Origin of the sequence: Liquorilactobacillus mali KCTC 3596 = DSM 20444, from assembly GCF_000260415.1 — a bacterium.
Lineage (GTDB): Bacteria > Bacillota > Bacilli > Lactobacillales > Lactobacillaceae > Liquorilactobacillus > Liquorilactobacillus mali.
The window spans coordinates 1-41,103 of sequence record NZ_BACP01000008.1 but is presented as its reverse complement, the minus strand read 5'-3'; the positions used below and the strand labels follow the sequence as shown (position 1 = coordinate 41,103).

Annotated in this window: 34 protein-coding genes; 6 read left to right on the top strand and 28 right to left on the bottom strand. The window is 36.1% G+C overall.

Going from position 1 to position 41,103, the window contains the following annotated elements; all coding sequences use genetic code 11:
• From GSM_RS14515 to GSM_RS01675, 12 genes are all read right to left on the bottom strand, one after another.
• On the bottom strand, positions 1-2,292 hold a 2,292-nt coding region (locus GSM_RS14515), incomplete at its 3' end, for a lectin-like domain-containing protein (RefSeq protein ID WP_010077698.1).
• Positions 2,293-2,662: 370 nt separating this feature from the next.
• Positions 2,663-3,829 carry a pyridoxal phosphate-dependent aminotransferase gene (locus tag GSM_RS01725; protein WP_003687451.1) on the bottom strand — a complete coding sequence of 389 codons (1,167 nt, stop codon included), beginning with the start codon at positions 3,827-3,829 and terminating at the stop codon, positions 2,663-2,665.
• Positions 3,830-3,922: 93 nt separating this feature from the next.
• Positions 3,923-4,462, bottom strand: a complete 540-nt coding sequence (locus GSM_RS01720; RefSeq protein WP_003687450.1) for a biotin transporter BioY — start codon at positions 4,460-4,462, stop codon at positions 3,923-3,925.
• A gap of 322 nt (positions 4,463-4,784) precedes the next feature.
• Positions 4,785-5,189, bottom strand: coding sequence for an arsenate reductase (thioredoxin) (arsC, locus tag GSM_RS01715; RefSeq protein WP_003687448.1), 405 nt, complete (start codon positions 5,187-5,189; stop codon positions 4,785-4,787).
• 24 nt (positions 5,190-5,213) lie between these two features.
• Positions 5,214-7,025: a heavy metal translocating P-type ATPase gene (locus GSM_RS01710; protein WP_003687446.1), complete on the bottom strand. Its 1,812-nt coding sequence runs from the start codon at positions 7,023-7,025 to the stop codon at positions 5,214-5,216.
• A 106-nt stretch (positions 7,026-7,131) separates the two neighbouring features.
• The gene (locus GSM_RS01705) at positions 7,132-9,111 is read right to left on the bottom strand and encodes a glycosyltransferase-like membrane protein (protein WP_003687444.1); all 1,980 of its coding nucleotides are present in this window, start codon (positions 9,109-9,111) and stop codon (positions 7,132-7,134) included.
• An 81-nt stretch (positions 9,112-9,192) separates the two neighbouring features.
• Complete coding sequence (locus GSM_RS01700) at positions 9,193-9,834, bottom strand: phosphatase PAP2 family protein (RefSeq protein WP_010077697.1); 642 nt, start codon at positions 9,832-9,834, stop codon at positions 9,193-9,195.
• Entirely contained in the window at positions 9,821-10,483 is a 663-nt protein-coding gene (locus GSM_RS01695) for a VTT domain-containing protein (protein WP_003687430.1), read from the bottom strand. The genes GSM_RS01700 and GSM_RS01695 overlap by 14 nt, the downstream gene beginning before the upstream one ends.
• Positions 10,484-10,541: 58 nt before the next feature.
• Positions 10,542-11,483, bottom strand: a complete 942-nt coding sequence (locus GSM_RS01690; RefSeq protein ID WP_003687427.1) for a glycosyltransferase family 2 protein — start codon at positions 11,481-11,483, stop codon at positions 10,542-10,544.
• A gap of 28 nt (positions 11,484-11,511) precedes the next feature.
• Positions 11,512-11,997 (bottom strand): hypothetical protein, encoded by a 486-nt coding sequence (locus tag GSM_RS01685; RefSeq protein WP_003687426.1) that lies wholly within the window; start codon positions 11,995-11,997, stop codon positions 11,512-11,514.
• Between the two features lie 301 nt (positions 11,998-12,298).
• On the bottom strand, positions 12,299-13,666 hold the full coding sequence (locus GSM_RS01680; RefSeq protein WP_003687425.1) for a sensor histidine kinase: 1,368 nt from the start codon (positions 13,664-13,666) through the stop codon (positions 12,299-12,301).
• A gap of 16 nt (positions 13,667-13,682) precedes the next feature.
• Positions 13,683-14,372, bottom strand: coding sequence for a response regulator transcription factor (locus tag GSM_RS01675; RefSeq protein ID WP_003687422.1), 690 nt, complete (start codon positions 14,370-14,372; stop codon positions 13,683-13,685).
• Positions 14,373-14,599: 227 nt separating this feature from the next.
• Here GSM_RS01675 and GSM_RS01670 point away from each other — a divergent pair, with 227 nt between their 5' ends.
• The 3 genes from GSM_RS01670 to GSM_RS01660 all read left to right on the top strand — a co-directional run bounded on the left by GSM_RS01670 (position 14,600) and on the right by GSM_RS01660 (position 17,168).
• Complete coding sequence (locus GSM_RS01670) at positions 14,600-15,067, top strand: FMN-binding protein (protein WP_003687420.1); 468 nt, start codon at positions 14,600-14,602, stop codon at positions 15,065-15,067.
• A gap of 72 nt (positions 15,068-15,139) precedes the next feature.
• Complete coding sequence (locus tag GSM_RS01665) at positions 15,140-15,895, top strand: FAD:protein FMN transferase (RefSeq protein ID WP_152134738.1); 756 nt, start codon at positions 15,140-15,142, stop codon at positions 15,893-15,895.
• The gene (locus GSM_RS01660; RefSeq protein WP_003687417.1) at positions 15,873-17,168 is read left to right on the top strand and encodes an FAD-binding oxidoreductase; all 1,296 of its coding nucleotides are present in this window, start codon (positions 15,873-15,875) and stop codon (positions 17,166-17,168) included. Before GSM_RS01665 ends, GSM_RS01660 begins: the two co-directional genes overlap by 23 nt.
• Positions 17,169-17,491: 323 nt before the next feature.
• On the opposite strand, the gene GSM_RS01655 is transcribed toward GSM_RS01660, so the two are convergent.
• Entirely contained in the window at positions 17,492-19,687 is a 2,196-nt protein-coding gene (locus GSM_RS01655; protein ID WP_003687415.1) for a dynamin family protein, read from the bottom strand.
• 295 nt (positions 19,688-19,982) lie between these two features.
• Here GSM_RS01655 and GSM_RS01650 point away from each other — a divergent pair, with 295 nt between their 5' ends.
• A complete protein-coding gene (locus GSM_RS01650; RefSeq protein ID WP_003687413.1) occupies positions 19,983-21,350 on the top strand; it encodes an FAD-binding oxidoreductase in 1,368 nt (455 codons plus the stop codon).
• A 249-nt stretch (positions 21,351-21,599) separates the two neighbouring features.
• On the opposite strand, the gene GSM_RS01645 is transcribed toward GSM_RS01650, so the two are convergent.
• Entirely contained in the window at positions 21,600-22,649 is a 1,050-nt protein-coding gene (locus tag GSM_RS01645) for a tagatose 1,6-diphosphate aldolase (protein ID WP_003687412.1), read from the bottom strand.
• A gap of 127 nt (positions 22,650-22,776) precedes the next feature.
• Positions 22,777-24,594 (bottom strand): zinc-binding metallopeptidase family protein, encoded by a 1,818-nt coding sequence (locus tag GSM_RS01640; RefSeq protein WP_003687409.1) that lies wholly within the window; start codon positions 24,592-24,594, stop codon positions 22,777-22,779.
• Between the two features lie 135 nt (positions 24,595-24,729).
• Between GSM_RS01640 and GSM_RS01635 the strand changes: the two genes are divergently transcribed.
• The gene (locus tag GSM_RS01635) at positions 24,730-25,305 is read left to right on the top strand and encodes a TetR/AcrR family transcriptional regulator (protein ID WP_003687406.1); all 576 of its coding nucleotides are present in this window, start codon (positions 24,730-24,732) and stop codon (positions 25,303-25,305) included.
• Positions 25,306-25,503: 198 nt separating this feature from the next.
• Here the strand turns inward: GSM_RS01635 and GSM_RS01630 are convergent, their stop codons facing one another.
• From GSM_RS01630 to GSM_RS01610, 5 genes are all read right to left on the bottom strand, one after another.
• The gene (locus tag GSM_RS01630) at positions 25,504-25,749 is read right to left on the bottom strand and encodes an endoglucanase (RefSeq protein ID WP_003687404.1); all 246 of its coding nucleotides are present in this window, start codon (positions 25,747-25,749) and stop codon (positions 25,504-25,506) included.
• Between the two features lie 209 nt (positions 25,750-25,958).
• Positions 25,959-26,288: an ASCH domain-containing protein gene (locus GSM_RS01625; RefSeq protein WP_003687401.1), complete on the bottom strand. Its 330-nt coding sequence runs from the start codon at positions 26,286-26,288 to the stop codon at positions 25,959-25,961.
• 189 nt (positions 26,289-26,477) lie between these two features.
• Positions 26,478-27,239: a DeoR/GlpR family DNA-binding transcription regulator gene (locus tag GSM_RS01620; protein WP_003687398.1), complete on the bottom strand. Its 762-nt coding sequence runs from the start codon at positions 27,237-27,239 to the stop codon at positions 26,478-26,480.
• A gap of 179 nt (positions 27,240-27,418) precedes the next feature.
• The gene (gene bglX, locus GSM_RS01615; protein ID WP_003687395.1) at positions 27,419-29,641 is read right to left on the bottom strand and encodes a beta-glucosidase BglX; all 2,223 of its coding nucleotides are present in this window, start codon (positions 29,639-29,641) and stop codon (positions 27,419-27,421) included.
• Positions 29,642-29,684: 43 nt separating this feature from the next.
• Complete coding sequence (locus tag GSM_RS01610; RefSeq protein WP_003687393.1) at positions 29,685-30,950, bottom strand: PTS sugar transporter subunit IIC; 1,266 nt, start codon at positions 30,948-30,950, stop codon at positions 29,685-29,687.
• Between the two features lie 148 nt (positions 30,951-31,098).
• Between GSM_RS01610 and GSM_RS01605 the strand changes: the two genes are divergently transcribed.
• Positions 31,099-31,944, top strand: a complete 846-nt coding sequence (locus GSM_RS01605) for an AraC family transcriptional regulator (RefSeq protein ID WP_003687391.1) — start codon at positions 31,099-31,101, stop codon at positions 31,942-31,944.
• 155 nt (positions 31,945-32,099) lie between these two features.
• Here GSM_RS01605 and GSM_RS01600 read toward each other — a convergent pair whose 3' ends face one another.
• From GSM_RS01600 to GSM_RS01565, 8 genes are all read right to left on the bottom strand, one after another.
• A complete protein-coding gene (locus GSM_RS01600; RefSeq protein WP_003687389.1) occupies positions 32,100-33,551 on the bottom strand; it encodes a glycoside hydrolase family 1 protein in 1,452 nt (483 codons plus the stop codon).
• A gap of 140 nt (positions 33,552-33,691) precedes the next feature.
• Positions 33,692-34,600: an ROK family protein gene (locus tag GSM_RS01595; RefSeq protein ID WP_003687388.1), complete on the bottom strand. Its 909-nt coding sequence runs from the start codon at positions 34,598-34,600 to the stop codon at positions 33,692-33,694.
• Between the two features lie 267 nt (positions 34,601-34,867).
• Complete coding sequence (locus tag GSM_RS01590) at positions 34,868-36,061, bottom strand: MFS transporter (protein WP_003687387.1); 1,194 nt, start codon at positions 36,059-36,061, stop codon at positions 34,868-34,870.
• Positions 36,062-36,083: 22 nt separating this feature from the next.
• Entirely contained in the window at positions 36,084-36,974 is an 891-nt protein-coding gene (locus tag GSM_RS01585; protein WP_003687385.1) for an alpha/beta hydrolase, read from the bottom strand.
• 81 nt (positions 36,975-37,055) lie between these two features.
• Complete coding sequence (locus tag GSM_RS01580; protein WP_003687384.1) at positions 37,056-37,922, bottom strand: AraC family transcriptional regulator; 867 nt, start codon at positions 37,920-37,922, stop codon at positions 37,056-37,058.
• Between the two features lie 109 nt (positions 37,923-38,031).
• The gene (locus GSM_RS01575) at positions 38,032-38,952 is read right to left on the bottom strand and encodes a manganese-dependent inorganic pyrophosphatase (protein ID WP_003687382.1); all 921 of its coding nucleotides are present in this window, start codon (positions 38,950-38,952) and stop codon (positions 38,032-38,034) included.
• Between the two features lie 43 nt (positions 38,953-38,995).
• On the bottom strand, positions 38,996-39,964 hold the full coding sequence (locus GSM_RS01570; protein ID WP_003687380.1) for a LysR family transcriptional regulator: 969 nt from the start codon (positions 39,962-39,964) through the stop codon (positions 38,996-38,998).
• A gap of 187 nt (positions 39,965-40,151) precedes the next feature.
• Positions 40,152-40,727 carry a beta/alpha barrel domain-containing protein gene (locus GSM_RS01565; protein ID WP_003687378.1) on the bottom strand — a complete coding sequence of 192 codons (576 nt, stop codon included), beginning with the start codon at positions 40,725-40,727 and terminating at the stop codon, positions 40,152-40,154.
• Positions 40,728-41,103: the final 376 nt, after the last annotated feature.

The following is a 41,103-nucleotide window of genomic DNA, read 5'->3' as shown; positions in this document are numbered from 1 at the left end:
AGTCCAGCCTTCTCCTTCAGGTACTCCATCATTACCGATTGTTGGTGTATCAACGGCTCCACTCTTATAATAGTAGGTTTTACTATTATCTACTGGATTTGTCACCGTCACAAAGGTTATTGGCGTTGCTTTATAGGCATCCGCAACTGTCTTGCCATTTTGGTCAACATAGTTGATTGTTTCGTTAACTGTTTTTGTTGTTGCTGCATAGGCTGGCGCATAAACTACTGTGTAGTTCAAGTCTGAGCTATCATTCGTGACCTGTTGTGCTGCGACTTTGCTTAAATCACTAGCTGGTGCATCATTACTGATCACCTTGTAACCAGCAACGGTTGGATTTGCTACTTCAGCAAAGCTGCCACTATCTGTCTGTGTCCAACCTTCGCCCTCTGGTATTCCATCATTACCAATTGTTGGTGTATCAACGGCTCCACTCTTGTAGTAGTAAGTTACACTGCCGTCTACTGGATTTGTTACTGTAACAAAAGTTACGGCTGACTTGGATGATTCCGCTACTGTTTTTCCATTTTGATCAACGTAGTTAATAGTTTCATTAACTGTTTTCGAAGTTGCTTGATAGTCAGGCGCATAGACGTAAACGACAGTCCCATTATTACCGTTTTCATTTAAGGTTCCATTTGCATTAATACTACTTAAGCCTGTGGTTGTATTTGTACCATCGGCCATCCCAATGAATTTATAATTTGCAATGTCTTTTTGTTCTGTTGTATATGTTCCAGTTACATATGGTCCATCCGGATAATCTACTTCCCCAGTGGCTAACACATTACCATTTTGATCAACATATGTCACATTAACTGTCGCTGCTTGCTGGAAATCAAAACTATCTATTTTGAACTGCTGTAAGTTCTTTGCTCCACCTGTTGATGCACTGACAACCATTGCCATTGCTTCATATGAAGAATCTACAGTAGTACTCCAAGTTAATATAGTTCCATCTGTCTGCGTATACTCAATAGTTAAAAGGCGTGTACTGCCATCATAGCTTACAACAAAGTTATGGAATTGCCCATCGATATCGGCCTTACTTAATGATTGAGCAGTCCCAGTTTGATCTTCTGCCCACCATCTTTGAACTTCAGTGCCATCTGCTGTTTTGATTTGTTGATCACTTGTAGTAACAAATGTCCCATAAGGAGCACTCATCGAATCACCATTCCAACCAAAACCATTAGAATCAGTGGAAGAAACCTGTGCACCATCTACGTCCTTATTAGGTGCTTGATAACCATTATTCCATGTATCTAATTTGAACCCAATTGCATTTTGCAGGCCACCAATTCCAAGGTTACCACCCGCATTACCAATATCATCAGTGTTTCCCGTGTGGAATGCAAAACCGATTCCATCTGCCCCATTAGGATCAGAACCGAGGTTCACACTTCCAGTCAAGGTAAAACTGGTATTCATATTTATTTCACTATTAAGAGAAAAATTCCCTACTTGATTATTTTCATCTGGTGTTAATGTCACAATACCCGTTGTTGCATCATATGTTGCTGAACCATTGAGTGTAAAATAATCAAGAAAATTATCCTTAGTAACTTCTACAAAGCTATCATTTTCGCTTGCAAGAACTGTGTTAGCCTTTAACTGATCAAGCAATGTTGTGTAAGAAACTTGGACACTATTGGAATCACTGCTTGTAGTTGCCGCAGCGTTACCAACCGTCGTTGTATCTGCTGTACTTTCAGTTGATGAACTCACAGCCGCACTACTATTTGAACTTGAATTTGTACTGCTTGAACTTGTACTGCTTGCAGTTGTTGCGTTATTACTATCCACCGTACTTTCGGTAGTTGAACTTTGTGAACTGCTTGTCGTGGAGCTACTATCACTTGTGTTTGTTGCGGAGTTACTTGCATCTTCAGAGGTAGTGGCAGCACTGCTTGTGCTTTCTGAAGTTTTTGCCGTGCTCGTTGATGAACTGTTTGTACTTTCCGATGTTTCTGTAGCACTTGTTTCCGCACTACTTGTATTTTCAGATGTTTCTGTAGCGCTTGTTGTGTCACTGCTTGAACTTTCGGAGGTCTCGGTTGACTTCGCTGTTTCACTACTACTTGATGCTCCACTCGTACTTGTTGATGCTTGGCTTGTACCTGCGACTGATGTATTATCGCTAGCTGTTGCATCCGTTGTAGAAGTACTATCGGCATTTACCTTCGTAACCGCAACACTACTCCCTAAACCAAAACTAACTACAATGATCCCTGCAAATAGCCAGCGTTTACCAGCCTTATACATCTTGTAGTGTATCTTTTTCGAATCCATTTTTAACCCCTCCTGATTTTTTTAAAAAAACTACTAAATTAGTTCGATTATAAATTGCAAATAAACATTATTTGTTTTTTATTTTTTATTTTTTTAAAAAAACGGAGAATAAAAAAGACTTTATAAAGCAATAATTTTAACATAATTCCATAAAATACCATTATGAAATTATTATTAATTTTTGACACAAAAAAAGAGCTGGCCAAAAGTGAAATTTTAACCTAGCTCTTCTATTTATTCCGGATAAACGTGTTCCATAAGTCAAAATTTTCCGTCTAACCTCGAATTACTCATAGTAAATTACTCGCTATGTTCGTAATTTCTTGTTAGTACTCAAATTTTACCGACTTATGTCACACTCCCTTTTTATTTACTTTCTATTCTTCACATATTCTTTAATACGTTTTGCGGCTTCCTGTAATTTTTCAAGACTTGACGCATAACTGATACGTACATAACCGTCCCCACCTGGTCCAAATGCCACACCGGGAATAATTGCAACATGAGCCTCGTTAGCTAAGCTGCGCACAAAGGTCCAAGAATCTTGCGAACAGTTAGCTGGGATCTTAGCGAAAATATAAAATGCACCATCTGGACTTGCTGCCTTGAAACCGACTTCTGCTAGTTCCTTAATCATGAAGTCACGCCGTTTTCCATACTCTTTTAACATCGTCTTACTATCATTCTTACCATTAGTCATCGCTTCAAGTGCTGCAAATTGTGAAATGGTCGTAGATGCTGTGACAAAGTTCTGGTGTGACTTCACAACCTGATCAACGAAATCTTGCGGTCCTAAGATATATCCTATTCGCCAACCAGTCATGGCGTGTGACTTTGACAGACCTGTGATCAAGATCGTTCTCTCTGGAATGGCACGCGCAATAGAAAAATGTTTCTTAGTATATGTCAATTCAGCATAGATTTCATCACTGATCACCCAAAGATCACGCTCGCGAATAACCTCTGCCAGTTCCTCTATCTGCTTGCGTGAATAAGTTACTCCAGTAGGATTGCTTGGATAATTCAAGACAACAGCTTTAACATGGGCCAGTGGATGTTCATCGATGACCTGTTCCAACTTCTTAGCCGTTAAGACAAAACCGTCATCACTTGTATCAACCAAAATGACGCTACCACCATTAACCTTTGTAATCGGTATGTAAATTGGAAAGATTGGGGTCGGAACAATTACAGTGTCTCCTGGATTTATAACCGTCTGCAGGCTAGCCGCAATTGCTTCCGTTGCACCTACCGTTGTGACAACCTGTTCTGCAGTGTAGTTCAAGTCAAATTTCTCGTTGTAATAAGATGCTACTGCTTCACGCAACGCCGGAATCCCCGCATTAGGAGAATAATGCGACTGATTATCTTCAATTGCCTTAATAGCGGCTTTCTTAATGTGTTCTGGTGTATTGAAATCAGGTTCACCAAGAGTCAGCTTAATGATTCCTGGAATATCACTTGTATCAGTATCAAATTGCCGAATATCTGAAATACCAATTTGTTCAATTTTCTCATTAAATTTACTATTTCCCATTAGAATGCTCCTTACAATCAATAAATCTTGAATTTAAAGAACATTATATCACATTCTAAAAATATTTTGCTTTATATATTTTAGTCGTCTACACTACTTTGCCAACTGCTTTTGAACTACACCTTGCAAACGTTGTGCAATCACTACGACTAATAGTACCTTGATAATTCCTGGAATAATAAATGGGATCGTTCCTGTCATCAGTGCCGCCTTCAGGCCAAGATGCAGATTTGGTATCATCCACAAGGAACCCATTATTAGACCTACAAACATTCCAATTATATTTGCAGTAAGCAGTGACAGATAGTTCTTGCCCCAATACTTCAAAATTGCACCAATCACTATGCACATTATTGGGAATGAATAGAGATACCCTGCAGTTGGTCCCGTAAAGACTGCTAGTCCGCCAGAAAACCCTGCAAAAACAGGTAACCCGACAGCACCCATTATTAGATAGATGCATAAAACAGTAAAACTGTCTATAACTGGCAGCAGACTTGCAACCAAACCAATTGCAAAAGTCTGCATTGTAAGTGGTACGATTGGCAATGGAATCGTAATCTGTGAACAAACAATCATTGTTGCTAATAAAATTCCTGATAATACTAAAAGATGGAGTCTTTGATTATTCATAAGTTAACCTCTTCTCACTTTGATAACAATCATTGTAAGTATTCAAAAGTTAACTGTCAACTATTAATTTTAATTAGTTAACAATAAAAGAAGATGGCGAGCATGCCAAACACACGTAATTCAAAATTTCTCAGCATATCGTTGGAACAAGACTGGGGCAAAAATTAAGGTTTGACCTGTCTTCTTTATTTATTCCGGATAAACGTGTTCCGTAAGTCAAAATTCTCCGTCTAACTTCGAATTATTCATAGCAAGGAACACGTTATGCTCGTAATTTCTCGTTACTACTCAAATTTTACCAACCTATGTCGCACCCTCATATTTATTCTAAACTAAGTACTATTTTTTTAATTTTATCACGAATATTTCGAAAAACATCGAGCCGCTCTTCATAGCTTCCAACTGCATTCCCTGGGTCTGCCAACGGATAATGAAGATGCTGCGTTTCAGCAGAAATGACAGGGCACTTGTCTTTTGCATCCCCACAAAGCGTAATAATTAAGTCAGAAGATTTAAAGTAGCCAAGATCAATTTTCTTTGAATATTGCTGCGAAATATCAATTCCATCTTCAAGCATCACCTTAACTGCATCAGGATTTAAACCATGGACTTCGACTCCAGCACTTCTAATTTCAAATTTATTTTGTGGCAAAAATGCCTTAGCGTATCCTTCTGCCATTTGACTGCGGCATGAATTTCCAGTGCATAAAAAGTATATTTTTTTCATCAAAAACACCTCAAGTAATTTTTATTATAAAGTTCTATGACGCTGACCTTCTCTTGCCCGCAAGGCCCATAAAATTGAAACCGTATCAATGATTTCTTGCATCATCGCTCCAACTAATGCTGGTAAAATACCAGTTGTTGCGATTAACATTAATAATACACAAATAAATATTCCAATCAAAACTGCTTGTTTAGCCACTTTCATTGTATTTTGGGAAATTTCGACTGCTTTCGCGACTCGTCTTAAATCATCCTTCAAAATAACAACATCTGCTGATTCGCTTGCGGCACTGGATCCATGTGCTCCCATAGCAATTCCCACATCCGCCATCGCCAGAGAAGGTGCATCATTGACTCCATCACCAACCATAATTGCTGGTCGCATTGCCTCAGTCAGGCTTTTAATAGCTGTAATTTTGTCTTGGGGCAACAAGTTGGCCTGCACATCAATAATACCCACTTTTTGAGCTACACTTTGAGCTGTTGTAATCTGATCGCCAGTTAGCATCATCAAATGCTTTACACCATATTGCTTCAATTGTCGCATTGTCAGCTCAGCTTCTGGCCGAATTTCATCTGTAAAAGTCACATAGCCGCAAAGCTTGTGATCAACCGAAAGATAAACAGCGGTTTGTTGGATATCCAATTTTGGATTAGCTGAGGTCACAAAGCTTAACTTTCCCACCTTAATCAATTTTTCGTTTTGCTTAGCCACAAGACCTTGACCAACGATCTCGGAAACATCAGTAAAACTTTGCAACTCAACATGGTTCTCTTGTCCATACTTAACTAATGAACGTGCCAAAATATGATTAGAGTTTTGTTCTAAGCTAACTGCTAGACTCAACAATTCGGTTGGTGTAAGTTCACTTAGAGATTTGATTTGAGCAACCGTTAAGTATCCCTTAGTAATTGTACCTGTTTTATCAAAAATTGCTGTTTGGGCTGTTGCCAATTTTTCAATTACATCTCCCGTTTTTACAACAATCCCATTTCTTGACGAACGACTCATTCCCGAAACCATCGCAACTGGAGCAGCCAAGATCAAAGGACAAGGGGAAGCAACCACTAAAACTTCAGCAAATCTAACTGGGTCCTTAGCCAAAAACCAAGCAACTCCAGCAATTAGGTAAGTTACCAAAGTAAAAGGAACTGCATAGCGGTCGGCTAAGCGCACAAAATGCGACGGAGAATTGCCAGCAATCTTGACTAACTTTACCAGTTGCTGATATTGGCTATCCTTAGCTAATTTATCAACCTGCATAACTAAAACCGTATCACCATTGATTGCTCCTGACAGCAATTTATCGTCTACCCGCTTACTTACAGGTCGTGATTCACCTGTTAAAGAGGACTCATCAACATTCCCTTGTCCTTGAATCACATGACCATCAACTGGGATTACCTCACCCGGCTTGACAACTAAATGGTCATCAATTAAAACAGCAGCAACTTTGACATCATCTTGTTGTTGCTTCACAATCCGGTGCGCAATCTGAGGTGAATTATCTACCAATGATTTTAATTCTGAACCTGCCTTTTTGGCAGCATACTCTTCTAATGAATCGCCACCAATCAGCATTATCAAAATAATCATCGCTGCCCAATATTCACCGACTGCTAATGTAGCAATAATAGCTGTAATTGCTAATAAGTCAACGCCATAATCGCCGGAGTGAAGCGCTTTAATCATTTCTTTTAACATCATCAGTGCAAAAACAATCCCTGTTAGAGTTATGATACTTTGTGCAAGAAGTTGCTGTCTTAAAACAAATTGAATAATTACCGTAACTATCCCGATTCCTAAAATTATTCCCAGTTTATTATACTGCTTCATAAAATCTGCCCCTATTTGTTAACATTTAAAATCATTATTTTCGTTTGTTTATTAGTCAACTAATTCATTCTAATTCTAGTTCATCAAGTCCAAGAAATAAAGCAATTCAAACTTTCCTATTGCTGTAAGTCGCCTTATAGACTAACGATGCAAATCTGACCGTCTGTGCATTCATCTTGACTGGATATGGTGCGAGTTGATAATTGACAGTCTGAACAATTTCGATGGGCTGCATCTGACTATCCTTGTTTACTAAAAATATTTGATAAGAACCCGCTGCGATTTTACCATGGTAACTTAACGATGAACTGCCTGCTTTTAATCCATGTTTTAGCAGATAATGGCGCTTCGTCCGGTAATTTATCAATTCTCCGGATAATTTTGAACCTTGCGGAACTGCCACTGAAAATAGCGTAGCTTCGTGTTTGATGACCATTTGTTGAGAAACAACCTTCCCAGGCTCTATCCAAGTCTCCTTCGCGTGATACTGCAAGGAAAGCTGGCTTCTTTGTGCAGCGATAATCTGCCCTGCAGATCCATGCCAATTAACAAGATTGCTCAAAACCACAATCAGGCAAACAACAAGCGGGCCTAGCTTAGTGCGCAGAGAACTACCCAATCTACCCTGTATTTCTTGGACCTTTTGGATCTTTGCTTCTTGTATGGGCAAAGTATTGATAACTAATAATAATGGTAAAAGAGCCTGCCCATAGCGACTTTCTGACTCCCACAACAGCATGTGAAAAAACACGTAGCCGACTGCTGTAATGATAGCCAGCTCACGAATAGAATCAAGTGCTGTCTGCCGTTTAAGCAATTCTAAACATTTGCTTAAAGTAATCAAATAGATCCAGATGAAGCCACTACGCATAATTGCCTGACTTAAAACGTGTACTTTTGACTGCCAATTGACATAAACTCGCGGTACTTGAATAAAGCCCCCAGTATAAGCACTCTGAATGTCATTAACACTTAACAAAATTCCAACGCGTGCAACCCACTGTCGTAATATTCCATTAATTCCTAAGCGGCTTAAACGCTCTGGCAAAGCCTTGGCAATATATGATTGTCGGGAAGCCTTAGATGGCAAGCTAATCATTTTCCCCACATCACTACCATCATATGTACCATGGCTGACAGGATTGTAGCTCATCCAGATCCAATGGGTCAACGGAAATTGATAACGGCTGTTGGATTTGAAACTTGCAGCGGCACTAACTGCCTGACTAGCTGGAAATGTTGCCGCAAAAGCAAATAAGATCACGGCGAGCGGGACAATCATTTTTCTCAAAATCTGTTTTTTATACATAAATAAATCAATAATTAAAATCAGAATTGCAACTGAAAGAATAATCAGATTAGCTTTAATTAACTGACCACAAACAATTATCAGAAATAAAAAAATTGCACTAACTAATTGAGCTTTTTTACTCTTAGGCCAGCGTGCTAACAAGTTAAAGGTCAATAACAGTATCAACAAAATTGGCAAATCAGAATAGAAAACTTGCAGGTAATACGTATAGGCGAACGGACCTAATAGGAAAAAAAGAGCTAATGCTAATACCTGTGTATGACTTTTAACAAAATTCAGACAGGTTCTTAAGCTTAAAATAATGAACCCATCCAAAAAAAGCAAGGATAGTATGTGTAATGCAGCATTAGTCGATATCTGAAATACATTAGTCAGCTTTAGCCACAATGACAAGAAATAAGCCAAGGGAACATTATTGGAGTAGCGCCAAAAATATGTTGAGTTATCCCAATCAGGATGATTGTGACTCAGTAATTCCGCCTCATGAAGCACACGAAACGGATCATGGTAAACGGTTGCTGGAAAAAAGATTAGAATCAGCAATTGTATGACTAAAATCAGACCCATTACCAGATAAATTATTAGCGAAACCCTGCTTTTTGAGAGTGAGTTCGCCCAGCAAGCAAATTTTGGTAAACAAAAGCCAATCCCTAGCGATAATGCGATGACAATTAATGTTTCGCTGAGATTCTGTGGATAAAATAAATTTGAAATAATTCCAATCATCAAGGATATTCCCAAAGAAATTATAAAAAATTGTTTAAAATACTTCATATGCGTTTCCTGCCTTAATTAATTGAGTAAAGTATGTCATTTCCTATGTTCGAAAAAATTTTTGCCTTTTATCAATTTTCTCTATTCATTTGAAAGCATCTTTTCCCAAAATCTAAAATAAAATAGCTTCATGACTTCCCACCAAGTAATGGCTAGCAGCAGACTACCGCAAACATCGCTAAAAAAATGTGCTCTTAAATATAATCGTGTAAATCCAACTAGAATCACCCAACCAATTGATAATAAAGAAATAACGAATTGCAGTTCTTGATCTTGCAGCCAAGGAACAATGAAATAAAGAACTGTTAAAACAACAATCGCTGTTGCAAAAGTATGGCCACTTGGAAAGCTAAAACCGCCATTCTTGATAACTTGGTTTGCTGGCCTAGAGCGGTGAACCAGTTCCTTTATCATTAAAGCAACTGCACAGCCACTGAACTGGGTAATCAGCAACCACCCCGCATTAATCAAGTTGCGTTCCTTCCGCCACAATAAAAAAGCAATTAGTATTGTCCAGCAGATATCAATAAATGGGCTACCTAGAATGGCAATTAAGCTGATATACTTCGTAGCGACGGGATTTACAGCAGGTGCTATCAGATTTTGAACTGCTGTATCAAGTGTCTGCAGCCAAATCGCCGAAGTTTTAATACTAATCGTCAGGGAAATAAACAATAATGCCGTTACTCCACCAACTATTGTTAAAAATTTATTTTTTCTCATCCAAATCACTTCTTTTCAAGTCCATACTGTGAGTAGTAGAATGCTGACTTTTCTTGAATTTAAATAAAACAATTGGAAATAGCGAAATTAAGATAATTACTATCATTAATAGCTCAAAATGATTTTTTACTAGTGGAATATTCCCGAAGAAGTAGCCACTTAGAAGAACAAAACTAACCCATACAATGCCACCGCACATATTAAAAAAAGCAAATTTATGATATGGCATTTTACCAATTCCAGCAGTAAACGGAATCAAGGTTCTGATTATGGGAGCGAAGCGACCTAGAAAAACTGCACTGGCACCATAATTTTTAAAGAAACTGTTTGCTTTTTTCAGATAAGCAGCATTAATCCATTTTGCCCATTTGGGTTGCGTAAAAGACCTTCCAAAATACTTTCCAACCTCAAAGTTCAAACTGTCACCTAAAATGGCCGCCACCGATAATAAAATTATCAACGCTTGGATGTTAAAAAATGAATTGGATAAAGCTGCCATTGACCCGCACAAAAATAATAAAGAATCACCGGGCAAGAATGGCATAATTACCAATCCTGTCTCGCAAAAAATTATTAAAAATAATACGACATATATTATCCAATTTCCTTGACCAGCAATGCCGACTATAAAGCTATTTAAATTTATCATTAACAACGAAACCCCTTTATTTGCTATTTAAAAACATTGCCTACTTGATCGAACTGCCTTATTTTAGATAACTTTGAATGGTATATCGTGGACGCTGCTTTACTTCGGTCATTATCTTCCCAATATATTCACCAATTATTCCCAGACTAATCATTTGCAGGCCACCCAAAATCCAGATGGAAACCATTAAAGAAGACCACCCATGAACCGTTAACCCCAGCCATTTAGTTATAATCGAATAAAAGAACATTACGGCTCCCAGGGAACTAGTGAAAATGCCTAGTGCCAAGATGAATCTCACAGGGATGATTGAAAATGACGTAATTCCGTTCCAAGCAAAAGCCAACATTTTCTTGAGTGGGTATTTTGATTTTCCTGCTAACCGCGGAGTCCTCTTGTAGTAGACTTTAGCTGTGCTAAAACCTAGCAATGGAATTATTCCACGGATAAACAAATTACGTTCTTTATATTGCAAAAAGGTTTTAACCGCCCGCTGCGACATCAATCTAAAATCTGCATGATTAGGAATCAACTTAATTCCAAGTAAATTTAATAATTTATAAAACAGACCTGCAGAATTACGCTTGAACCAAGTATCCGTGGTTCGATCATTTCTGACGCCATAGACAATTTCAGCTCCACCAGCAAAACAATTAATCATTTCATTAATTGTTTCTGGATCATCCTGTAAATCCGCATCAATGGTTACTACCAAATCAGCTGAAATGACGGTTGCTTGAAGCCCGGCAATTAATGCATTCTGGTGACCAAAGTTTCTGCTTAATTTAATTCCTTTAATACCTTTATTTTTTTCATGATAATGCTTGATAATTTTCCATGTTTGATCAACCGAGCCATCATCGACAACTAAAATATCAGACGAATGGTCAAGAATTTGAGCTTGAATTAGTTTGCTTTCAATCTTTAATAGCCTTTGCAATGTATTATTCAGTACTTCTTCTTCATTAAGTGCCGGTACAACAATTGTTAATTTCTTCATATTTAATTTCCTTCTTCAATGTACAAATTTAGAAGTTACGGATAAAATAAATTATCCGCATGATTTCCCACCAAACGAGCGCTACTAGCAAGCTTGCCAGCATTCCGGTAAAAGAACTTTTCCCCTCGTACAGCTGTGCGGTAATCACCACTCCCAGCCACAAAAAAGCTAGCAAGATTGTTAATAACTGAACTTCTTGATCGACAAGTGTTGGGAGAATAATTGTTAGGACAATCAGAATAATGATGACCGTTGCCAGAACATGTTCGTTAATTAATACCAGCGCAGGATATCCATTAAGATGCAGTTCTTGTGAAATCCAATTAATTAATAGTGCCAGCAGCATGCTGCTAAAATGGACAAATATTACCCAGACGGCATTTACTATTCGTTGAAAATACTGCCAGATAGCAAATGCAATGATAATTATTAACACAGAAGTGCTTGCAAAGTTGCTGAAAAATGAAACGATGGGATAAAACTGATTTTGCCCACTTGATCTCATAGTCAGCATAAATTGTTGCAAACTAGTGTCTAAAGACTTGAAATATGTTGCTTTTGAATAAACAAGCAGAAGTAAAATAATGTATAAAATTAAAGAGATAATCCCAGTTATTAACCAACCAAAATTTTTTTTTATTAAAAACAGCGCTTATCTCTCCTTTCTTAACTCCCCTCATTTGGACATTTTCAAGTTTAGCAACTTTTATTTATCGCTAAAAGTAACGCTTACTGAGAAGATTATGAGACTTTTTTAGAAACTAAAAAGCCCTTAGCTGAACGACTAGCAGGCTAAGGGCCAAAATTAAATTATTTCAGAAACTAATTTTAAATTCTAAAGAAAAAACAGTGCCTTGTGTTTGATTATTCGCAACTCTTAAAGTGGCGTGATTTAAAAGAGTTAGTTGTTGGGCAATTGCCAACCCCAACCCGGTTCCAGTGATTGATCCCCGAATATCATCTGCACGATAGAATCTTTCAAAAATATGCTTTTTATCTTGTTCTGTAATTCCTCTTCCATGATCAGCAACCTTGATAATTAATTTATTGTCATTTTTTTCAAGTGTTACTTCAATCACTGAGTTTTTAGGTGAATACTTGCTAGCATTATTCAAAAGAATGATTAGAATCTGCTCGATACTTTTTTGATGCCCTTTTACAATCATCTTAGTTGGAATATGAGTAATTATTTGCTGCGGAAAAAGCAAGTTTAACTCCTTGATAAGCTTTTGCAGGGATTGGCTAATATCATATTTCTGAAGAATCAAAGTCATTTTATCCGTCCGTGAGAGCGTCAGCAATTCCTCAATTAGTTTTGTCATTTGTGCAGCTTCCTGGTATACGTAATCTAAAGAATCGTAGACGATCTCTGGGTGGTCGTGGCCGTGTCTTTGAATTAATTGAACATGGCTTTGGATAGTAGCAATCGGTGTTCGTAGCTCATGGGCAGCATTCGAAACAAAAATTTTTTCTTTTTCCGTTTTATCATATAAGCTTGTCAGCAACCGGTTAAAACTAGTAGCTAACTGCTTAACTTCCGTTGGTGCTTCCGGGATTGGCAACTTATCAGCTGTTTGAATCTTCTTGACAGAAATCGCTTCAGCACTTTTAGTTAACTGGCTCAATGGACCTGTTAATCGCTGGGCAATCAGTCTAATGTACAGCGGTAGTGTTAATAGCGTTAAAACTAATACAATTGCAGTAATGATAATAACTCTTTCCAAAATTTCTACCTGTGAATCTAATTTTATCCACAAACTATATTTAATTCCCTTGGCATGCCCTGTATTATAAAGCAGAAAACCAATTTTTGGACGATAATAGAGTCCATGAATTAAAAAAAGATTTTGGGGCTTAATCTTCAACAAGCTCTTGGCATCAGGAGAATAATAATTTCTTGTTTTGGCATGACGTCGTATATTTCTAACATGCACATAACTTGTACTGGTATTCAAAGTACTGTTGAACCGCCATTGTTTCCAGTCATGATCACTATCAATCACAGTTCTTTCTAGACTCTTAATAATATTATCTGAAGTTGCTCGGCTAGTTTCAAGCAATTGATGTCCGACTGCAAACACTGTAATAATACTAAAACTGACAATTATTGCCGTTATCAGCAATAGAAAACTGCGCAGCATAATTGAATCGCTTTTTTGCTCTTTTTTAATCTTTGCTTTCATCTAGGGTCACTTCCCATTAATTATCTGTTAGTGAATAGCCAACACCTCTAACGGTATGAATTAGTTTTTTTGAATTTGGAAATTCATCAATTTTATTCCGTAAATAACGAATATAAACATCCACAATATTAGGCTCTCCCTCAAAATCACTACCCCAAACCAAGTCCAACAATTCATTACGTGTAAAGACTTTACCAACATCCTTGAACATTTCCATTAATAATTGATACTCTCGTTGTGTTAGCTGAATACTGTGATTGTCTCTTGTAATGCGGCGTTTCCCAGTATCAAGTATTAGATCATCAAGCTGATAAACTTGATGTTTGTCAATTATTTGCCTTGGCCGCCGCAAAACAGCTGTTATCCTAGCAAGCAATTCTTCAATATCGAATGGCTTAGTAATATAATCATCTGCTCCGCCTGTTAGCCCGGCTACTTTATCTCCAGTATAATCACGAGCTGTTAGCATGATAATTGGGATATCATAAGCGCGTCTAATTCGTCTAAGCACACCTAGCCCATCTAACTTGGGCAACATCCAATCTAAGATTATTAAATCGATTGATTTTTGTTTCTTATCAAAAACAGTTAAAGCCGTTAGGCCATCAGAAGCAGTCAAAACTTGATAATTTTCAAATTCTAATTCTTTTTTTAAAGAAGCAACCAGTCCGAGTTCATCTTCTACTAATAAAATTGTTTTACTCACTATATTTCCCCCAAAGCAAATTCTGATATTAACAGAATCTGCATCAATCATATTTTTGATAAAAATATTTTCTATCTTTCTACCTAATTCTATTATATCAGCTGTTGCTCATTCTTTTCTGAGAATTTCTCAGATTATCTTCATGAATTATAGATAGTTTTATATCATAATTTGGCATATTACCTAAAGAAAGAATTGATCAACTTCTTAGAAGTAGAGGTGTAAATATGTATCATAAAATAATAGCTATTTCCCTATCATTGGCAATTGCAATATCTATTATATTAGACAGCTATTTTGTCTTATATAAACCCCTAAGCAACAGTGTAACAAGTCGGAGTGCAACAGCCGACGGTAACTCAAGCTCGACTAGCTCGACTGCATCAAGCAGTACCAGCAACCAACAGAACTATAAAGATGGTGAATATGTTGGGAAAAGCATCACAACCGCCTGGGGAAATGTTCAATTGAAAATTAAAATTACAGACAATCGACTTACTCAAATTACCGTTCTTAAATATCCGAATACACATTCACATTCAGTTGAAATTAATCAGCGAGTCTTGCCAATTTACCGACAAGAAGCAGTTAAAAGTCAATCAGCAAATATTCAACAAGTTTCAGGAGCAACCGAAACCTGGAAGGGCTTTACTGGCTCTTTGCAAAGTGCCTTAGTTGAAGCTCGACAAGCTTAATCACTACAATTAATAGGAGGTAATTAACTTGAGATCAAAAAAGATTATCAATTTTACGATCGTGTAATTAATATGATGAATATTCCATTCACTTTAACATTGGTTTGTGAAGAACGGATATCAGCTGCAAACCACTGGATTGATTACCTAATGGCGCAGGTGCAGCAAGAATTGCAAGTCATTGATCACATTTTTTCTCCTTTTAAGCAGGATTCATTATTAAAAAAATATCAAGCGGGTGATTTACAGATTATGCAAAATGCAAGCTTTCATACCGTCTTTGATCTAGCCAAAAGGGCGGCTAAAACTACTACCGGTTTCTTTGATCCTTACTATGCATCTGAATTTAATCCGACAGGTTTGGTTAAAGGCTGGGCAATTGAGAAAATTTTTAATAATCTGTTGTCCCCTTTTCTTACAAGTCATCCTCAAGTGACTGGAATTTCACTGAATGGTGGCGGAGATTTGCAATTTGCTACTCAACCAGAATCTTCTTTTGACTGGGAAATTGGAATCGAAAATCCTAAACAACTCCATAGTTTGAGTGCCGTTTACAAATTAAAAAATGGGGCTGCTGCTACTTCTGGTTTTAGCAAGCGTGGCCAACATATTTCTAATTTGACAGATCATTCTCTCCTTCAAGCTACTATAATTTCTGAGGGTCTGACCTGGGCAGATATCTGGGCAACAACTGCCTTAGCTGCTGGCCAGCAAAAATTCATTAATCTATTAACTGAACATCAGTTAACCGGATTAATGATTACATCAAAGACTATTATTCCATTTTCAGAAGGGCGGCTTGCAGATGCTGAGAAAAATACAATATAAATTAGTTCTTTTTTGGTTAAGTTTCTTTTTTGTTGTACCTTTACCCTTTATACAAACCATTTCTGCAGGACTGCAAGGAATGGCGGCTAATGAAATGCTCGCTATTTACAGTGGAGTCATTGCATATGCATGGATGCTTGCGGCCGTTTATTTGAGCACGAAACCGCGCTGGCTGGATCGCCTAGTAGGTCTACCCAGTATATATCAACTTCACGGAATAATTGCAATTGCGGCCTTAGGATTGGCCTGGCTTCATAAGCTTGGAACCCATTCAGCTGGATTAATCAAACAAACAGGCGATCTGGCCCTAATTATCTTAACCGGATTAATTGGTTATTCACTGCTGTTTTTGGCTGGCTGGCTAATCAGTCGCTTTTCTTTGCTATCGAAATTCAAAAAAATTCTTGAAAAGGTTTTTAAACACGAAGTTACCATGCTGCTTCATAAATTACTTTTGGCAGCCGTCATATTAGTTTTTATTCACGTCCAATTAATTGACTATATCAGATCCATTACATCCTTCATGATCTGGTTTGACGGCTTAAGTTTATTAACAGCTCTTAGTTATTTGAAAACAAAAATTAACTGGCACGGCCGCAAGGGACAAGCGGAACTTAAATTAATTCAAAATCACAGTTTATCTGCGCGTGTACGTGAACTGACTTTTGGGGGGCGTCAAAGTCAGCAGCTTAACTTACAGGCAGGAGATTTTGTTTTCCTATCTTTTCCACATATATCAAAATTACGCGAACCACATCCTTTTTCTCTGGTCAGTCTCCCTGACAAAAATGGAAAATTCAAACTGACAATTAGAGCCGACGGAGATTTTACCGATAGACTGAAGACTCTCAAAGCTGGGGTAACCGCCAAAGTCACTGGTGGCTTTGGCCGATACCAAGCATTTATTGCAGAACATGATTGTACTTCAAACTTGGTCATAATAACGGGTGGAATTGGAGTAACACCTTTATTCTCGCTAATTCCCAATAATTTATCTCATAAAATTTATTTGTTTTACTCAGCTCATCACCAAACTGATTTGTTGTACCAACACCAGTTAAACCAGTGGAATCAACATACTAACTTCACTGGTTTCTGGCAACAGGGACGTTTTTCCGATGACTTTGTTTTAAACCATTTGCCGAATGATTGGCAGAATCACACATTGTTTTTACTCAGTGGTCCTATTCCACTAATTCATCACTGGGAGAAATTGCTAGGAAAAACTAAAGTTAGTAGTAAAAATATTTTTAAAGAAGAATTCAATTGGTAATATTCAAATAGCCTATGTTGTAAGAAGCTGCCTTATGTCCAACTTAAAGCAAATAACTTATTTTTAATTATAATTGAAGGTAGGATATAAATCGGTAAAATTTGAGTATTAACAAGAAATTACAAACATAGCATGTTATACGGAACACATCTATCTGGAATCAATGAAAGAACTGGGTCAAAATTCAACTTTTGATCTAGTCTTTTTTTATGCTTCTGGAAATAAACATCCGTATTTTTTCATAAAAATAGACAAAATAAACGAGACTGAGTCAAAATATCACTTGCGCTCCAGTCCCATTTAGAATATCTATGCAATTCAAATCACAAAATCTTTTCATCTTCAGCTACTTTAACAGACTCCACTAGTTGAACCAAGTCTCTTAAAAAAGGTATTTCTGCTTGAATTATTTGTGCAGTCTCCTTTTGGTGCTGCGCATATTCCTCCTCAACTTTTTTTATTGCCTCAGCCGTAATTTTCGCAGTATCATCCCAGTATCTTATAATCTCCATGCTGTATTTTTGTTCGACACCTAACTTTTCAAATTGTTTGACCAACTGCTTGGCATACTTTCTCATCCAACCATCGCCAAAAATATTGAAAACCACAAGACCAGAGAATATAATTAACGCCAGTCCCAATGTTAGTGGCCCCCCAATGGCAGAGATTGCCGTCGCTGTTCCAGACACAGTTCCGCCATATAACCCAACTGAGCTCAAAAAACCAGCTGTCTGCATAAAGAGAAGATACCCTCCAAGATTACCCAAGCTGCCAAATAATATGGAGAATGCCCCATAAATTCCTAGACTGGTTGCCACATCCGTAGAAGATTTGATGAAGAAGTTAGTAAAGTCAAAGTTCTCAGAATTAAAAAAATCATTGAACTTTTTTATTGAGCCATCCATTTTACTGGAAAAATCATCCGAGTTTTCCTTTAATATTGCTTGAAGTTTTTCATCTACCATATTTTGTAGTAATAACAAAATCTTTTTCTTATCTTCTTGATTATTCTTGAATTCTTTCTTCTTGATTAGTCCTTCAATAGAATTTATAGTGAATATCTTCGCGTAGGCATTGTGAAAATCTCTAATAGAAACTTCCTTTTTCGTATTAGATAATCGTAGTAACTCTTCTTCTATTTGTTGAAATTTGTACTTTTTAAGGCTTTCCTTCGTTGCTGGAAAATTAATGCGTGCTGTCAGGTGTTCTTCAATTTTCTTCCCTGTCTTAATCATTTCTTCTATCGCCTTTTTTTGTACCAATCTGCTTTGCCTTATTTTGACACTCAAAATATTCTCCATCATTGCAATGAATGCTTGCTTGAACGGTTGTGAGAGCCGTGGATCCTTAATATCAGATGCGTAAAAGCGTTTACGAAATGTTTCTTGATTATATGTCGGTCCAAATTTAGCAAAATATGTACTCGTTTGAACATTTAAAAACCTTGCAACCGCGCGATTAAAGATCTCACTTATATCACTGTTTCCAACAGAATCTGCATGACTTCCCACGAATAATAAATTATTAAATGGCACGCGTCCATCTTGGTCAAATTCTCTGGAGGAAGAATCAATAATTTGTTTAATGAATATCATGTCTTCTTCCCGTAAAAAACTGGACATTTGTGATAGATAGATCGTAACATCTGCATACTGATAGGCCTTGAGTGCTGTCTGGTTGTCTTTTTCATTTGCGCTAATTCCAGGAGTATCAATGAACGCAAGTCCGGTTAATATTGGTGCATCTATAAAAGTAAAAATATAAGTAAGTCCCTGATTATTTTCTTCATTTATTTCTTCATTGTATTTATTGAGACCATATTCTCGAATTAGATTTGTTCTTCCGATTGCAATAACGTGTTCGCCAGTTTCAATAATGTTCTCCAAATTTGAGATGTCTACCAATTGTTCATGGTTAGTCCTAACCACAACTGTATTATTTTCATCGCCAATATTTTCTGGTTTGTCTAATTCATGATATACATAATTGATTGCGGCGGTCATTGGTTGAAACGCCATCGGTAATAAATCTGTTCCCAATATGACATTTATCAGTGAACTTTTCCCCGCATCAGATGCACCTATAAAAGCTACTAGCGGTTTTCGAAGTCTATTACTGCATAACGGGCCAATCTTTTTTAATTCTTCAAAATATCCTTTTACCTCCGCTACATTGATTTCAAACCCTTCTTCTAGTTCTTTTTGTTCAATCTCAAGCAGTGCTTCTTCAAAAGATTGTTCATTTTCGAGAACTTTTTTTAACACTTTTTCTCTTTTCTCAGTGATTTTATTATCTAGTTTCCAAGGCAGGGGCACATGCTCCTTAAAATTAAATAGTTGTTCCAATGTATAATCAGTTTTTTCAGCTATCTCCTTATATATTCTCATTGTAAGATTATCAGGATCTCCCTCCCACATCTCAAGTGTTATCACATCGATTTCCATCAGGTCGGCAAAATCCTGTTTATTCATTTTTAAGATTTTTTCTCTAAAGTAGTTTAAATCAAATTCCCCATTCATAACTTAATCCCCCAAGTATTAATATGAATCAAAAAACTACATTACTGCGATTCTGTTATAAGATACATCGGCTTAGCAGTACTAGAATTAAAGTAGTGAGCAAGAACGATTCATCCGATTCTAAATAATACATACGTTCAAAAATCATATTTAAAAACCTTTTGGGTTATAAAAGACCAAATGGAGCAGCAAAGCTACACATGAATGGCTAAAATATGAATCACTATCTCAAAAAATGATAGATTATCTTAATCAATTAGGGATTTACACTTTTTTATCTATTAAGGAGAAAAATATGGAAATTAAACAAAATAATAATTGGCCAGAACTGCCTAACTCATTAAAAAATCTTGCCATTTTTCCAAGTGATCCTACCTATAAGCAAGTCCGTTCCAATTACTTTCGTGTCGGAACTCCTTTGCTTATTATTATGGCAAAAACAGAAACAAATATAGTGGACACAATAAAATATGTTAGCGAGGTTAGAAGACAGAAAAATTGGAAAATTACATTTTCTGTGAGAAGTGGTGGACATGGTATCACAATGACCTCGGTCAATGACGGTGGAATTATACTAGACATTAGCAGCCTGAACAAAGTTGAAATAATTGATGCTAATAAGGGAATTGCAAAAATACAAGCTGGTGCTGTTTGGGGAGATGTGGCACAAAAATTGTCTCCGTACAACCTAGTTATTTCCAGTGGGGATTTCGGAGATACTGGTGTTGGCGGACTAACAGTTTATGGCGGAATTGGATTACTTGTGCGTCGCTTTGGTCTAACAATTGATCACTTAATTGGTGCTAGGATAGTAACCGCAATTGGAAAAATCATCGTGGCTGATAAGACCCATTATCCTGAACTATTCTGGGCAATTCGTGGCGGTGGTTCACAAATAGGGATCGTGACCGAATTCTTATTTAAAGCAGACAAGTTAATCGATAAAACAAAGAGCATTAAGACTCCAATTTGTTTACAAACCGTCACTTACTCAGTAAACAATCTCAGCGACTTCATTCATGATTGGCAAGAATGGATCAGTAGTGCTCCTAAAAACTTAACTAGTCTACTAATGATTACCAATTCAAATCACCACGTGGGTAACTTCAGTGTACAGGCCACCAACATATGGGCAGGGATCAAGGATGAAAATGAACATATTTGGTTTAATCAAGCTTCTAAACTTGCTGGGGTGGTCAAACATCAGGAAAAGGTTATGAATTATGCAGATATGGTAGTAGCACCACATACTCCACACACTGGTCAACAAGCTGTGTATGTGAAAAACACGTTAGTACGAGCATTTACTCCTCAGATTGCTAAGGAAATAACCAATATTTTAAATAATTTTAATTCATTGGGAATAGAATTACGCTACATTGGAGGAGCTTTAAATACTATAAATGCCATGACAACCGCATGGACTTGCCGAAATGCTGTGGGCTTTATTGCACTTTGGTCTGCTAAGGATGACGCTGCACAAGCAAACAAAAATTTTGAACCACTATTAAAATTAGGCACCGGTGTGTATGGTGCTTACTCAAGTGATCTTAGCAGTGAAGAAAATGCTCGTGTTTGGCCCGAATATATAGCCTCTAAGCTTAAGGCTATAGCAGACAAAGAAGACCCCGATAAATTATTTAATCAGGGTCGAAATATTTAATATGCTTTTAGAATAGTTCAACAATTAACAACAGCTTTGGTTTAGATAATTAATTACTTCTCAAGAACGAGTGGTGATTAATTATCTACTTTTTTACACTAATTGAAGTTTCGGTTATTATTGCCGCGATAAGTATCATTCTAATTTTAAATTCTTAGTCCATATCAAGTTCTCTAACCAACAGATAATTTGTCCAAAACCATTGATCACACACTTGATCTGAGAAAGGGCCTACACTACCTGCATTGACTATTTCATAATATCTTTATCGAAGACTTCAATATTATCTAATCCACCATACCAGTCATACCAAGGAGTGGCACCCTCATTCAGAATATCATTCAATTCAGTAATATTTTGCTTACCTTGTGTGTTGAGCCATTCAATCAATCCATCTCTACCCTTTTGTGCATAAACTTGAACTCCTTGGAGCCAAGTTGCACGTCCGCCTAAGATACCGTTATATTTTGTATGTGATTCTCCAGCAAAAGTCAGTTCATTACGAAAAGTCTCAGCACTGACACCCGCAGACAAGTAGATGAAAGGTCGATCAACTGCCTTGTTGGCTGAAGCAAAATATTTGGCCGCTTCTTCTTTAGTATAGAGTGGGGCAACACCGTCTGCAGTGTAACCTTCTACATAATCAAAGTTGACTGGCACTTCGGTCTTAATGACGTCGATATGATACTTTTCCTTAGAAAATTCTCGCATTGAATCAATGACCAGTTGCGGCTTTTCTTTAGCAAAAGCAACACTTTTTGTATCTGGAATTGCATCATCATATGTCACAATTTCCACAAAAAGTGGAATATCAGCCGCTAGGCCCTCAGCACCCAAACGTTCCAAAAAGGCATGCTTAACATCATTTATTTCTGCTTTATCATTAGGATTATAGTAGACCAGAACTTTAGCAGCATCTGCTCCTTTATTTAATAAACGGTGTAGACTTTCATTTGGTAATAACTCAGGAAAACGTCCGACAGTTTTAACATCGTAGCCCGTTTTTTCATAGGATAAGATCAAGCCAGTTTGTTTTGCTTTAGACTTAATTCCCTTAAATCCTAGTTCTTCGTCCAGTAAAATACCCGAAACATGATTGGTTAAAACTTGCGAAACAAGTTCCTTAAACTCATATACCATTTCGATATTATATTTCTTCCCAGCTTGTTGAGCAGCAGCTTCCATCATCTTCTTCATTGAACCGCGTTGATCGATCGCGAGTGCAGCGATAATTCCGTGATCATTAGACAATTTTTGTAACTTATTGAACTTGCCGCGTGAAATTCTTTTCTTTACCATTAATGATTCCTCCCTTTCAATTAAACAGTAATAATTACACTTTGAATGGTACGCTTTTGTTTATCTATTGTAAAGTGGGCTATCAGTTCTTTGATACTGCATTCAAGGATAAGCTTCTATAAAGAGATTATCTGCCGATAAAATACGAGTAGCTTTGCCCCTTTAACTGCTTTGAACTTAATTGATCAATAGTTAGTGTTGCTTTTAATAAAGAACTAATTTGTTGATGCATCAAATTAACGCTAAACTTATCCATTTCCAAATTCTTGCTGCTTGTAGTTAAGTAGTCTGGCATGGGAATCAATCCAATCACTGGTATTTTTTCATTAAAAAGCGGCTGACTTTCACCGAATTCAAAACCATTATGTCCTCTTAATGTAACAGTTCTAGTTAATTTTCTATTTTTTACTGCTTTCATCCATATTTCGTTCATTGTTTGATTGCCCACATAAGTATATTCAGTTTGTATTTTCCCAGTTGGGCTGAACTTTCCATTTTTATTGTCTTTCCACTCCATACTACCCAGATGTTCTGCGGTTATTGCAGCCACAGCTTTGAGGTGTTTCCCCTTGCCATCCCAAACCTGAGGGTTATCTTTAAGCCAGGTCGAAGTTGCTTGTGAGGTCCCTTTAAAAACAGGTAAGCGAAAATGGCCCGTTACAAATGCAAAAACAAGTGTTTTATTAGGTTTTTGATCTTTTAGATAGCGCATCATTGCAAGCAATGCGATTGCCCCGTTTTCTTCAATTGCATTGACACCGTCGGTATGCGTATTAATAATAATGGATTCCTTTTTATTTTTTCCCGGTATAGTAACATAAAATGATTTTGTTTTTACCCTTTTACGTGTCGCTATTAATGTAATTTTCCCCTTTTGATGTGCCTTTGCAGCCTTAATTACCTTTTTACCTTCGCTTTCATTCACCCAAAGTGCCGGAACACCAGCATAATCAGTTGTAAAAGGTTGATATTGTTCCTTTACTTTTGAATCAGATGCACCTTTCCAAACTAAAATAACCCCTTTTACGCCCGCTTTTCTCGCTTTTTTTAGATTAGTGGCTCTTAGAGCAGCCGATAAAGTAATATCTCCATCGTTGGAAGTAATATGTGTGCCCTTAGGAAAAGAACTCTGTTGATTCATGATTAACTGCTTAGGTATCGTTTTTGTATTATCCACTTGTATAACGGCTATTTTTCCTTTAGCTCTATCAAGATTATTATTGTCTGTGTAAACTAATTCTTTGCTGATTCCTTTACTACCTGTTTTTCCCGAATAAGGATACACAGATGATATTGAGATTTTTTGTTTATTAACATAAAGTGAACTATCTTTTTCTGTCCAATTTAAAAAACTATACTTATTTTCGTGAACAGCCAAATTCATTTTTCTGGCTTGTTTTTCAAGCCAGTCAATAAACTGGTTTTGTCCCGTAGAACCTGTCAAGCGACTACCAAAACTATTCATGGTATTCATATCGGCCAGCAATGATTTCTGATTTTCTAATTTTTGTTTTTTTATTCGTACAGTAGGCAGTTTATCGCTGCTATTCAAGGTGATAGCAATTGAATTGCTAGAAATATCAATAAATAATAATCCACTAATCAGACAAACTAATAATATTAATAATCCCCTTGTGACATATTTACCCACAGAAGATGCTATTTTCATCTTTAAAATAAAGTACAGGCTCATGATGAGATACAAAATGACTTGTACCCAAACAGTTGGTACCCAAGAAGTAACAATATAAATTAAATCTAACAATGCGGAAATTAAAAATAGTGATATTACCAATCTTTTTCTTGTTTTCTTTGACACCATTATATACGTGCACAACATTAAGCTTGCAAACAGCGAAATAGCAGCTGTTGCAATGGGATAACCCGTGAGTAAGCAAGTCATGCCAGATAATACTAATAATATTAAACTAATAAACAAGTTCATAAATTCTCCCCCAATATCTTTAGACATTACAAATGTAATATCATATGTTAACTTGTAGTATAAAGTATTGGAAAAACTGCAACAATTAAAAAAAGCTAGTTATACCCTAACTTGTACAAAAAAGGAGATTTTGTAATGTCCAACTTGTTCTCAGAGATTCAAATAAAAATGAAAAATAAATCAAATTCTGAAGTCAATCGATTGACACGCGAAGCCATTGCTACAGCGCTAGTTGAATTATTAAGAAAACAAGATTTTGAAAAAATAACGATCAGTTCAATTGTTAAATTAGCTGGTGTCTCTCGGACTGCATATTACAATAACTACAATTCCAAAGATGAAATCTTGAATGATTTAATCGATAACTTTATAGAAGAAGTCAACTCAGGGCTGAAACCCTATGTTGATCCGGTTTCAGGTAAAACTAATAATCCTAAGCAATTTATCTTTAATCTGTTTGAAATAGTTTTCAATCATCGTACATTGTATGCAACTCTCATTAATGCAGGTCTTAGTCATCAAATTCTAAAACAATTAAATGACTTGATGCTGAAATATAGTCATGCCGCAACAAAGCCTGAAAAATATCAGGTATATCTTCAATCTGGAGCTCTTTTTAATGTCTTTACACTTTGGATTGCAAATGGAACAAAAGAATCTTGCCTAGAAATGACAAATATCTTCACTAAACTATATAGCACCTTTTGGTAACTAATACCTATCTTCAAGCAAATCAAGATGCATCAGTATGAAATAAAAATAATGAGATGATAGGATATTTTGTTGTTTTGCGCATAGATTACATATTTTTAAGGTTGGAATCTGACATTTCCCAGATTAAATAATTTCAAAAAAGCCTGCATCCCAAGATATCTTAGAATACAGACTTTTTCATTTTAAGAATTCAAATCATTGATTTTTTAAGAACTTCTCGCTGGCTAAAGTTATTAATGCAGACTGATAATAATTATCTGCTTCGAGTTTTTGCATAAAAATATATTTTTCCATTTGAATTAATTTGTTATACTTCTGTGAATCCTTGGCAGCATAGAAGATAGGTGCACCAAAGCTAGCGGACTGATAATTTGACAGTTGTCGACCACTAAGTGTATATCCACCAGCAATATACTCTTTCGTTATAAAGAACTTCATCATTTTATTTAAAACTTTCTTACTTTTGGTATCTTTACTCTGTGCTAAATTATAAGGTAATCTACATGCATTATAATAATAGTAGCGGTTGTACTTGCCAGACCAAATTTGTCATAAAGCTTTCATTTTTAGAGGTACCTAAATAATAAATAAAAAAACGCATCGCTAAAAGCGAAACGTTCATATTCATACTTATTCAAATTCATTCTTATCTATTCATAATTTGGCCTTAAAACTTTCATCTTAACTGCCAGTAATCCTTGCTTTTTTACGGTATCGGAATCATATATCCCAGATAGTTCATTGGGCGCCATTCCTACTGCTTCTGGAGCGTACCGTTGGTAGAGTTCTGTCATTGTTCGGCATTTCTTAATGCTCCATGCACTCGTCAATATCACATCTTCGTTGTCGCTTTTTCGATGGATGGCAAGTGTGTCACCTACACCAAAATGCTTCATTTGCTCGTCATTGAGAAAAACTTCAACCGTCTTAGTACCGTTTGAAATCTTATCAAATAATTCATCGCCTAAACTGATATCCACTATAATCAACCTCCTGCAAACACTAGCTACTTGAAACAAGTTACAAAAACTATTATTCTGCAAAACAAAGTGTTACTCAGCTAGTAGAATTAAAAATATACTAACTATATAATTAAAATACTATTATATTTTCATAATTTTTGCAAGTCCTGTATCTAAGCTATTGCACAGGATACGTTTAATGCCACCCTAATCAACCTCACCAGCAAGCTGTATTCTTGTCGACTCAGGGAAGATTGCACGTTCTGCGACAGTCAATTCACGATCAGTAATAAACATTGAAATCTTATCTGGAGAGCAGATCCGATAGTAAGAATTATTGATGAATTTCTGATGTTCCGCCACTAAGATGACCTTGCGTGCTCGCTCAACAGCCTTTCCGACAATTTCTGCGTCTTCTTGATTAAGTAAGTAGATACCATGTTCATCAATCCCAGATGCAGCAATAAAAGCTGTATCCAACGCAACATTCTCTAATTCAGTAATTGCTGCACTTGAATGGAAGAAACGGTTTTGGTGGTCTAAAGTTCCGCTCAGAACTTTAACATTGACCTTGCCTTCCTCGGCAAGCGCCATACAATTATCTAATGAATGTGTAATGATTGTCATCGGTAAATTCAAATTCTGACATGTTTTCAACAAAATTGTAGATGCATCAACAAAATAAACACGATGTGCATGAAAGTAATTCAATGCTTCTAATGCAATCTTGGTCTTTTGCTCGGTAAATCTTGAAAGACGGCTTTGAAAGTTAGGTACTTTATTTCCAAAATCAAGTGGTAAAATTCCACCATGCGTCCGCTTTACTTCGCCTCGTTCAGACAAAAGCACTATGTCACGTCGTGCGGTATCTTGCGATACACCAAATTCAGCCATTATGTCCTTTGTGGTTAGTTCCTGCTTCTCATCCAGTAATCTCTTAATTAATTCAATTCTTTTTTCTTGACTCATCAATATTCCTCAAATCTATCAACTTTTAAAAATCTAAAATTAATTATACTATATTAAGGATATAAAGACAAAGACTTACAGAAAGTGCTTGATATAAGAATACTCTGCTCAAAATGTAAATTATGAATAACTATGACAAAAATTTAGAAATTATTACTCACCACAAAGAATTATGTTACCTAGAAAACTTCAAAATTCTTTTCTGCTAAATCGACTGAATTACGGCCAACAAGCAGTGTAAATGCTCCCTTCTCTATTAACCTTTCTCCATTATTATTAAAAAACGATAAACTATTTGGTTTAATTGTAAAATCAACAGTTACCCTTGACTTCGCATTAACATGAACTTTCTTAAAATCAATTAATTTTTTTTCTGGCTGGACTACACTTGCAACCTTATCATTCAAGTAAACTTGAACAGTTTCCAAAGAATCATAAGCACTATTGTTGAAAAGCTCAATTTGTACTCTCAAATCTTCTCCTAACTTAATTTTATTTTTTTCTAGGACTATTTCACCATATTCAATTTGACTATATGAAAGTCCATATCCAAAGGGATAAAGAGGCGCATTGGGATTATCAATATACTTTGAAACATATCTTCCAACATGTTGTGATTTATTTATTGGTCTGCCCGTAACTAACTGATTGTAGTATAGTGGTTCTTGCCCTTCATCATAAGGAAAGCTCATTGACAATCTTCCAGATGGATTAGCTTTACCAAAAACTATATTAGCAATTGCGTTCCCCCCTTCCGTACCAGGAAACCATGCTTCTAATATTGCATCTACTTCAGGTTCAACATCTGTGAGTACGAGCGGTCTCCCACTAATTACTACCAAAACAATTTTTTTACCAAGCTTGCTAATTTTTTTTAGCAACAGCCTTTGATTCTTAGATAAATGTAAATTGGTTTTTGATCCCGCTTCACCTGATTCTAAAGTATGCTCACCTAAAACCATCACTACAATATCAGATTTTGTTGCTACATCTATAGCTTTCTTCTCATTGCTCTTTCTGACACTTTCTGAAGAAACAATCTTCTCTATTTGTTCTTCGCTTAGAAAATTCATTTCACGTAATATTTTACTGTCATCGATAAGATCAGTACCTTTTGCGACAAGTAGATTTTCTTTTTCAACATATTGTTCAAATCCTTGTTTTATGCTAACAGTATCCTTCGAATTTCCATGAACGGCCCACATTCCCAGCAACTCTTGACTATCACTATATGGCCCAATCAATGCTATTTTCAGAGAACTATTCAATGGCAAAATATTATCTTTGTTTTTTAGCATAACAATTGACTCTTCAGAAACCCTCCTAGCTAATAGTCGTTCACCCCTAGAGAGAATTCTCTTCTTTTCCTTCTCAACACTAATCCCCCTAAAGGGATCTTCAAACAAACCAAGTTCATTTTTTATACTGAGAACTCTCCATGTCGCTTTATTGATTTTTTCTTCACTTATTCTCCCACTTTTTAGCAATGGCTCTAAATTATTAGCATAACAAGAAGACTTCATATCAATATCAACAGTCGCCGCAAATGCTTTTTGGCTAGCATCCAACTCATCACTCGCAAAACCATGTTTTATTAGTTCATATATTGATGCATAATCTGAGATAACTACTCCATCAAAGCCCCATTTTTTTCTTAACAAATCCACTAGTATTTCTTTATTTGCGGTTACTGGAACTCCATTTAATGAGTTTAATGCCGTCATAACTATTTTTGCTCCAGCATCTAGAGCCGCCTTATAAGGTGGTAGATAATTCTGAAATAGGTTACTTTGCGACATATCAACAGTATTATATTCCCTTCCTGCCTCAACGGCACCATAGGCCGCAAAGTGTTTTACACAGGCAATCTGCCCTTCTCCAGTTACTAGATCCTCCTGCAAACCCTCAACCATATTTTTAGCAAAGGAAGCATTGAGGAATGGATCTTCGCCAGGTGACTCCAACACTCTGCCCCAACGAGCATCGTGTGCTACATCTACCATTGGTGCAAAAGTAACATGATTTCCTGCCGCTGCGGCTTCATTCGCAGCGGTATTAAAAGCTTTCTTTATTAATTCTGGGTTCCATGTAGCACCCAAACCTAATGGAATAGGATAAATTGTTTTGTATCCATATATTACGTCTGACATGAACAGCACTGGAATATGATGCGGTTGCTTTTCCATCTGTCTTTTCTGAATATCCATTGTGACTTTTGCCCCAGCAACGTTTAGAATAGAACCCGTCAAATCAACAATTCGTTGGGTAATACCTAACTTTTGTTGAGGCCCGATCGAAATATCATCTGCTTTAAAAAATTCACCTGATAATTGTACCAGTTGTCCTATCTTCTCTTCTAAGGACAAATCATTCAATAAACTTCTCAATTCGTTTTCCTTCATACGATTACCTGCCTCCATTGTACATAGTTACATTTAATTAGTATTATTTTGTTTGGTTTTCTTCAATAAATGCCTTTCTATCTGCTCTCTTGAACCAAGGGAACCATAGTAATGGCGATAGTACCAATTGAATAAATAGCTGTAAGAAAACAATTGAAATATGTCCACCAACAAGAGCATGCAGCCCCAGCGGTAATCCGAATACAGCCTGTGCCCCCGAAAAAGGAGCTACTATACCTAGTTTTGTACTAATCATCGCTATAATTATGGCAATCGTATTATTAGTTACAAAAGGAACCAGAAAATCAAAATTCAAAACTAGAGGTGTTCCAAAGATGACAGGTTCAGTTATTCCAAAAAGTGAGGGAATTATTGCTAATCGTCCCATTTCTTTATATCTTTTACTCTTAGAAACAAATAACATCAGCAATACAAGCCCTAATGCTGTTCCACCCCAAGTAACAACATTGAAGAATGCAAGTCCAAACATGTTTGGAACTTCTTTTCCCGCTTTAAAAGCGGCAAGATTCTGCATATCAAGCGATAACCAAATGGGAGTAACTAGCGGTAAGATGACATTTGTCCCATGTATTCCAAAAAACCATAATATTTGCATTAACAACGTCACAGCTATCATAGCCCAGACAGATCCACCAATATTGCTGAGTGGTGTTTGAATAAGATTAAAAATCATCTGATGGAAACTATTCCAACTTGTCAATGTAAATATGAATGAAATAATTGCTGCTATTACTCCAATCACAATTGAAGGAATAAGGCTTGCGAATGCTTGAGAAACCATTGGTGGAACACCTTCTGGCATTTTTATTGTCCACCCATGTCTTTTAATATATACATATCCGCGACCAACTAACAATCCAATAATAATAGCTGAGAAAACACCCTGAGATGATAACCAAGTTGTTGGAATAGCTTCAACGGATCCGGATTTTGACACTATTTTTCCAAGCGGTGTCATAATCAAGAAACTCATTAATGATATAATTCCTGCTGCAGTCCCATCATCATCGTTCAACATACTGTTGGCTAAAAATTTAGCCATTAAGAATGCCAAATAAAGGGCCATGGAACCAATTGTTAAAGTATTGACAACCCCTAATAAATTAGCAATAGCTGTCAAATTATATTTTGCAGCATAAACTGCTCCCAAAACTGCAAATGATCCCAGAATTATTGGACCAAGAAGCGTCATCATTGCTCCCATGATCGTCTGTAAATAAATATTATTTCCGAGTTTATTCAATCCAGGTGAAACTTTATTAAAAAACTTTGTAATTTTGTCCTTCATTCTTATCATTCCTTTCTTTTCATTTACATAATATAGCGCTTACAATAATTCAGCAATGAAACTTGTTAATGGAAAGTATATAATTATTTGTCATTTCCAATAATTTTGTTATTCTTAACTTGTATCAAATTTCTGAGAGGTGATAATAATGCAAATTACCCATGAACTAATCCTTACACAAAATGACTATCCTTTTAAATTATTTGACTTCCATGCATTTGATCTGACAAGGAGCTTTCCATTTCATTGGCACCAAAGTACTGAGTTACTCTTTTGTCTTGAAGGTTCTCTTAATGTTAAATTCATAAATAAAGAGTATATCCTCTCAAAAAATGATGTAATTGTCATAAATCCTAATGTTGTCCATGAGACTAAAAGTACCGAACGTAATTGGATCTTATGTATTCAGCTTCCCCTAAAATTCTTAAAATCGCTAACCTTTGGCGAATATTCAGAGAAATTTCTGTTTAATCTAAATACTGTAAAAGATCGATCATCAAACTCTGCAGAACTGCAATCCAAATTACAATTACTCACAAAAATAGAGAATTCAAAAGATAATTATATTTCAAAAAACATCCAAATTTTTTCTTTATTATTAAATACAATAAACTTCTTATTTAACAATTATAAGCAAGTGCCCGAAAATAGTAACTCAAATGAAGATTTGAAATTCATTAACTTGTTTATTCAGTTCATCAATCAACACTACTCAGAAAAAATAACTCTGCATGATGTTGCCCTCCATTTTTCATACTCAGATACTTATTGCTCAAAACTAATTAGGAATAGTCTAGGAATTACCTTCAAGTCTTTTTTGAACTCAGTTAGAGTAAATCAGTCAATTAATTTAATGTCAAATTCAAAAATGACAATGTCAGAAATTGCTGAAAAATGTGGCTTTAGCGATTATCGAAATTTATATAATGCATTCCATGCCTTATACAATGTGTCCCCTACAAATTATAGACAGACTATCATTAACAACATATAGTTGATTTTACTGGTTTCCAATAATAAAAAGCGATAAAAAAGGGCTGGGTCAAAAGTTAACTTTCAACCTAGCTCTTCTATTTATTCCGGATAAACGTGTTCCATAAATCAGATTTTTTGTCTAGCAATGACTACTATTCACTTTCGCTACATCTTTTACAATTCTTCACCATTGCTTTCAATAACTTTTTTGTACCAATAAAACGAATCTTTGCGCGACCTATCAAGTGTTCCTTTTCCTTCATCATCTAAATCTACATAAATGAAACCATAACGCTTGCTCATCTCACCAGTTGATGCACTGACCAAATCAATACAGCCCCATGGCGTATATCCCATCAAATCGACTCCATCGGCAATTGCTCCTCGCATTGCCTCAATATGTTGTTTCAGATAACCAATTCGATAGTCATCATGGATCGCACCATCTTTTTCGACAATATCCTTAGCACCTAGACCATTCTCAACGATGAACAGCGGTTTTTGATAGCGATCATATAATTCGTTAAGTGCAATCTGTAGCCCTTTCGGATCAATCTGCCAGCCCCAATCACTACTCTTCAAGAATGGATTAGCTACCCCACCTATCAGGTTACCAGAAACGCCTTCACCATGCTCACTAGTTACATCAGTTACCCTAGACATATAGTAGCTGAATCCAATGTAATCAACGGTATTTTGCGCAATCAATTCTAGGTCCTTATCTGTAATCTCCAATGCGGTTGGATCAACATCATGTTCTTTCAGCATTCGTGCTGTTGTTTGTGGATACTTACCTCTTACTTGGACATCTGCACAAAAGAAGTTGAAGTCTTGCATCTGTTTCAAATTAGCATATTGGTTTATTGGATTAGCATCATATGCATAGCTTGTTGCATATAAAATCATACATCCTATCTGCAGATGTTCATCAAGTTCATGCCCTATCTTCACTGCCAACGCACTTGCTACGAATTGATTATGCCAAGATTGAACAATATTTGTGAAATCATTTGCTCCACTACTAGGAACAAGCCCTTGGCTCATTACTGGGAAGTGAAATGCTGAATTGATTTCATTAAATGTCATCCAATAGCGTACTTTAGAATGATAACGTTCCAAAACTACGTGAGCAAACCGCTCGTAGAACTTGATTAAATCACGATTCTTCCATCCACCGTAGCTCTTCGCAAGATTCAGTGGCAGTTCATAATGAGAGATAGTGATTACAGGTTCAATATCATATTTCAGGCATTCATCAATCAGTCGATCGTAGAATCTCAATCCTGCTTCGTTGGGAATCTCTTCATCACCTTGGGGAAAGATCCTCGACCAGGCAATTGAGAAGCGATAGCACTTAAATCCCATTTCTGCGAACAACTTAATGTCTTCCTTAAATCGATAATAATGATCTATTCCTCTATGATTAGGGTACGTGTATTCCTTGCTATCTAATTTCCAGTTAAATTTCTGACTGTTTGCAATCGCAAAACGCTCTTTTCCACCTGGCAATGTATCAGCAATTGATGGTCCCTTACCACCTTTGTCCCAAGCTCCTTCAAGTTGGTTGGCAGCTGTAGCGCCTCCCCAAAGGAAGCCATCTGGAAACTTTTTCTTAATATCAAACATTAATTTTTCTCCTTCATATTTCCATATTTCTAAATCAGTATCAACTTTCTGAAATGGATGGTAACAAGTAGAGCTACTTCCATTTACTACTATTGCATCATGCTACTTTACTTATCATTTACCATATTTTTTGTTAAATACTATGAATTATTATCAATCTTCTGTAATAATCCATATAGTGCGCCATAAAGATTGGCACTATTTTCAAACTTTGCTTTTTTTATTCGTGGTCTAGTTAAAGTGTCCTTTAGTAAAGTCAATTTATTTAGTACTTTGTCATACTCTTCGTTAATAGTTTTTATGAGTACCGGTTGACCACTTATTCCACCGCCAATTACAAAATCTGTCACATCAACAACTGTTTGAACGTTTATGATCAATAATGCAATTTTTTTACAGTATTCTCTGAAAATCTCAATAGCCTCAGCATTTTCTTTATTTATCAACGCAAATGCTGCTCGCCCGTCTTTCTTATTTTCCAATTTTTCTTTCAATGCAATTTTTTCTATCATCTTGACAGCTGACAAACTCGTACCTACAAACTCTTTATAATCTACATTATTAAAGTTGCCTATCATAAAACTAAGTTCACCAGCCTGGAAATGGCTACCTGGTAGAAGGTCTCCGTTAATAATTATTCCTCCACCAACACCCGTACCTAATATTATTGCCGCCCCATTGTCTACATCTCTGAGATTTCCTAACCACATTTCTGCAAGTGCTGCAGATTTACCATCATTCTCCACACCAACTGGTATTGCGCCAAACTCTTCGCGGACGAATTTTTCAAAGTTAAACTCATTTAAAAAAGGTAATGCGCCTCCAAAATATACAATTCCCTGCTTTGAATCGACTTTACCAGGAACACTAAATGCAATTCCATATACTCTGCCTTTATATCTGGAAATAATATTTTTAATGGTTTGTTTGAACTCTTCCAGATTTTGTGGAGTATCCACTGTATCTTTCTCACTAATATTCCCAGAATGATCAAGTAATCCGTATTTTATCGCGGTTCCACCAATATCAATGCTAAGATAGTTACGCATAAAATTCCCTCTCTTTCTCAAATATTATTATTTCTTACTTTTTATCACAATTTAAATCCAATGAATCTTAGAAAAACTACTACCGTTAAAATGGAATCCTGAGCTGTTTAGCAATCAGATGTTTTACAGATAAATAAGGAAGTGTAATAAGCCAACGAACTTGGCGCACCTCCTTGTAACTTCGAATTAATCTATTCATCCTAGTCACATTTTAGATTTTCACAAATTAGATCAATATAGCTGCTCAATTCGAAAAAACAAAAGGACTTAATTGGTCTTCACTTGCTGATTATGAACCTTAATGTAATGAGTCAACGCGAAGATAAAGATCAGTACAAAGGCACCTGAACTTAAAATCATGATATCTCTTGCTGAATCCATTCCAAACAAACTTTCAATACCACTAATAACCGTTGGAGATATGAAACAACCAATATTTACCAAAACCAATACGATTGTTGTACCTAAATTGATTGAGTTTTGTGGTGCTGCCCAGTCTAACCAATTGTACATATATGGTACTCCTATGCCAAAACCAAAACCTAATATGAGTACAGCTATAACTAGTAGGACTAGACTTTGAGACATTGCTACTAATGCAAAACCAAGTGCAACAAGTGCAAAACCTAATGGAAAAACCTTATCATGTAGTTTTTTAAAGAAGAAACCAAAACTCGCACCAATAGGAATCCCAACCAATGTCGACACCCCTGCAATCACGGCCGCTGTGCTAGATGTTCCAATCTTTTCATTAACAATGAAGCTTGGTAAAGCAAAAGATATTGGCATGTAAAACATAAAGATCAAAAACATTAATATTGAAATCAGGATTACTTTTCCATTTATGCTTTGTTTCTCTGCAACATTTTTCTTTGACTTAGCCGTATTATCCTTATTTTTTGAAAGTGGTACGAATAAAGTGAACAATATCAATGCCGGTACTACTAAAAAGTAAATTGCAAAGGCCGCATGCCAACTGATAGTAACTAAATAACTGAGTAGGAATGATGCAAGTGCTGCACCAACACTTCCCATTACATTTTGATAACCGATCATTGCTGCCAATTCTTCCTCATTATTCTTATAAAATTCTGGAATAAGACTAACTGCCAGTGAATTAAAGAGACCGATTCCGAAACCTAATAATAACCTTGAAATTAAAATTGCTGTGTACCCTGCTGAATACATCGGGAATGTTCCTGCAATCAGTGTAATCACCAACCCAGTTATGATTGTTGGCTTGGCATTCATAAATCGCACTATAAAAGGGCTAATCAGCAGACCAATCACTATCCCAAAGTTGGGAATGGTTGCTAAAGTATCAACTCCTGCCGAACTAACTCCTGGAAAAGCATGATACATCAATGGTAAAGCTGATGAAATTTGTGGTGCCATCATTAAGAACAAAGAAATAGATAACAGTGAGGCCTTGAAACTCAACTTGTCTTTGATATTACCCATGTGGTTACCTCCTATTCATTAGCTACTCAACAATAAATTTCTTGAAAAAATCAGCTTCGTCATCATTGGCTTGATTTGCGATTTCATCTTTTTGATTGATCAAAAATACATGTGACTGTGGATTATTCTTATCACCATACTCCTTAAAAACATGTTCTACCCCAAGGTCTGTCAAGAAACTATCAAATTTGATCGATAACTCCTTGAGAAAATCCTCATTTGCCGTCGAAATGTACGTTGGTAAAAAAGAAGAAGAAATGTATTTTTCTGTATCTAGCATATCCAACTTTTCTTTAACTACTTTGTCTGTAAAGTACGCTTCTGGTGCTCCACTTATCACTCCTGGATTCAATACAAAAGTGGCAGCACTGTTCAAGGCAACTGCTCTGAATTTTAAATCAGTCAACTTATATCCAAATTTTTTTCGATAATCTTCATTTTTTATAATTGCAACGTATTGTTCAGCCATTTGGCCGCCAGCGCTATCTCCTACCAAGAAAACATTATTTCTATCTAGTCCATATTCATCTGCATGTTCATCAATCCAATGAATATAGCGGTTTACATCATCCAATTCTTCTGGGAAAACGACATCAGGAGCTAAGCGATAATTAGGATTTACAAAGGCAAAACCTCTTTGTGCCATTCCAAGTCCATAGAACTGATAGGTTTCTTTTGTACCATAGCACCAACCACCACCATGAATACTAATGATAACTGGTATTCTTCCATCAACATTTTGTGGTATATAGATATCTAACAAATTCCACTTTGGATCAGGTCCATAAGCAATATCATTTATCCTTTTTACCCCAGCAACTTCTCTAGGTAATCCAGAATCCCGCTCATCATCCCCTTTTTTCCAATCTACCCGGATCTGCCTTATTTCGTCTAATACACTTTGTTTTGGCATAGCGTTCCCTCCTTTTTGTTTACGCTTTCATTTTAAACTACGAACTTTTTTTAAAAAAGCTCTATATGATCTTAAGACTTGTCAATTATTATCCTCTTTATAAATCATGCTCGCGTTTTTACCATATATCCCTAGAAATGCTTTGTTCATGGCCCTAGTTGTGGAAAATCCATTCTTGGTCGCAACCTGTGTTAAGTTCCCAGCCTTTCCAAGAATATCGTAATAAGCTTTTTGGGCTCTAACATTTGTAATATATTGTCCTACTGTCAAATCCATATACTTCTTGAAAAACTTTGTTAAGTATTCTTTTGAGACATTTACCTCAGTAGCAATATCATCCAGACTTATTTTTCGATAGTAATTTTCATTAACAAATTTTGTGATCATTTGAATTCTGTTCACAACAAATTCCTTTGTTCCGTATATTTTATTGTACTCACTCTTTGATTCAGTGAAGTATTCAATAAGCAACTGTAAAATTTCAATACTGGTTGCTTCCAATTTTAAATTTTTGTAATCATCATCGCTTTTCATTATTTGGTACAATTTGAATAAATTTGTTTGTAATTTGATATATGCTTCTTTTTTGATTGCGTCAAACTTTTCTGTATTATTGATATCAATGAACTGATCCTCAATTCGCGGATATAATCTACTAACTAACGGATAAGGAAAAATAATTGAAATTGCTTGACTTCTGCTGTTTCTTGCATAAACACTGTGTACCTCTTGCGAATTAATAACCAATACTTTACCGCAATTTGTTTTAAAATGTGTTTGGTTTATGACGAAATCGTCTATTGTTCCAAAAACGGTATACGATAACTCAATGGCTTGATGCCAATGTGGAGCAACATAAGTCACGTTTTTTTTATCATGCAAATACATCCAGACAGATAATGGATTGGTTGGTTTAATAATCTCATGAATAAATGAAGAATCTGCCATCTAATAAGACCCCTCCACAATCAATTTTCTTATATAGTAACATAAAAAAAACACAAAAATAATCTTTACAATTACCTTTGTGCTTGCTTTATTTAAATTTAATGTTTAACTAAAATGCCTTTTCCAGTGGAGGTACAACTTGTTTCTTACGTGAAACAACGCCTGGAAGATCAACCTTGTCATCTGTCAATTTAACATCAAAAGCCTTCTCAACAACATCTTTTGGTTCGCCGACAACTAGTAGGCGTGTATTGCTATCAAGAATGTTTGTAACCATCAACAGGAACAGGTCATATCCCTTTTCAGCACTTTCTTCTTCAATTGCACTACGCAACTTAGCCTCACGTGCAAAAACTTCAGCGAGATCAACAGTGTTTACTTGATTGATTCTAACAGTCTTGCCACCAAGCTTGAATGACTTTGCATCTGAATCAATTAATTCTTTTTCCGATTTGCTGCCAAGGTTCGTTCCTGCCTTGAGCATTTCTAGACCATATGTCTCATAGTCAACATCAGCAATCTTAGCTAATTCCTTAACTGCTTCTTCATCAGCAGGCGTAGTTGTAGGTGACTTGAATAATAGAGTATCAGAAATAATTGCAGACAACATCAAACCAGCCAGTTTAGCAGGTACTTCCACATTATTTTGCTTGAACAGCTTCAAAATGATTGTACTTGTACAACCAACAGGTTCAGCATAGTAATACAGTGGAGCAGCTGTTTCAAAATTAGCAATACGATGATGGTCAACAACATGTGTGACTGTAACATCTTTAATATCATCAACACTTTGTTGAGCCTCGTTGTGATCTACAAGCATTACAGCATCAACTTCTTTGCTCACTTCTGTCACCACGCGTGGTGCCTTCTCAGCAAAATGTTCTAGAACAAACTTTGTTTCCTCATTAGGTGTACCCAATGCAACAGCTTCTGCATCAGCGCCAAGCTGATTTTGCAAATATGCAAAAGCTTTAGCAGCAACGATCGCATCTGTATCTGGATTTTTGTGACCAAAAACAAGTTCTTTCATCGAAAAAATCTCCATTCTTACTTATTTAGTTCTCTAATTTGATTTAACCTTGATTGCTTATTTCTGTCAAGCGCGAAATATAATTTTTTTCACTTAGGAAGTCATCGAAACTTGCCAAGAAACTTGCGATTCGTGGAATTTGATCTTTATCCTTACGAAAAACAAAAGACAAATCAAAAGTGATTTCTGGGTCAAAATGTGCCTCACTGAGTTTCTTCTCATTTTCATTTTGATGTGAAATCACAAATGATGTCGGTAAAGCAGTATTGACACCTGTTGCCTGCGCAAAATCAAAAAGCTGTTCCGGAGTGGCAAAATGAGCAACACTATGTGGCTTATCAACTAAAGAATTCTTGTAAGTTTCAAGCAATGTACTATTCAAATAATATTTAGGAGGATAAGTTACCCAATCACGATTCAAGGTATCACGTAATTTAATACGACGTTTCTTCGAAAACTCATCTTCACTATGTAAGAAAATCAAGTTTTCCTCAATGATTTTCTTAGATTCATATGGTTTCCAGTTCTTGATACTGTCATCTGGTAAATACATTACAGCCAAATCAATACTATTGCTTTCGAGAAGTTCCCAAATTTCTTTGCGAGTCAGCATATGATAAATGATCTTGACATCACTATGCTGCTTGTAGTATTCAATCGCGAATTGAGTAAAGACATGATCTTCTACCGAAGCTAGAATCCCAACACTGATATCTCCTTGAACAGCACTAGTTGATTGCTGAATCTCATCTGTTGCACGGTTCAATGTTTCGTAAATTTGATGAGTTGCATCTAACATTGTATACCCCGCATCCGATAAGTGCAGCTTTTTACCAACAGAATAGAATAATGGTGCTCCAACTGTTCTCTCCAGCTTCTTTATTTGCTGCGTCAATGCTGGTTGTGTAATTCCTAGGATCTGCGCTGCTTGCGTATAACTCATTGTTTCGGCCAATTGCAAGAAGTAACTAAGCGTTTTCGAAGAAAAAATATTCTCTTGTTTTGTCTTCATACATCGATTCTCCTCCATTACTAATCATTAAATATTATTCGCCGTACATTGCTAATCTGTACATTTCATATTTAATTCACAAGTTAATAATATAACAAAATCAAGACCACTTACAATAAAAAACCAAATTTAAATTAAATATTTTTATGGAGAATTATTTTCATCGTGATTATTTATACTTGAGTGATCAGAATCCAAACTCACGATATTCCTTCATTTTTCGAGAAAACAAACTGCTTGTTGTCGGCGGTGTATAAATGATTGCATTTGCTCCAGCAGCAATTGCCGAACAAATAGATTCATCCGAATGACCACCTGTTGCAATCAAGGGGACTTCTGGATACTTCATCCTAATTTCCTTAACTATTTTAGCAGTATTCCGACCACCACTTACATTAATGACATCGATCCCAGCTTCAAATTTCTCAGCAAAATCAATATCCGCCGAAATCACGGTCATAATAATAGGAATATCAACGACATCATTTATCAGTTTAATTGTATCTACAGATGTGGGAGCATTCACTATCACACCTAGACTTCCCCAACTCTCAGCAAAAAGGCTCATGTCTGCTGAACGTTTGCCACTTGTTAATCCACCGCCTACTCCCGAGAAAACAGGTTTATCGGAGGCGACATGTATAGCCTGCATGATCGCAGGATCTGGCGTGAATGGATATACTGCCCAGATTGCATCCGCATTTGTATTCCTGACGATTGCTATATCTGTCGTGAAAATTATAGATTTGACTTTTCTTCCCATAAATGAGATCCCACTTGCTTCTCCGATACTAGAAGGAACTGGCACTATTTGTTTTCTCAAATTCGTTGAAACATTGTATTTGAATGAATTTATCGGACTCACCCCACATCGATAATAATTGCAAAATATTTACTTGTAAAATATCAGCAATAATTAAAATAACACATTCATAACTTTTGGCAACTAAAAATTTCGTGAGAAAAATAGTAAAATAAATATGAAATAAATATAGTACAATTCTGTATTCAATATTTTATATCTGAATTGAAAAAAATATATTTGCTTTATGACATATTAATAAATTTGATTACTAGATTAAAATCTAACAATAAACTTAAACTCCAAAGCATGTTTATAAACATGCACAGCCAAAAAA

Bases quoted from the DNA above. Each gene is read 5' to 3' on its own strand.
- GSM_RS01580 (WP_003687384.1), bottom strand. From the start codon at position 37,922: ATGGCAGATTCTTCATTTATTCATGAGATTATTAAACCAACCAATCCA.
- GSM_RS01635 (WP_003687406.1), top strand. From the start codon at position 24,730: ATGTCCAACTTGTTCTCAGAGATTCAAATAAAAATGAAAAATAAATCA.
- GSM_RS01650 (WP_003687413.1), top strand. From the start codon at position 19,983: ATGGAAATTAAACAAAATAATAATTGGCCAGAACTGCCTAACTCATTA.
- GSM_RS01570 (WP_003687380.1), bottom strand. From the start codon at position 39,964: ATGAAGACAAAACAAGAGAATATTTTTTCTTCGAAAACGCTTAGTTAC.
- GSM_RS01585 (WP_003687385.1), bottom strand. From the start codon at position 36,974: ATGCCAAAACAAAGTGTATTAGACGAAATAAGGCAGATCCGGGTAGAT.
- GSM_RS01725 (WP_003687451.1), bottom strand. From the start codon at position 3,829: ATGGGAAATAGTAAATTTAATGAGAAAATTGAACAAATTGGTATTTCA.
- GSM_RS01575 (WP_003687382.1), bottom strand. From the start codon at position 38,952: ATGAAAGAACTTGTTTTTGGTCACAAAAATCCAGATACAGATGCGATC.
- GSM_RS01670 (WP_003687420.1), top strand. From the start codon at position 14,600: ATGTATCATAAAATAATAGCTATTTCCCTATCATTGGCAATTGCAATA.
- GSM_RS01680 (WP_003687425.1), bottom strand. From the start codon at position 13,666: ATGAAAGCAAAGATTAAAAAAGAGCAAAAAAGCGATTCAATTATGCTG.
- bglX (WP_003687395.1), bottom strand. From the start codon at position 29,641: ATGAAGGAAAACGAATTGAGAAGTTTATTGAATGATTTGTCCTTAGAA.
- GSM_RS01720 (WP_003687450.1), bottom strand. From the start codon at position 4,462: ATGAATAATCAAAGACTCCATCTTTTAGTATTATCAGGAATTTTATTA.
- GSM_RS01705 (WP_003687444.1), bottom strand. From the start codon at position 9,111: ATGAAGTATTTTAAACAATTTTTTATAATTTCTTTGGGAATATCCTTG.
- GSM_RS01630 (WP_003687404.1), bottom strand. From the start codon at position 25,749: ATGATGAAGTTCTTTATAACGAAAGAGTATATTGCTGGTGGATATACA.
- GSM_RS01590 (WP_003687387.1), bottom strand. From the start codon at position 36,061: ATGGGTAATATCAAAGACAAGTTGAGTTTCAAGGCCTCACTGTTATCT.
- GSM_RS01685 (WP_003687426.1), bottom strand. From the start codon at position 11,997: ATGCTGACTATGAGATCAAGTGGGCAAAATCAGTTTTATCCCATCGTT.
- GSM_RS01600 (WP_003687389.1), bottom strand. From the start codon at position 33,551: ATGTTTGATATTAAGAAAAAGTTTCCAGATGGCTTCCTTTGGGGAGGC.
- GSM_RS01655 (WP_003687415.1), bottom strand. From the start codon at position 19,687: ATGAATGGGGAATTTGATTTAAACTACTTTAGAGAAAAAATCTTAAAA.
- GSM_RS01620 (WP_003687398.1), bottom strand. From the start codon at position 27,239: ATGAGTCAAGAAAAAAGAATTGAATTAATTAAGAGATTACTGGATGAG.
- GSM_RS01605 (WP_003687391.1), top strand. From the start codon at position 31,099: ATGCAAATTACCCATGAACTAATCCTTACACAAAATGACTATCCTTTT.
- GSM_RS01660 (WP_003687417.1), top strand. From the start codon at position 15,873: ATGCTGAGAAAAATACAATATAAATTAGTTCTTTTTTGGTTAAGTTTC.
- GSM_RS01665 (WP_152134738.1), top strand. From the start codon at position 15,140: ATGATGAATATTCCATTCACTTTAACATTGGTTTGTGAAGAACGGATA.
- GSM_RS01610 (WP_003687393.1), bottom strand. From the start codon at position 30,950: ATGAAGGACAAAATTACAAAGTTTTTTAATAAAGTTTCACCTGGATTG.
- GSM_RS01645 (WP_003687412.1), bottom strand. From the start codon at position 22,649: ATGGTAAAGAAAAGAATTTCACGCGGCAAGTTCAATAAGTTACAAAAA.
- arsC (WP_003687448.1), bottom strand. From the start codon at position 5,189: ATGAAAAAAATATACTTTTTATGCACTGGAAATTCATGCCGCAGTCAA.
- GSM_RS01700 (WP_010077697.1), bottom strand. From the start codon at position 9,834: ATGAGAAAAAATAAATTTTTAACAATAGTTGGTGGAGTAACGGCATTA.
- GSM_RS01595 (WP_003687388.1), bottom strand. From the start codon at position 34,600: ATGCGTAACTATCTTAGCATTGATATTGGTGGAACCGCGATAAAATAC.
- GSM_RS01640 (WP_003687409.1), bottom strand. From the start codon at position 24,594: ATGAACTTGTTTATTAGTTTAATATTATTAGTATTATCTGGCATGACT.
- GSM_RS01690 (WP_003687427.1), bottom strand. From the start codon at position 11,483: ATGAAGAAATTAACAATTGTTGTACCGGCACTTAATGAAGAAGAAGTA.
- GSM_RS01695 (WP_003687430.1), bottom strand. From the start codon at position 10,483: ATGATAAATTTAAATAGCTTTATAGTCGGCATTGCTGGTCAAGGAAAT.
- GSM_RS01710 (WP_003687446.1), bottom strand. From the start codon at position 7,025: ATGAAGCAGTATAATAAACTGGGAATAATTTTAGGAATCGGGATAGTT.
- GSM_RS01565 (WP_003687378.1), bottom strand. From the start codon at position 40,727: ATGGGAAGAAAAGTCAAATCTATAATTTTCACGACAGATATAGCAATC.